This is a genomic window from Vreelandella maris (assembly GCF_013371085.1).
Classification (GTDB): Bacteria; Pseudomonadota; Gammaproteobacteria; order Pseudomonadales; family Halomonadaceae; genus Vreelandella; species Vreelandella maris.
In genome coordinates, this window is sequence record NZ_JABWCV010000006.1 from 1 (window position 1) to 57,671 (window position 57,671).

General features: G+C 54.0%; 50 protein-coding genes and 1 other RNA gene (1 of these 51 running past the window's edge). 28 read left to right on the forward strand and 23 right to left on the reverse strand.

The genetic code is table 11. The features are described 5' to 3' along the window. The first annotated feature begins 389 nt into the window (after positions 1 to 389). Positions 390 to 1,415 (forward strand): aspartate carbamoyltransferase, encoded by a 1,026-nt coding sequence (locus tag HUO07_RS06330; RefSeq protein WP_176302871.1) that lies wholly within the window; start codon positions 390 to 392, stop codon positions 1,413 to 1,415. 19 nt (positions 1,416 to 1,434) lie between these two features. Here HUO07_RS06330 and ruvX read toward each other — a convergent pair whose 3' ends face one another. The 4 genes from ruvX to HUO07_RS06350 all read right to left on the reverse strand — a co-directional run bounded on the left by ruvX (position 1,435) and on the right by HUO07_RS06350 (position 4,246). Beyond that, positions 1,435 to 1,890, reverse strand: a complete 456-nt coding sequence (ruvX, locus tag HUO07_RS06335) for a Holliday junction resolvase RuvX (RefSeq protein WP_176302872.1) — start codon at positions 1,888 to 1,890, stop codon at positions 1,435 to 1,437. Further along, entirely contained in the window at positions 1,890 to 2,447 is a 558-nt protein-coding gene (locus HUO07_RS06340; protein WP_176302873.1) for a YqgE/AlgH family protein, read from the reverse strand. Before HUO07_RS06340 ends, ruvX begins: the two co-directional genes overlap by 1 nt. A gap of 72 nt (positions 2,448 to 2,519) precedes the next feature. Then, entirely contained in the window at positions 2,520 to 3,476 is a 957-nt protein-coding gene (gene gshB / locus HUO07_RS06345; protein WP_176302874.1) for a glutathione synthase, read from the reverse strand. A 77-nt stretch (positions 3,477 to 3,553) separates the two neighbouring features. Then, positions 3,554 to 4,246, reverse strand: a complete 693-nt coding sequence (locus tag HUO07_RS06350; RefSeq protein WP_176302875.1) for a CvfB family protein — start codon at positions 4,244 to 4,246, stop codon at positions 3,554 to 3,556. A gap of 192 nt (positions 4,247 to 4,438) precedes the next feature. On the opposite strand from HUO07_RS06350, the gene HUO07_RS21685 reads away from it, so the two are divergent. The 4 genes from HUO07_RS21685 (at position 4,439) to HUO07_RS06360 (ending at position 6,097) form a co-directional block, all read left to right on the forward strand. Continuing rightward, a complete protein-coding gene (locus HUO07_RS21685; protein ID WP_246286509.1) occupies positions 4,439 to 4,627 on the forward strand; it encodes a hypothetical protein in 189 nt (62 codons plus the stop codon). Positions 4,628 to 4,759: 132 nt separating this feature from the next. Further along, the gene (locus tag HUO07_RS21690; RefSeq protein WP_246286511.1) at positions 4,760 to 5,104 is read left to right on the forward strand and encodes a sodium:solute symporter family transporter; all 345 of its coding nucleotides are present in this window, start codon (positions 4,760 to 4,762) and stop codon (positions 5,102 to 5,104) included. Continuing rightward, positions 5,050 to 5,556, forward strand: a complete 507-nt coding sequence (locus tag HUO07_RS21695; protein WP_246286513.1) for a hypothetical protein — start codon at positions 5,050 to 5,052, stop codon at positions 5,554 to 5,556. The genes HUO07_RS21690 and HUO07_RS21695 overlap by 55 nt, the downstream gene beginning before the upstream one ends. After that, the gene (locus HUO07_RS06360) at positions 5,534 to 6,097 is read left to right on the forward strand and encodes a hypothetical protein (RefSeq protein ID WP_176302876.1); all 564 of its coding nucleotides are present in this window, start codon (positions 5,534 to 5,536) and stop codon (positions 6,095 to 6,097) included. The genes HUO07_RS21695 and HUO07_RS06360 overlap by 23 nt, the downstream gene beginning before the upstream one ends. A 24-nt stretch (positions 6,098 to 6,121) precedes the next feature. On the opposite strand, the gene HUO07_RS06365 is transcribed toward HUO07_RS06360, so the two are convergent. Genes HUO07_RS06365 through HUO07_RS06375 form a run of 3 tightly spaced genes read right to left on the reverse strand, consistent with a single transcriptional unit; the run spans position 6,122 to position 7,866 of the window. Beyond that, a complete protein-coding gene (locus tag HUO07_RS06365) occupies positions 6,122 to 6,898 on the reverse strand; it encodes a 16S rRNA (uracil(1498)-N(3))-methyltransferase (protein WP_176302877.1) in 777 nt (258 codons plus the stop codon). A 3-nt stretch (positions 6,899 to 6,901) separates the two neighbouring features. After that, positions 6,902 to 7,402, reverse strand: a complete 501-nt coding sequence (gene secB / locus HUO07_RS06370; RefSeq protein WP_176302878.1) for a protein-export chaperone SecB — start codon at positions 7,400 to 7,402, stop codon at positions 6,902 to 6,904. Positions 7,403 to 7,443: 41 nt separating this feature from the next. Then, complete coding sequence (locus tag HUO07_RS06375; protein WP_008959138.1) at positions 7,444 to 7,866, reverse strand: rhodanese-like domain-containing protein; 423 nt, start codon at positions 7,864 to 7,866, stop codon at positions 7,444 to 7,446. Positions 7,867 to 8,068: 202 nt separating this feature from the next. Here HUO07_RS06375 and gpmI point away from each other — a divergent pair, with 202 nt between their 5' ends. From gpmI to HUO07_RS06390, 3 genes are all read left to right on the forward strand, one after another. Next, positions 8,069 to 9,646, forward strand: a complete 1,578-nt coding sequence (gpmI, locus tag HUO07_RS06380) for a 2,3-bisphosphoglycerate-independent phosphoglycerate mutase (protein ID WP_176302879.1) — start codon at positions 8,069 to 8,071, stop codon at positions 9,644 to 9,646. Positions 9,647 to 9,651: 5 nt separating this feature from the next. Further along, positions 9,652 to 10,788, forward strand: a complete 1,137-nt coding sequence (locus HUO07_RS06385) for a murein hydrolase activator EnvC family protein (RefSeq protein WP_176302880.1) — start codon at positions 9,652 to 9,654, stop codon at positions 10,786 to 10,788. Between the two features lie 120 nt (positions 10,789 to 10,908). Continuing rightward, entirely contained in the window at positions 10,909 to 12,225 is a 1,317-nt protein-coding gene (locus tag HUO07_RS06390; RefSeq protein ID WP_176302881.1) for a S41 family peptidase, read from the forward strand. 28 nt (positions 12,226 to 12,253) lie between these two features. On the opposite strand, the gene HUO07_RS06395 is transcribed toward HUO07_RS06390, so the two are convergent. The 4 genes from HUO07_RS06395 to HUO07_RS06410 form a co-directional block, all read right to left on the reverse strand. Beyond that, entirely contained in the window at positions 12,254 to 13,540 is a 1,287-nt protein-coding gene (locus tag HUO07_RS06395; RefSeq protein WP_176302882.1) for a UbiH/UbiF/VisC/COQ6 family ubiquinone biosynthesis hydroxylase, read from the reverse strand. A gap of 52 nt (positions 13,541 to 13,592) precedes the next feature. After that, on the reverse strand, positions 13,593 to 14,834 hold the full coding sequence (ubiH, locus tag HUO07_RS06400) for a 2-octaprenyl-6-methoxyphenyl hydroxylase (RefSeq protein WP_176302883.1): 1,242 nt from the start codon (positions 14,832 to 14,834) through the stop codon (positions 13,593 to 13,595). Between the two features lie 96 nt (positions 14,835 to 14,930). Next, on the reverse strand, positions 14,931 to 16,268 hold the full coding sequence (gene pepP / locus HUO07_RS06405) for a Xaa-Pro aminopeptidase (RefSeq protein WP_176303057.1): 1,338 nt from the start codon (positions 16,266 to 16,268) through the stop codon (positions 14,931 to 14,933). Positions 16,269 to 16,303: 35 nt separating this feature from the next. Further along, complete coding sequence (locus tag HUO07_RS06410; RefSeq protein WP_176302884.1) at positions 16,304 to 16,882, reverse strand: UPF0149 family protein; 579 nt, start codon at positions 16,880 to 16,882, stop codon at positions 16,304 to 16,306. 170 nt (positions 16,883 to 17,052) lie between these two features. Between HUO07_RS06410 and HUO07_RS06415 the strand changes: the two genes are divergently transcribed. The 3 genes from HUO07_RS06415 to HUO07_RS06425 all read left to right on the forward strand — a co-directional run bounded on the left by HUO07_RS06415 (position 17,053) and on the right by HUO07_RS06425 (position 18,308). Continuing rightward, positions 17,053 to 17,364, forward strand: a complete 312-nt coding sequence (locus HUO07_RS06415; protein ID WP_008959129.1) for a cell division protein ZapA — start codon at positions 17,053 to 17,055, stop codon at positions 17,362 to 17,364. 124 nt (positions 17,365 to 17,488) lie between these two features. After that, a non-coding RNA gene (gene ssrS / locus HUO07_RS06420) (6S RNA) lies at positions 17,489 to 17,671 on the forward strand. Between the two features lie 22 nt (positions 17,672 to 17,693). Next, a complete protein-coding gene (locus tag HUO07_RS06425) occupies positions 17,694 to 18,308 on the forward strand; it encodes a 5-formyltetrahydrofolate cyclo-ligase (RefSeq protein ID WP_176302885.1) in 615 nt (204 codons plus the stop codon). Positions 18,309 to 18,753: 445 nt separating this feature from the next. Here HUO07_RS06425 and ilvA read toward each other — a convergent pair whose 3' ends face one another. Beyond that, positions 18,754 to 20,268 (reverse strand): threonine ammonia-lyase, biosynthetic, encoded by a 1,515-nt coding sequence (gene ilvA / locus HUO07_RS06430; RefSeq protein WP_101145055.1) that lies wholly within the window; start codon positions 20,266 to 20,268, stop codon positions 18,754 to 18,756. Positions 20,269 to 20,409: 141 nt separating this feature from the next. Between ilvA and rpiA the strand changes: the two genes are divergently transcribed. The 9 genes from rpiA to pelG all read left to right on the forward strand — a co-directional run bounded on the left by rpiA (position 20,410) and on the right by pelG (position 34,840). After that, entirely contained in the window at positions 20,410 to 21,084 is a 675-nt protein-coding gene (gene rpiA / locus HUO07_RS06435) for a ribose-5-phosphate isomerase RpiA (RefSeq protein ID WP_176302886.1), read from the forward strand. A 259-nt stretch (positions 21,085 to 21,343) separates the two neighbouring features. Then, positions 21,344 to 22,315, forward strand: coding sequence for an NAD-dependent epimerase/dehydratase family protein (locus HUO07_RS06440; RefSeq protein WP_176302887.1), 972 nt, complete (start codon positions 21,344 to 21,346; stop codon positions 22,313 to 22,315). Positions 22,316 to 22,359: 44 nt separating this feature from the next. Next, positions 22,360 to 25,170: a bifunctional glycoside hydrolase/polysaccharide deacetylase family protein gene (locus tag HUO07_RS06445; protein WP_176302888.1), complete on the forward strand. Its 2,811-nt coding sequence runs from the start codon at positions 22,360 to 22,362 to the stop codon at positions 25,168 to 25,170. Then, the gene (locus HUO07_RS06450; protein WP_176302889.1) at positions 25,157 to 28,846 is read left to right on the forward strand and encodes a tetratricopeptide repeat protein; all 3,690 of its coding nucleotides are present in this window, start codon (positions 25,157 to 25,159) and stop codon (positions 28,844 to 28,846) included. The genes HUO07_RS06445 and HUO07_RS06450 overlap by 14 nt, the downstream gene beginning before the upstream one ends. A 2-nt stretch (positions 28,847 to 28,848) precedes the next feature. Next, positions 28,849 to 29,472 (forward strand): hypothetical protein, encoded by a 624-nt coding sequence (locus tag HUO07_RS06455; protein ID WP_246286515.1) that lies wholly within the window; start codon positions 28,849 to 28,851, stop codon positions 29,470 to 29,472. Positions 29,473 to 29,486: 14 nt separating this feature from the next. Next, a complete protein-coding gene (locus HUO07_RS06460; RefSeq protein ID WP_176302890.1) occupies positions 29,487 to 30,848 on the forward strand; it encodes a PelD GGDEF domain-containing protein in 1,362 nt (453 codons plus the stop codon). Further along, complete coding sequence (locus HUO07_RS06465) at positions 30,835 to 31,860, forward strand: hypothetical protein (RefSeq protein ID WP_176302891.1); 1,026 nt, start codon at positions 30,835 to 30,837, stop codon at positions 31,858 to 31,860. Before HUO07_RS06460 ends, HUO07_RS06465 begins: the two co-directional genes overlap by 14 nt. Then, a complete protein-coding gene (gene pelF, locus HUO07_RS06470; protein ID WP_176302892.1) occupies positions 31,857 to 33,434 on the forward strand; it encodes a GT4 family glycosyltransferase PelF in 1,578 nt (525 codons plus the stop codon). The genes HUO07_RS06465 and pelF overlap by 4 nt, the downstream gene beginning before the upstream one ends. Before the next feature lie 23 nt (positions 33,435 to 33,457). Beyond that, entirely contained in the window at positions 33,458 to 34,840 is a 1,383-nt protein-coding gene (gene pelG / locus HUO07_RS06475) for an exopolysaccharide Pel transporter PelG (protein ID WP_176302893.1), read from the forward strand. Positions 34,841 to 34,851: 11 nt separating this feature from the next. Here pelG and waaA read toward each other — a convergent pair whose 3' ends face one another. The 3 genes from waaA to HUO07_RS06490 are packed head-to-tail and all read right to left on the reverse strand — an operon-like array spanning position 34,852 to position 38,676. After that, positions 34,852 to 36,159 carry a lipid IV(A) 3-deoxy-D-manno-octulosonic acid transferase gene (gene waaA, locus HUO07_RS06480; RefSeq protein ID WP_176302894.1) on the reverse strand — a complete coding sequence of 436 codons (1,308 nt, stop codon included), beginning with the start codon at positions 36,157 to 36,159 and terminating at the stop codon, positions 34,852 to 34,854. Continuing rightward, positions 36,159 to 37,589, reverse strand: a complete 1,431-nt coding sequence (gene hldE, locus HUO07_RS06485; RefSeq protein WP_176302895.1) for a bifunctional D-glycero-beta-D-manno-heptose-7-phosphate kinase/D-glycero-beta-D-manno-heptose 1-phosphate adenylyltransferase HldE — start codon at positions 37,587 to 37,589, stop codon at positions 36,159 to 36,161. Before hldE ends, waaA begins: the two co-directional genes overlap by 1 nt. Next, positions 37,579 to 38,676: a glycosyltransferase family 9 protein gene (locus HUO07_RS06490; RefSeq protein ID WP_176302896.1), complete on the reverse strand. Its 1,098-nt coding sequence runs from the start codon at positions 38,674 to 38,676 to the stop codon at positions 37,579 to 37,581. The genes hldE and HUO07_RS06490 overlap by 11 nt, the downstream gene beginning before the upstream one ends. On the opposite strand from HUO07_RS06490, the gene HUO07_RS06495 reads away from it, so the two are divergent. After that, on the forward strand, positions 38,675 to 39,382 hold the full coding sequence (locus tag HUO07_RS06495; protein ID WP_176302897.1) for a 3-deoxy-D-manno-octulosonic acid kinase: 708 nt from the start codon (positions 38,675 to 38,677) through the stop codon (positions 39,380 to 39,382). The genes HUO07_RS06490 and HUO07_RS06495 overlap by 2 nt on opposite strands. A 38-nt stretch (positions 39,383 to 39,420) precedes the next feature. Here the strand turns inward: HUO07_RS06495 and HUO07_RS06500 are convergent, their stop codons facing one another. The 3 genes from HUO07_RS06500 to HUO07_RS06510 all read right to left on the reverse strand — a co-directional run bounded on the left by HUO07_RS06500 (position 39,421) and on the right by HUO07_RS06510 (position 42,902). Next, positions 39,421 to 40,701, reverse strand: coding sequence for an O-antigen ligase family protein (locus HUO07_RS06500; protein ID WP_176302898.1), 1,281 nt, complete (start codon positions 40,699 to 40,701; stop codon positions 39,421 to 39,423). Between the two features lie 148 nt (positions 40,702 to 40,849). Next, positions 40,850 to 41,842 (reverse strand): glycosyl transferase family 90, encoded by a 993-nt coding sequence (locus HUO07_RS06505; protein ID WP_176302899.1) that lies wholly within the window; start codon positions 41,840 to 41,842, stop codon positions 40,850 to 40,852. A 31-nt stretch (positions 41,843 to 41,873) separates the two neighbouring features. Next, positions 41,874 to 42,902, reverse strand: coding sequence for a glycosyltransferase family 4 protein (locus tag HUO07_RS06510; RefSeq protein ID WP_246286517.1), 1,029 nt, complete (start codon positions 42,900 to 42,902; stop codon positions 41,874 to 41,876). Between the two features lie 82 nt (positions 42,903 to 42,984). On the opposite strand from HUO07_RS06510, the gene HUO07_RS06515 reads away from it, so the two are divergent. The 4 genes from HUO07_RS06515 to HUO07_RS06530 are packed head-to-tail and all read left to right on the forward strand — an operon-like array spanning position 42,985 to position 47,287. After that, positions 42,985 to 43,737 carry a glycosyltransferase family 2 protein gene (locus HUO07_RS06515; protein WP_176302900.1) on the forward strand — a complete coding sequence of 251 codons (753 nt, stop codon included), beginning with the start codon at positions 42,985 to 42,987 and terminating at the stop codon, positions 43,735 to 43,737. 32 nt (positions 43,738 to 43,769) lie between these two features. Continuing rightward, positions 43,770 to 44,945: a glycosyltransferase family 4 protein gene (locus HUO07_RS06520; protein ID WP_176302901.1), complete on the forward strand. Its 1,176-nt coding sequence runs from the start codon at positions 43,770 to 43,772 to the stop codon at positions 44,943 to 44,945. Then, complete coding sequence (locus HUO07_RS06525) at positions 44,909 to 45,613, forward strand: YrbL family protein (protein WP_176302902.1); 705 nt, start codon at positions 44,909 to 44,911, stop codon at positions 45,611 to 45,613. Before HUO07_RS06520 ends, HUO07_RS06525 begins: the two co-directional genes overlap by 37 nt. 30 nt (positions 45,614 to 45,643) lie before the next feature. After that, the gene (locus HUO07_RS06530) at positions 45,644 to 47,287 is read left to right on the forward strand and encodes a sulfatase-like hydrolase/transferase (protein WP_176302903.1); all 1,644 of its coding nucleotides are present in this window, start codon (positions 45,644 to 45,646) and stop codon (positions 47,285 to 47,287) included. On the opposite strand, the gene waaF is transcribed toward HUO07_RS06530, so the two are convergent. Together waaF and rfaD are read right to left on the reverse strand one after the other, a co-directional pair. Then, positions 47,277 to 48,320 carry a lipopolysaccharide heptosyltransferase II gene (gene waaF, locus HUO07_RS06535; RefSeq protein WP_176302904.1) on the reverse strand — a complete coding sequence of 348 codons (1,044 nt, stop codon included), beginning with the start codon at positions 48,318 to 48,320 and terminating at the stop codon, positions 47,277 to 47,279. The two genes, HUO07_RS06530 and waaF, sit on opposite strands and share 11 nt — an antisense overlap. Continuing rightward, on the reverse strand, positions 48,313 to 49,269 hold the full coding sequence (gene rfaD / locus HUO07_RS06540; RefSeq protein ID WP_176302905.1) for an ADP-glyceromanno-heptose 6-epimerase: 957 nt from the start codon (positions 49,267 to 49,269) through the stop codon (positions 48,313 to 48,315). The genes waaF and rfaD overlap by 8 nt, the downstream gene beginning before the upstream one ends. Before the next feature lie 109 nt (positions 49,270 to 49,378). Between rfaD and glyQ the strand changes: the two genes are divergently transcribed. The 3 genes from glyQ to gmhB all read left to right on the forward strand — a co-directional run bounded on the left by glyQ (position 49,379) and on the right by gmhB (position 53,141). After that, positions 49,379 to 50,350, forward strand: coding sequence for a glycine--tRNA ligase subunit alpha (gene glyQ, locus HUO07_RS06545; RefSeq protein WP_008959112.1), 972 nt, complete (start codon positions 49,379 to 49,381; stop codon positions 50,348 to 50,350). Beyond that, positions 50,350 to 52,416, forward strand: a complete 2,067-nt coding sequence (gene glyS, locus HUO07_RS06550; protein WP_176302906.1) for a glycine--tRNA ligase subunit beta — start codon at positions 50,350 to 50,352, stop codon at positions 52,414 to 52,416. Before glyQ ends, glyS begins: the two co-directional genes overlap by 1 nt. A 167-nt stretch (positions 52,417 to 52,583) precedes the next feature. After that, a complete protein-coding gene (gene gmhB / locus HUO07_RS06555; protein ID WP_176302907.1) occupies positions 52,584 to 53,141 on the forward strand; it encodes a D-glycero-beta-D-manno-heptose 1,7-bisphosphate 7-phosphatase in 558 nt (185 codons plus the stop codon). Positions 53,142 to 53,249: 108 nt separating this feature from the next. On the opposite strand, the gene gyrB is transcribed toward gmhB, so the two are convergent. The 3 genes from gyrB to dnaN all read right to left on the reverse strand — a co-directional run. Continuing rightward, complete coding sequence (gyrB, locus tag HUO07_RS06560) at positions 53,250 to 55,670, reverse strand: DNA topoisomerase (ATP-hydrolyzing) subunit B (RefSeq protein WP_176302908.1); 2,421 nt, start codon at positions 55,668 to 55,670, stop codon at positions 53,250 to 53,252. A 51-nt stretch (positions 55,671 to 55,721) separates the two neighbouring features. Continuing rightward, positions 55,722 to 56,825, reverse strand: a complete 1,104-nt coding sequence (recF, locus tag HUO07_RS06565) for a DNA replication/repair protein RecF (RefSeq protein WP_176302909.1) — start codon at positions 56,823 to 56,825, stop codon at positions 55,722 to 55,724. 126 nt (positions 56,826 to 56,951) lie between these two features. Beyond that, positions 56,952 to 57,671, reverse strand: partial view of a DNA polymerase III subunit beta gene (gene dnaN, locus HUO07_RS06570; protein WP_101145074.1) — the 3' portion only. Its footprint extends 384 nt past the window's final position; 720 of the gene's 1,104 nt are visible here — the last part of the coding sequence; its start codon lies off the right edge, out of view — the gene reads right to left on this strand; it ends in the stop codon at positions 56,952 to 56,954.

The following is a 57,671-nucleotide window of genomic DNA, read 5'->3' on the forward strand; positions in this document are numbered from 1 at the left end:
GAATTACCTGATCAAATTGTTAAAGAGCTGTTTCGCTGTCCTGGTTACTGTGAAAGCAACCTGGCGAGCCGTTGACTTGGCTTGCCGCAGCGAGGAAGGCGTATTCTACGCATTTCCTGGTGGTTGTCAAGGGCGTTATTTTCGATGCAAACCTGACCACATCCAAAACCGCTAACTACCTGACAAACCGAAGGTTTTCACCTTCATTTACCGCTGGTAACGCTTGGCGTCCCCGGCAGCGGATGCGTACTTTACGGATTCGCGGCCGGGTTGGCAAGGGCTTTTGTAGAAAAATTACAGATTAGCCGCTCCTAGTGGATTAAACCCCTTCGGCGCCAACCTCGTTGGCGGTTACACTAGTCTCATCTACCACATTGCTGAGGTCCGCCATGAGCCACCACCTGCTAACTGTCGACTCATTAAACCGTGAAAGCGTTGATTATTTACTGCGTGTTGCTGCGCGCATGGAGCCAATCGCTCAACGACGCCAAGTGACGCGCGTGTTGGAAGGGGCGGTACTCGGCAATCTATTTTTTGAAGCCAGCACAAGAACACGGGTCAGCTTTAATGCAGCCTTTTGCCGCTTGGGCGGCAGCGTGTGCGATACCACTGGCTTTACCTTCTCCTCTATGGCGAAGGGCGAGTCACTCTACGACACCAGCCGGGTAATGAGTGGCTACTGTGACGCCATTGTGATGCGCCACCCCGACCAGGGCTCAGTGGCTGAATTTGCTGCAGCTACTAACGTACCAGTGATTAATGGCGGCGACGGCCCTGGCGAGCACCCCAGCCAAGCGCTGCTTGACCTTTATACGATTGATAAAGAGTTTCAGCGCTTGGGTAAATCGCTGACCGGTGCCCATATCTTACTCACTGGGGATTTGAAATACGGTCGCACCGTCCATTCACTGATCAAGCTTTTATCACTCTATGATCCGCTGCGAATTACGCTGGTATCACCGCCAGGCCTTGAAATGCCCTCAAAACTGATTGATCTAGTGGCATCGCGCGGCCATCGCATTGAGCAGTGCGACTCATTAGCCAACGACTTTGCAGATTTAGATGTGGTGTACACCACGCGTATTCAGAAAGAGCGCTTTACCGACGAGATGAATGAGAGTTTTCAGGGGCTTTCCGACGACTTTATGGTCAACCGCGATTTTCTGGACCAGCGCTGCAGCCAAAGCACAATAGTGATGCACCCGTTGCCTAGGGACAGCCGCCCCGGTGCGAATGATTTAAACGTGGATCTGAACGGCGACCCGCGTCTGGCGATTTTCCGCCAAACCGATAACGGCATTCCTATGCGGATGGCGATTTTCGCAACGTTACTAAAGGTCGACGAATTGATTGAGCAAGAGTTGCGGCCGGTGCGCTGGTACGTGCCAACTCAAACAGGCACGCTAGATCGCTAAAAGAAGGGCTTCATAGGCGTTACAGTGAAAGACGCCCACCTGGCAAACCTTCCTGGTGGGCAAACCAGCCTTCAAGAATAAGAATAGCCGCAATGCCATCGACACTATCTTGCCGATAGTTGCCTTTATGGCCCGCCTCACGGGCGATCATTTTCGCCTCCCGCGTGGTACCACGCTCATCGACCATTTCACACGGTTTACCAAAACGGCCATGCAGACGATTGCCGAACTTGCGGGCGCGAGTGCTCATCTCTGATTCGCTACCATCCATATTCAGCGGCAGCCCCACCACCATTAGATCAGGCTGCCATTCTTTAAGCAGCCGCGACACGACGTTCCAATCTGGAATCCCATCTCGCGCCGTCAGCGGCGTGAGCTCCCGCGCGCTGTGCAGCAACTCGTTGCCCACCGCCACACCGATACGCCGAGTGCCGTAGTCAAAGGCCAGGATTAAGCGCTGCCCCGCTTCAGCCATTAAGCGTGCCCCGCATCTCGGGTCATTAGGTTAAGGTCGATACCGAGCAAACCTGCCGCCGCCGTTAACCGCTCGACGGGGGGCGTGTTGAATAGCACGCTGCTCTGAGCTTCTACCGTTAACCAACTATTCTCTTTAAGCTCTTCTTCTAGCTGCCCCACTTCCCAGCCCGCGCAACCCAAACAGACTAAAAAGTGCTCAGGGCCATCGCCAGCAGCAAAGGCCTGGAGAATATCCAAAGATGTGGTGAGCGCTATGCCATCTTCCACCTGAATACTCGAGTCCCATTGCTGGCTATCCCCGACATGCAGAATGAAGCCACGATCTTTGTGCATCGGCCCGCCGTAATAAACCGGTGCATTGCGGTGCGGGCTTGCCTCACCACCCAGTTCCAGTTGATCAAACAGGGCTTCAAGGGTGATCTCTAACGGTCGGTTAGTAATCACCCCCATGCAGCCGTTGTTATCGTGATCGCAAAGATAGATCAGACTACCGGCAAAATTAGGGTCTTCTAGATGTGGCATGGCCATTAAAAAGTGATGTTTCAAACTTTGCATGCGTCTCCCACTGCCTGCTGGGATTTCAGCAGGCGTAGCGTAATGAATGTAATTATAGGCGTAGGGGCGCGCTTAGGCTAAGCGGCGTTCTATAGCATCTAGCAGTAAACCGGCGATATTGGTGCCACGTTGGTCATCAATTTCGCGTACGCAGGTAGGGCTGGTGACATTTATTTCAGTAATGTAGTCACCAATGACATCTAGACCCACGAACATTAGGCCCTTGTCACGAATCACTGGCTGCACCTGTTGAATAAGCCAATGGTCACGTTCAGTGAGTTCACGGCTGACGCCCCGCCCACCTGCAGCCAGGTTGCCACGGGTTTCGCCCGCTGATGGAATGCGCGCCAGACCAAAGGGTACGGGTTCACCATCGACCAATAGAATGCGCGTATCGCCATCCTTAATTGCAGGCAGATAACGCTGCGCCATGATTTGGCGTTGGCCGCGAAAGGTGAGCTGCTCAATCACTGCGCCGATATTGCGACTATCTGGGCCAATATGAAAAATTCCGGTACCGCCCATGCCATCCAGTGGTTTGAAGATCACGTCGCCGTGCTCGGCGTGGAAGGCGCGCAGTACCTCATTGCGGCTTGCGACGACCGTGGGCGCACAGCACTGGGGAAACTGCTGGGCAAACAGCTTTTCATTACACTGTAATAGCGCCGCCGTGGGATTGACTATCAACACACCTTCACGCTCAGCAAAGCCCAGCAGATGTACGGCATTGGTAAAATCGGCGTCGACGGGCGGGTCTTTACGCATCAGCACCACGTCCAGCTCTACTAGCGGGCGCGCAGAAGGTTCGCCCAAGTCGTACCAATGATTAGGGTCACGGTGCACAGTTAAAGGCCGCATGCGTGCGTAGGCTTGCCCCGCATTTAAGAAAAGATCTTCCTGCTCCATATAGTGCAGGGTATAACCACGCTCCTGGGCAGCCCATAGCATGGCCATAGTAGTGTCTTTCTTGTAAGCGATGTCGCTGATGGGATCCATCACAACGCCGAGATGCAGATTTGATTGGCTCATCGGGGGCAGTATCCAAACATGAACAATAGATGCCCAGTATGCCGCACTGCCCGCTAGGCTCCAACTGCCCCAGCTAACTACTCACTCAGCGCGCCGGGCACTAAGCGAATAGCGTCAGGCTCGAGGGTGATCAACTGCTGCTTGTAAAGCCGCCCAATGGCCTGTTTATAGGCGCTTTTACTCACACCTAAGCGTGCTTTGACTTCATGGGCAGGGCTTTTATCCCCCAGCGCCAAATAACCGCCGCTTTCACGCAGCACTTGCAGGATCTTGTCGCCGACCACATCGAGCCGGGCAGCGCCTGGCGGTAGTAGCGAGATATTTAAGCGACCGTCGTCACGGCGCTGCTTCACATAGCCCTTAACTGACTGGCCGCGGCGTAGCGGTTGAGTAACGTCATCTTGATAAATGAGTCCCCAGTAGCGGTGATTGACCACTACTTTCATCCCCAAATCGGTACGCTCAGCAACCACGACGGCCACCTCATCGCCTTTTTCCAGGGCCCAGGCGTCATCTGTCAGAAAGCGATCCAGCTTCATCGTGGCCACTGGTCGCCCCTGGTCATCGCTATACAGCATTACTAGCACGCGCTTGCCGGGATCAGGGCGAAAATGTTGCTCGCTAAAGGGCAGCAACACATCTTTTGGCTGCCCCCACTGCAAAAATGCGCCAATGTTATTGACGGCCGTGACCGTTAGATACGCCACTTCGCCCAACTGGGCAGATGCATCGCTGGCGGATCGGGGGGATGAGTGTGACTCACGGACCATGGGGAACATCCTTCAAGTAATATAGAACAACATTATGGTGTCTGGCACACACAGGGCAAAGCGAGATGTTGATTTTTTAGTGGTCGAAAGCGCTTGTGACACCTGATAAAGCAATCACTTCACAACCTGCTACTATCAAAACACTAGACGAAATTAGGCGTAGGGGAGCGAACATGGAAGGGTTCACGCTTTTTGGATACGTTAGTGCTGATCGGCTATATCGGCCTTATTGCCTGGATTGGTTCGCGTTTTGGCAAAGACCAGCACAATCCTGAGGACTACTTTTTAGGCGGCCGCAAAATACCGGGCTGGGCGATAGTGCCATCACCTTTATCGGAGCACCTGGCTGGGGCCTCGAGGGCGGCCTTGAACGCTTGGTGACATTTATCAATGTACCTTTGGCCATGATCGTGTTGATTTTGATCAGAGCCAGATACAGCGTGTCTTATCCAGCCCTTCGGTGCTCGATCCCCAGCGCTCGTTGCTGTCGGCGGTTATCTACTGATTCCACAAATGCTGCTATTTCTTTTTATTGGCGTCATTTTGGCGACCTATTACCAGCAGCATGGGCTAACGCCCCCTGATGATCTGAATGAGCTGTTGCCCCGCTATGTCGTCAACGCGTTTCCTTCAGGCATGGCCGGGCTGGTGTTTGCCGGGGCGTTTGCTGCGGCCATGTCGAGCCTCGATTCGGCGCTCAACTCACTCTCAGCAGTGACCGTGCGAGATTTTTACAGCCGCTATCTCAAACCCAATGCTAGCGATGCCCATTACTTAAAAGCGTCACGACTAGCCACTATTTTTTGGGGCTCTATGCCACGCTGTTTGCCTTCTTTGCGGGTAACCTTGGCCCTGTGATCGAAGCGGTCAATCAAATCGGTTCGTGGTTCTACGGCGCACTGCTCGGCACCTTCCTGTTGGCTATCTTCAGCCACCGCGCCAATGCGCGCGGCGCCACGGCAGGGCTCATTACCGGCATGTTTGCCGTATGGGCAGTCTCTGCGCTACTCGATATCTCTTGGCTGTACAACAACACGGACGGCGTAGCGGTGTCGATGTCCGTTGGCTATCTCGTGAGCCTAACGGCTCCCGCCCCAAGCCAAGAGCAGTTGAGCGATGTGATAATGACGGAAGCGGCACCGGACATGCAGGCCGTGCTGGCAGCGCGAGCTGATAACGCTCAGGTGATCGGCAAAGAGGCCCGCCTGACGCGGCGTCGCTGTATCGGCTTATTTAGTTGGTTTTGTCTCATGCTGGGCATGTTAGCGCTGCTACAGGGTTGGGCGAATGAGTGGTGGGCGAATGGTTGAGTGCTTAACACTAGCCCGTCGGATTACTGCGACAGCCGCTCAAAAGCGCTTACAACGCCTAGGGGCCAATGCTTGCGAACCGGCCTGGATTCGACTGTGGGCCACTGGCTTAGGCGTGGCTGATGGCAAGCCAGGGGCGTGGTTACTCTCTGCTCAAGAAATGCGTCGCGCACTGCTACTGGTGGATGCTGAACTACCCGCTCAAAAAGAAAAACCCAGTGCAGGCGTTAAAATTGATAGTGGTTCACCGCCAACGCCAGAAGCGATGGATCGACTGTGGCTATGGGAACGCATAGCCACCCCGCGCCACTGGCGAATCCAGATGCTGGATAGCACGCCTGTACCGATATGGCTGCCCTGCTGGCTGGGATACGCACGTGGCCGACAACTCCGTTTAACGGTGCTCAGTGGGTTATCGGGAGAAACACTACCGATGCTTAAGCCCATCGTGCTTAAGGGGCTTCAACAGGCATATCGAAATGGGCATGAATCAGCGACAAAGAATTCAAGGACAAAAGCGCGAAGGGAAAAGGCGGTGTGATAGAGTTTTGCTGATAGTAAGTGCTTACAAATCGCCAAAGTAGTGTTGTAGCAGGGAAAGCGCCACTATTGGTGCTGTTTCTGTTCGCAATACCCGGGGACCGAGTGTTAGCGGCGTAAAGGTAGCGGTTTGGGCAGCCGCAATATCGCTTTCGCTCAAACCGCCTTCCGGACCAATCAGCAGAGCCACCGACGCCGGCCGGTCTTGACGATCAAACGCATTGCCGGTCGCTAGATGCAGCATCAAGCGCAGCGGTTCCCGGCGCTCTGCAAGCCATGCTTGAAGCGCCATGGGCGGATACACTGGCGGAACTACCGCTCGACCGCTCTGCTCGCAGGCGCTGGCAGCCACCGCTTGCCAGTGCGCCAGCTTTTTATCTTCACGGTCGCCTTTCAATCGCACATCGCCACGCTCGGTGTAGAGCGGCGTAATGGCCGCCACGCCCAGCTCGACGGCTTTTTGAATGGCATAATCCATTCGGTCGCCTTTAGAGATGGCTTGGCCTAAATGGACGGACAGTGGCGATTCACCACTGCCCGGCCACACCGCTTCGACTCGCGCTAGCGCCTGCTTGCGGCTAACGTCCACCAAGCGCACCCCTGCTTCAAGACCCTGGCCGTCAAATAGCACCAGCGGCGCGCCTTCACCCATGCGCAATACACGGGTGACATGACGAGCAGGCCCTTCCGGCAGTGCCAGCTCACTCCCTGTCACAAAAGCAGCAGGCACATAGAGGCGTGGCATTTTGCCGTGCTGGGCATACCAATCAGCGGCGTGGGTTGCTGATAAGGCGTTTGACATCGCTTAGTGGGTGTTCTCTTCGGCTTGCTTGGCTTCGCGCTGCTTTCGCTGGGCGTACATTGCTTCGAAGTTAACCGGCGCCAGCATCAGCGGCGGGAAACCACCGCGGTTGACCAGGTTATCGACGCACTCACGCGCATAGGGGAACAGCAGGTTAGGGCAGAAGGCGCCCAGGGTCTGTTCCAGTTGTGCGCCTTCGATGCCGGCAATGCGGAACAGGCCGGCCTGTTCAACTTCGGCCAGGAAAGACGTTGTGCCAGTTTCGTTATCGTTCACTTGAGCGGTCACTTTGACCACGACTTCGTACTGGTCGTCAGCAATCTTGGTGCTGGTGGTATTCAGATCCAGGTTCACCTTGGGTTTGAACGCCTGCTTAAATACCGACGGGGAATTCGGCGCTTCAAACGAAATATCTTTTACATAAATGCGCTGCAGCGAAAACTTCAACTGCGGCTTTTCATCCGTTGAGGCACCAGCCTGGGGGGTATTGTTATCTTCCGCCATGATATAGCTCCTGATTGTTCATTAAATAAAAATAACGTCGCTTACTTCTTAACCACCGGCAGGCCATCGCCTTGCCACTGCGCCATACCGCCTCTTAACTTGTAAGCGCGCTCAAAGCCTGCTTTGGTGAGTTTGGCCTGTGCGGCACCAGAACTCTGGCCGTGCTTGCATACCACGATGATCGGCTGGGCTTTTACTTTTTCCAGTTCGCTCATGCGGCTATCGAGGTTGCTTTGCGGAATGTTGCGCGCCCCCGCGATATGCCCGGCTTTAAAGTCTTTGCTTTCACGGATGTCCAGCACCACCGCGTCTTCGCGGTTGATAAGCTGAGTGGCCTGCGAGGCGGTCAGTGCATTTGTAGAGGCGCTACGCGTTTCATAAATGATCCACGCGATTAGCACCAGCAAAAATGCCCCGACTAGCAGGGGGTGGTTCTGTACGAATTCGAACACCTGATCGATCATCGCGAACACAATCTCTTGGTCAATGCAGAAAAAAGCGGCCTAACCGCTGCCAAAACGCGACAAGTATACACGTCAGATAGCTTCCCGCGCAGGCCTTGATCATGACGCCTGGCAGTTGCCTGCGTTATGATGCCCCAAGCGTGCGTCCGTCGCGACCCCGAATTTTCGAGTCGTTCGGCTTGCCAATCTTAACGAGGTTTTTATGGATACTTCGCGTACCCCGCGCCCAGTGGCGCTGATTATTCTCGATGGCTACGGCCACAACCCCGACAGCGACCATAATGCCGTCGCTGCTGCCCATAAACCGGTGATGGATAAATTGTGGGAAACCTGCCCGCACACCTTCGTTCATACCGATGGTCTTAACGTGGGGCTCCCCGAAGGCCAAATGGGTAACTCGGAAGTTGGGCATATGAATATTGGTGCCGGGCGTATCGTGTATCAGGACTTCACCCGCATCAGCAAAGCGATTGAAGACGGCGACCTGGATGTCAATGAAAATCTTACCCAGCCGATTGACGAAGCCGTCGCCAACGGCAAGCCGGTACACTTGATTGGCCTGCTCTCCCCCGGCGGCGTCCATAGCCATGAAGAGCACTTTATTGCCATGGCCGAATTGGCCGCACGCCGCGGTGCTCAGCGTATTTTCATTCACGCCTTTCTCGATGGCCGCGATATGCCACCGCAAAGCGCGCTATCCTCAATAGAGCGTGCCAATGCTCGGCTAGCAGAGCTGGTAGGCGCTGACAACGGCTTCGTAGCCTCAATTATTGGCCGCTTTTATGCCATGGATCGAGACAACCGCTGGGAACGAGTAGAGCAAGCCTATCGCCTGCTGACCGAGGGCCATGCGGAACACTACGCCACCAGCGCTGAAGCCGCGCTACGCAACGCCTACCAGCGCGGTGAAACTGACGAGTTTGTAGCAGCGAGCAGCATACCGCAGAAAGACGGCACCAAAGAGCATGCAGTAACCCTACAGGATGGCGATGCCGCCATTTTCCTTAATTTCCGCTCCGACCGCGCCCGTGAGTTGACCCGCGCCTTCGTCGAACCGAATTTCAAGGGCTTCGAGCGGCGTGTATGTCCGAAGCTTGCGGGCAAGGGGCTGGTGACGATGACCCAGTATGCCGCTGATATTCCCGCCCTCGCCGCCTTCCCGCCATCAGATCTTAACGACACCTTGGGGGAAGTCGTCGCCAAGCGCGGCTTGAAACAGCTGCGTATTGCCGAAACCGAAAAGTACCCTCACGTGACGTTTTTCTTTTCGGGCGGTAATGAAGCTGAGTACGAGGGCGAAGAACGCATCCTGGTGCCCTCGCCCCGTGATGTGCGCACTTACGATGAAAAGCCTGAAATGAGTGCCTTTGAGATCACCGACAAACTGGTAGAGGCCATCGATGACGGCCGCTTCGACCTGATCGTTTGCAACTACGCCAACGGTGACATGGTCGGCCACACCGGTGACTTTGACGCCGCGGTAAAAGCCATTGAAACTGTCGACACCTGCGTGGGCCGCGTGGTCGAAGCCATCGAGCGCGCTGGCGGCGCCTGCTTAATTACCGCCGATCACGGCAATGCAGAACAGATGGTGCATCCTGAAACAGGCGCTCCGCAAACTGCTCACACTACCTTTGTGGTACCGCTCATTTACGTTGGCAAGCGCCCAGCCTCGCTTGAAGAGGGCAAACTATGCGACCTGGCCCCTACACTGCTGACCATGATGGATCAACAACAGCCCGAGGCAATGACCGGAAAACCACTGATTCATTACAAGTAGTGCCCATGCGGTGGTATTTAGCAGTGACGCTCCTGCTGGCGTTAGTTTACACGCCAGCGGGTTTCGCTCAGCAGGATGAAAGCGCGGCGCGCCAGCAGTTGGATGCGATTGGCCAGGAGATCGAGTCCGTCGCCCAACGCCTCAGCGCCACTGGTCAAGCCCGCGATGATGCCGAGCGCGAGCTTCAGGAAGTCGAAACGGAGCTTGCCGAAACGCATCAGCGCTTAGACACACTGCAAGCGGAGCGCCGCCAGCTAAACGACGAAACGACCCAGCTACGCCAGCACCGCGATCGGCTAGAGAGCGAGCGCGCCGATCAGTATGCGGCCCTGGGCCAACAGCTTTCAGCGCTTTATCGGCTTGGCCCAACGCCACAGCTCAAGCTGCTGCTTAACCAGGGCGACCCTGCTGAGCTTGACCGTATGCAGGCCTACATGAACCGGCTAACGGAAGCACGTAATCGTCGCTTAGAGGCTATCGCCAAGCTAGACACCGCCCTGGCTGAGACCCAGCAAGAGCTGAGCGAGCGCCAGGCCCGCCTCGATACGTTGGCCGACGAGTTAGAAGAACAAAGCGCGCTGCTTGCCGAGCGCACTACCGAACGGCGTGGCGTTGTTTCTAACCTGGATGACCGCTACGGCAGTGAAGAAGAGCGGCTGGCCGACCTCAACCAAAGCCGTGAAGAAGCCGAGCAAGTGCTGCGCAATATCCAAGCCGAAATGGCAAAACTTGCCGAACCATCGCCCACTACGCATATTGTCAGTACCCAAGGTGATTTACCTTGGCCAGTACAGGGCTCCATCAGTAGCAATTTCCACCATCGCGATGGTGTGCACTACAACGGTATTGTCATTCAAGCCAGCGCAGGCACGCCGGTGACCGCCGTTCATACCGGCCGCGTAGTGTTTGCCGACTGGATGCGGGGGTTTGGCAACCTGCTCATTATCGATCATGGCGACCAAATCATGACGCTGCACGCACACTTGCAGCAGTTTAGCGTTAGACCTGGGCAGCAGGTCAGCCGCGGTGATGAAATCGGCCGTGTGGGGGGCAGCGGTGGTCAGAACCGCGCCGCGCTTTACTTTGAAGTGCGCCGAGGCGGTGAACCCATTAATCCGCAGCGTTGGATTGCACGCCGCTGACGGGATAAGCTGCACTATTATAAATATCTCAGTTTATAAATGACTCAGTTGTTAATGTTATTCCAGCTACTATTTCAAGGTGACGCACCACGACGCCACCTATCGCCCTGCGGAGTCTGCATGACGCTATCTGTTACCGGGGTATCCACCCCCGCCAAGCGCCTTTTGGCTACCCTGCTGCCGATTGTTTTACTGTCGGCCCCGCTACCGTTACTTGCCCAACCAGCCAGTAGCAGCGTGGTGGATGAGCCTGTCTCTAACGAACTCCCCCTTGAAGATATCCAGACCTTCGCCGAGGTGTTTGAACGCATCAAGCGTGCCTACGTTGAAGAGGTCGACGATCGCACGCTGCTGCGCAACGCCATGCGCGGCATGTTGAGCGAGCTTGACCCCCACTCCGCCTACCTGGATGAGGAGGAGTACCAAAGCCTGCGAGAGTCGACCCAGGGCGAATTTGGCGGTATTGGTATTGAAGTGGGCACCGAGAACGGCCAATTGATGGTCATTACGCCTATCGATGACACCCCGGCCTCCCGCGCCGGTTTACAGTCCCGCGATATTATCGTGGCCATCGACGGTACGCCTACCGAGAGCATGTCGCTGCAGGAAGCGGTAACCCTGATGCGCGGCGAGCCCAATACCGAGATTCGCATTAGCGTGTTGCGTTCAGGGGAAGATACGCCGCGTGAGTTCATCCTCACCCGCGAGATTATTCGCAGCGAGAGCGTTAAGCACGAGTTGCTTGAACCGGGTTACGGTTACCTACGCATCAGCCAATTCCAATCGCGTACGCCTGATCAGGCCCGCGAAGCGCTGGAGCGCATGGCACAGGGTCAGCCACTGGAAGGGTTGATACTCGATTTACGTAATAATCCCGGCGGTGTGCTGCAGGCCGCCGTTGGCATTACCGACCTGTTTCTGGACGAAGGGCTGATCGTCTATACCGAGGGGCGCCTCTCGGATACCGAAATGTCGTTCTCTGCCTCCCCCGCCACGCCGGCTAGTGATGTTCCCCTGGTGGTGCTGATCAACGGCGGCAGTGCATCAGCGGCAGAAATTGTCGCCGGTGCGCTGCAGGATCAACGGCGCGGCGTCATCATGGGCACCGGCAGTTTTGGCAAGGGGTCGGTGCAGCAGATCATGCCGCTGGGCAATGGCGAAGGCCTAAAACTGACGACGGCACTCTACTACACCCCCAACGGGCGCTCTATCCAGGCCCAGGGTATTGAACCCGATGTAGAGGTGGTCCGCGGCCGTCTGGAAGTAGCCGAGAGCCGTCGTGAAATTCGCGAAGCCGACCTTGAAGGCCACCTAAGCGCCCAGCAGGCGCCCCGTGATCGACAGGAGATGGCCGAGCGGCTACTTGACGATTACCAGCTCAGCGAAGCGCTTAATCTGCTTAAAGCGCTCAACGTTGTCGATCGTCAGCGGCGTTAACGGCCGCTTACTTTAACGACGACCTGATTTAACGGCAAGTAAGCGGCAGGCGGCCGCGCTCTCCGGTCGCCTGCCGCATCAATACCCGCTTCAGTGGCACCAACTGATTCATGCCGCTCATGCCCAGGTTGCGCATCATCGTCAATGCCGGATCGTGACTGCCAAACAGTACTTTAAAGCCCTTCATCAACCCCAGCATGGCGCTGTTATCAAAGCGCCGACGCCGCTCATAGCGCCTTAGCGTACTCAGTTCTCCCCAAGGAGCGCCACGCTGCCAGGCGTGTACCACCTCTTCGGCCAGCACCGCCGCATCCATTAGCCCCAGATTCACCCCCTGGCCCGCCAGCGGATGAATACTGTGGGCCGCATCCCCCACCAGCGCGAAATGCGGCTGCACATAGTGGCGGGCATGGCGCTGCACTAGCGGAAAACGGTGGGCCTTATCGCAGGCAGTAACGTCTCCTAGACGATGACCAAACGCTTCCCCAAGCGCCTCCCCCAGTGCGTCACGAGACAGCGCGCTCAACTCATCGGCGTGCTCTGGGGTGGTTGACCAGACGATAGAGCAGTAATGCTCATTGCCTTCCACGGTTAAAGGCAGGAATGCCAGCGGCCGGCCATCAATAAATGCTTGCCGCGCCGTGCCGCCATGAGGCTTGGCGCACTGCACCGTGGTCACGACAGCGTGCTGTTGCATATCGTCGCTGGCTACCTCAATATCCGCCATCTCACGCAGCACCGAGTGAGCACCGTCGGCGGCCACGATAAGCGACGCGTGTAGCTGGCGCCCATCGTCAAGTATGAGCCAATCCCCACTAGTAGCACGATTGCCATTGACAGCATGGCTATTGGCACGCTGCAGCGCTTGCGGGCTAGCACCAAAAAACGTCGTGACGTTGGGGTGGTCTAGCACTTGACGATTGAGTGCGGCCAGCGTGACCGTGTTCTCAACGATATGGCCAAGCACCGCCACGCCCGCCTCATAAGCGGAAAAAGCGATTTCGCCACTGCCTTCGGCATCCCACACCTGCATGCCGCGGTAGGGAGTTACCCGGGTTGCCTGCATGGCGGGCCAAGCGCCCACATGCGCTAGCAAGCGCTGGGAAACCGGCGTTAATGCGCTAACGCGCGGAGCAGGTAGCGGGCCAGTGGCCTTATCCAGACTTATTGGCGCAGGCCTTGCCTCGACCAACGCAACTTTCATCCCCGCTTGTGCCAACAACGCACAGAACGCGGTACCGACCATGCCGCCGCCGACAATGATGGCCTCAAAGTGCTCAACCGGCGGCTTTGCAGTAGATGAGTCAGTCTGCATAGAAATCCTTTTTAACTAGCGCCAGCGAGCGCAGCTATTGATTGTAGATAGCCTAGCGTTCCAGGCCCATGGCACGTCTGGCCAGTCCTCGCCTTAACGGCCCCACCAGGTTCAGGCCAATCAAGCCCGCCGCACGGGCATGGGGCAACAGCGGAAAGGAGAGCCCGAACAGCCTGACCAGGCCGTCGCTAAAGCGAATCACGTTGGCGCGATCCCGTGAACGCTGCTTCTCGAAGGCCTGCAGTGTGACCATATCTCCCAGCGGTCGCTTCGCCAGCTCCCCCTGCTCCAAGGCATCGACCAGATCCATCACCCCGCGCAGCGCCAGGTTAAACCCTTGCCCAGCAACCGGATGCAGGGCGTGGGCGGCGTTGCCCAATACCGCCAGCCCCGGCCGTACCGGTTCCTCGGCGGTTACCAGTGAGAGCGGATAAGCATGTCGGGCACCCAGCTGCGTAAACCGGCCCACTCGATCACCAAACGCCTGCTGTAACTGAAGCAGAAATTCACGCTCCGGCAGTGCCATACGCGCATTTTCGCTACCGCTAGGATGCGTCCATATCAACTCCATGGCTTGACCCGGCAGTGGCAGCAGGGCCATTGGCCCTTGGGTGGTAAAGCGCTCGTAAGCGACCCCCTCGTGAGGTTGGCTGACGCCCACATGCGCGATCAAAGCTGTCTGCTGGTAAGGCTCTCGGCGGCTGCCAATACCCAATTGCTCTTTAAGCCCAGACCGCCCTCCATCCGCCAATACCGTCAAGCCAGCAGTAAGCTGGCTTCCATCCGAGAGCTTGAGATGATGCCCGCCCGCTACGGGGGTCAGCTGCTCCACCTTCGCGGGGCAGTGCCACTCCAGCGGTAACTCGGCTAAACGCCGATGCAGTACACGCCCCATCCAGGCGTTGGGAATCACGTGGCCCAGTGCCGCGACGCCCAGCTCGTCAGCACTCAGCCGTGTCGCTCCCAGGCGGCCACGCTCACTGATATGAATACGCTTGATCGGTGTCGCCTCATGACGCATAGCTTCCCACACACCCAACTGCTCGAAGCGCTGGGCAGAGCCTTCGGCGATCGCGCTGGCCCGGGCATCAAAGCTGGGTTGCCAGGCGCTTTCCAGTGACTGCGCCGTTAACGGTGCCGATTCAATCACGGCCACCCGCCAGCCGTAGCGCTCAATCAGCGGTGCAAGAGCACAGCCTAGGCTCGCCCCCACTAACCCACCGCCCACAATCACAATGTCATGGGTCAGCGCTTGAGCAGTGTCATGATCAGTCATCTGTTTAGCCCGCTGCATCGGCTTCTCCCTCGCCATACCGCCGCACTCTAGAGGCAACTAATAATTCGTAACGTAATTTACATAACGTACAATTAATGCTCTAAATACTGGTTATTATTTAGCCATTAAGGCCTCAATATCAGCCACCTGCTTGGGCACGTCCGCCGTCAGCACAGCATGCCCATCCTTCGTCACGACCACATTGTCTTCAATCCGAATGCCAATACCGTGATAGGCATCAGGAATATCGTCATCGCTGGGAATATAGAGGCCGGGCTCTACGGTGAGTACCATGCCTGGAGCAAGGGGGCGCGGCGTTTGCTCGTCCAGGCGATAGGTGCCGACATCGTGCACGTCCAGCCCCAACCAGTGTGACGTCGAGTGCAGATAAAAGCGTCGATAGCTCTCATCATCAATGCGCGCCTGAACGTCACCTTCCAGCAGGCCAAGCTCAATCAGCCCAGCGGTTAAGTCATGCACCACGCCCTGATGAATATCCGCCAGTGTGGCGCCCGGCTGGACAGCGCTAACGGCGCGCACCTGTGCGTCGAGTACAACCTGATACAGCGCTCGCTGCGCAGCGCTGAACCGCCCAGTGACCGGAAACGTACGGGTGATATCCCCGGCGTACAGCTCAAATTCGGCGCCCGCATCAATCAATACCAGACCGTCATCACACAGCGGTGCGCTGTTTTCAATATAGTGCAGGACACAGGCGTTGGCACCGCTGCCGACAATCGTGCTGTAAGCCGGGCCACTGGCGCCCTGCCAGACAAACTCATGCTCTAGTTCGGCCTGGAGCTGGAATTCGCTGAGCCCAGGGCGACATACTTGCATGGCACGCCGATGAGCCCGTGCGGATATCATCGCCGCATGCTTGAGCAGGGCAATCTCGGCCTCACTCTTGATCAGCCGCATGGCGTGGATCAATGGACTAATGTCCAACCAGCCCTTCAACGCTGGCCGCCCGCGCCTAAGCCCTGCCTGAGCACTGTGTAGGGCCTCTTCAGCCACGGCGACTGCCTCACCATTATCAAGGGGTAGATAGAGCAATTCGCGCCCCGTCAGCAGCTCGACCAGCTGCTCATCGCGATCCGCGTTTTCGAATGCCTGGTCAATCCCATGCTCGGCCACCACGCCAGCGGCTCCCAGCCGACGCCCTGTCCACGCTTCCATGGTGGGGTCTCGATCCTGGCAGAACACCACGCTTTCGCCTTCTGCTCGCCCCGGCAGCAGCACCAGCAGCGCGTCCGGTTCGCGAATGCCGGTCAGGTAGTAACAATCACTGTTCTGACGGAAGGCGAATTCACTGTCCCGTGAGCGGGTCACAAGGCTAGCACCAGGGAGCACTACCGCGGCGTTATCCGGTAGCTGCGCCATCAAGGCATCACGGCGCTGGCGATACTCCGCCAGGCCAATGGCGGAGGGGCGAGGTAACATCTCGGGCAGCACGGTCTCTGACAACATAAAGGCTCCAGGCTAAGTGATTAATGAATGGGGGCGTCGGTTTGCTCTACTTGCGGCATACCTGGGTGCTGCTCGGTATACAGCAGCATGGCGGCCATACGGGCATGCTCAGTCAGCGCAAACAGATCATTTTCGTTCTCGGGGCTGTCATCAATATCGGTATCGATGCGGCCTAACCCTTCCAGGTCACTCAGTGCCTCGCGCAGCGCCTGTGACCAACGCTCACGCAGCTCACTGTCAGCTACCTCGTCGACCACCTCGATAAAGCCTAGCGTCCACTCCTTCAGGCCCTGCGCCTGCTCGGCCAGTGAGAACAGCTCATCGGGCAGCAGCGGCGTATAGTCCAGGTCGCTGGCGCTGAGCGCCTCTACGGTTTGCCGCCGCCAGCCTAATAGCCGCTCGGCACTTGGCTGGTCGCGTGGCTGTTCAACACCTAAGCTCTGGCAGACTTCGTCCAACCAGTCCTCGGCACTCACATTGCGCAGCGCCAGCAGCGCGCACAAACGGCCATCCAAGAAAGCCGGAGATTGCATGCTGCCATGCAGTAGAAAAACATCGGCGACGTCAGAAAAGTCCTGACGCTCATCAATCAATGACATAGTATTTGATAACCTCGTATTTATTCGTGGCACTGGAAGTATGGGTGATAGAGCTTGCGCGTTGACCGCGCACAAGCGCCTCTCTTATAGTGAGTGGCACCTGGCACCTATCTTCCTATGCTGTGATGTTAACGCATTGGGCCCCCTGCTGGCCCGTGCTGGAGTCTTTGATGAGTAATGCCAAGCGGCCAACCAAAGAAATAACCCTGTTAGGGCGCGGCTATATCATTGCCTGCGACACGGGCGAAGAAGCCAAACTTGACCGCGCCGCGCGCTATCTTGATCGCGCCATGCAGGGTATCAATGCCCAAAGCAGCGTACTGGGTAGTGAGCGAATTGCTATCATGGCGGCCCTCAATATCACCCATGAACTGCTTGAAGCCATGGATGAACACCGCGCCGGTGAGGCGAACCTGAATCGGTTAAATGATCGCCTTGAACGGGCGTTGGCCAAAACACGCCAACCCTCACGTCAACCCTAGGCATTGTTTATCTTAGACATTGTTTACCCTGGGCATTGTTTAAAAGCACTGCAAACGGCCTAAAAACTCGGCGAACGTTTCACCCAGCCCTTTGGCATTAGCCATCGCTCTGTTAGGATGGCGGGGTTCTCTGGGGTGTGCGCCAGTCGTTATAGTCCCTCGAGCCTATGCGTAATACCCAGGGGGCCAAATGCTAGCCAGACCCGTGTGCATGTCCGTGCGTCGGAAAGCCTGACGGTTTGGCTGCGGCCACCCACCTGAACCAGTAGGTTCAGGGCCAGAACGACAGCGGCACTCTGGAGAACACCCCTGCAAGAGAGAACCTATGCATGGAAAGCCTCCATCACGACGAGGATAAGCGCGCACTTCGCCGCCTTTTACGTCGCCAACGCCAAGCCCTTTCTCAGCATGAGCAGCGCCTTGCGGCCCAACGCTTGTGTCAGCACCTGAAAACCCTACCTGAAATCCGCCGCGCACGGCGTATAAGCCTGTACCTGCCCGTCAACGGTGAAATTGACCCGATGCCGCTGCTTCCCTGGCTGCGCAAACGTAACGTCGAGGTTTATTTACCTGTTTTACGTCCTTTCAGCACGAATACCCTCTGGTTCGTCGCCTACCGGCCCGATACCCCAATGGTAAAAAACCGCTTTGGTATTTGGGAGCCCGATTTACGCTTTAGCGCTCAGCAGCGCAACCGGCTACCGGCCTGGGCGCTAGATACGCTGATTGTGCCGCTGGTTGGCTTTGATGGTAATGCTAACCGTATGGGCATGGGGGGCGGATTTTACGACCGCAGCTTGGCGTTCATGCATCGCCCTGGGCCGTCGCCTACCCTGATCGGCATCGCCCATGCCTGCCAGCAGGTGGCATCTCTGCCTGTGGAGCCATGGGACGTGCCTTTACAAGCCGTGGTCAGTGATCAAGGCGGCGTACACCGCCAATAAGCCGCCCACAAAAAAGGCTGACCCAGTCAAGGATCAGCCTTTCTCATCTGATATCTATTACCCGGATAAACAGTGGAGCTGCCGCAGTTGTCGGAGATTAACTACCTGACAACGCCTGTGCATAACCGGTCGCGAGCACCCCTAATGCAAACACCACCATCAACGCCATTACCATATCAGGCTTCTTACGCCGCATGCCGCTTCTCCAACACCTTTGTCGTTACCGAATGTGTGAAATCTGCCACCCTTTACTGTCGCCAACAGGGTGGCAAACTTGCTTAATTTCGCTCACGACTATAGGGCGATATGGTCACCACTGACAACAACTTGAATGATGTTTTCCAACCTTATTTCAAACATTTTAGTAACGTTATGTTACTGGCTGCTCTGGCATCTAGGGTAAGCAACCACTTACACACATCGTTTTGCTCATTACTGACCAGCACTAGGCCATGAACAGCCGATAAGCCGGATTATCGCTCTCGCGCCAATAGCGGTAACCGATAGCGTCTAAGTACTCTGCCACATGGGTTCGGTCGCCATTAGGCACTTGCATGCCCACCAATACTCGGCCATACGCCGCACCATGGTTGCGATAATGAAACAGCGAAATATTCCAATCGTGGGGCAGTTGGGTCAAAAAGTTCATCAATGCGCCAGGGCGTTCAGGGAACTCAAAGCGATACACCTCCTCTTCGAAGCGCTCGCTGGGTCGACCGCCGCTCAAATGGCGAATATGCAGCTTCGCCAACTCGTTATCGGTCAGGTCTTCCACCTGGTAGCCGCCTTCACGCAGCTTATCAATCACCGCCTGGCGATCTTCGCCACCGGGCTTGACCTGAACACCGACATAGATATGCGCTTCACTGCTATCGGCATAACGGTAGCTGAACTCAGTCACCATGCGCTTGCCCAGGGTACGGCAAAACTTTTTAAAGCTGCCGGGCTTCTCGGCAATGGTTACCGCCAGAATTGCCTCACGTTGCTCACCCAGCTCCGTGCGCTCGGCGATGTGCTGCAGACGATCAAAGTTGGTATTGGCCCCCGAATTGATACACAGCAGCGTCTCGCCTTCGGCACCGGTCTGCTGGATATATTTTTTCAGCCCCGCCAGCGAGAGCGCGCCGGAGGTTTCAGCCACAGCACGGGTATCCTCAAAAATATCTTTCACCGCCGCGCACATTTCATCGGTATTGACAGTAATAACACCATCAATCAGGCCTTGGATCAGTGAAAACGGCACTTCGCCGATCTGCGCAACCGCGACGCCTTCGGCAAACACGCCTACTTGGTCGAGTATCACACGCTCACCCGCCTCTAATGCAGCTTTAAGGCAGGCGCTGTCTTCGGCTTCGACACCAATCACTTTGATATCCGGACGCAGGTACTTGACGTAAGCCGCCACCCCCGCAATCAATCCACCGCCGCCCACCGGTACGAAGATGGCATCCAGCCGCCCCGCATGCTGGCGCAAGATTTCCACTCCGATGGTGCCTTGTCCAGCCACCACGTCAATATCGTCAAATGGCGGAATATAGGTATAGCCGTGCTCTTTGATGAGTTCTTGCGCATGCTCGGCCGCCGCTGCAAAGGCATCCCCTTTTAGGATGACCTTGGCACCCCGGGCGCGTACCGCCTGAACTTTAATATCCGGGGTAATCCGCGGCATCACAATGACGGCTTTGACGCCCATCAACTTGGCGGCCATAGCCAGCCCTTGGGCATGGTTACCCGCGGAGGCGGCAATAACGCCTTTATCTTTTTGCGCCTGGGTGAGCTGCGCCATTTTGTTATAAGCGCCGCGGATCTTGAATGAAAACACCGGCTGTAGATCTTCGCGCTTAATCAAAATCTGGTTGTTGAAACGACGCGACAAAAAGGGTGCAGGGGTAATCGGGGTCTCACAAGCGGCTTCATAAACGCGGGCCTGGAGGATCTTTTTGACGGTTGCTTCGAGCATGCGGGTATCCCAAGGGAAGAACGTGAACGGACAAAAGCTTTTATTGGTAGCAGATTACGCCTAGTCGCGTCTAGGTCGCTATACTAGCGCCATTAACTCTTTACTGACTCACACTAGACTGACTCACTAGGCTTACTCTTTATGAACCAGGATGAACTGAAGGCCGCCGTGGCGGATGCAGCCATTGCAGAAATTAAACCTAAGCTGGAAAAGGATACCATCTTAGGTATTGGTACTGGCTCAACGGCCAATCTGTTTATTGATCGCCTTGGGCCGCTGCGGCATCTTTTTAAAGGCGCGGTGGCCAGTTCAGAAGCGAGCGCCAAGCGCCTTGAAGCCTTGGGCATTGACGTATTTGAGCTCAACAGCGTTGGCACTGTCCCTTTTTATATTGATGGTGCAGACGAAGTAAATGCTAACTTACATATGATCAAAGGCGGTGGCGCAGCGCTCACCCGCGAAAAAATCGTGGCGGCCTGCGCCGAGCGTTTTATCTGCATTGCTGATGGCTCTAAGTACGTGCATCAATTAGGCAACTTTCCGCTACCAGTAGAAGTCATACCGATGGCACGCTCTTATGTCGCTCGCGAGCTTGTCGCACTAGGGGCAGAACCGGTCTACCGCCAGGGAGTGGTGACCGACAACGGCAACCAGATTATCGACTGCTTTGATTTCATGATCGCAGACCCGGTGGCCATGGAAGCGCGTATCAATGCCATCGTAGGTGTGGTCACCAATGGTCTGTTTGCCGCACGTGGCGCCGATGTTCTACTGCTGGGTACAGCGGATGGCGTAGAGCGTCAGGCGTTAAGCTAATCTATTAACCTTGATCAAACACTATTTCTGAGGCTGGGCCAGCGAAGCAGGCTAGCTCAGCTATCTGCTGTTAGTGCTTGTATACAGCAACTCTTATCTCATTATTGTTAGAAAAACCATTTTCTCGTTGTAGAAATATCAGCCTCCCGGCGCTTGTATCTAAATGTAAATTTATTTAACTTTAGTGTACATAATGTTTCCAAGCACACCGAGTAGCACGTTAGCTAACGTGCGCATTGTGCTAACCGGGAGAGCCAATATGCCTACTTATCCTCATCGTGCCCTTGTCACTGGTGGTGCCGGCTTTATTGGCTCTCATAGCGTTGAGCTACTTCTTGAGAATAATTTCAACGTTCGGGTGCTAGACAACTTCTCCTCTGGCCATTTAAGCAATCTTCCGACACATCCGCAGCTTGAAGTAGTGGTAGGCGATATTCGTGATAGAGATGACGTTCAAGCTGCAATGCAGGGCATGACCCATTGCCTTCATCTTGCCGCACAGGTATCTGTTGCAAAATCTGTTGAAGATCCCATTGGCTCGGCGACCCATAATATTTTAGGTGCTCTTAACGTTATGCACGCCGCAGCAAACGCGAAGGTCAGCAAACTGGTATACGCATCGTCTGCCGCCGTGTATGGCATCCCTGCTCAACTGCCGCTGTTAGAGGAAGCCGAGCTACAGCCCCTATCTCCTTACGGACTAGAAAAGTGGGTAGATGAGCGTTATGCCGCTCTATTAGGCAGCCTGCATGGCTTACCCAGTTTAGGGCTTCGTTACTTCAATGTTTATGGCCCACGCCAGGATCCAAGCTCGCCCTACGCTGGCGTCATTGCGCGTTTTCTTGATCGACTGCTGAGCCACCAAGCCCCCGTTGTCTTTGGCGATGGACGACAGACCCGTGATTTTATTTATGTCGGCGATATTGCTCGCGCCAATATGGCTGCGCTGCTGAGTGCCCAGTGTGGAATTTGTAACGTTGCGAACGGCCAACAGATTGATTTGCTAGGCTTGATTGCACTACTTGGCCAACTCACTAACTGCCATTTACCCCCACAGCATCTACCCGCTAATGCGGAAGATATCCGTTACTCCTGTGGCAATAACCAGCGCTTAACCGAGTGGTTGGCGATTGAACCAAAGTGGAACTTAACAGAAGGCCTAAGCGAGCTGATTCATTATGTAAGCAAATCGCATGTAGCCCATGATGAGCCAGTCAATATAAGAGCCTAAGTAACCCCTTGCGTGCTCCTTTCATCACCCCATAGGTGGTACTGATGGCTACACCACATATACGCGGGTTGCTGTGTTTGCTATACGGGCTTTTCTGCTCTTTTGCATATGCCAATGAAGCACCGAATGCGCCCAGCGTAACCTTCTACTACGGTAACGAACCGCCCGTTGAGCTACTGTCCCAGTTTGATTGGATCGTCGTTGAAGCCGCGAATATTGATCCCACCGAACAACGCTTGCTTAAACAGCACGGTGGGCAGCCCTTTGCTTATGTCAGCATTGGTGAATTAGATAGCTGGCGCGACACTGACACTCCGTTACCCAGCGATGCTCTGGTCACCAAAAACGATGCGTGGGATAGCCAAGTTGCTGATTTAACGCACCCTGCTTGGCGTTCGTTTCTTATTGAAGAGCACGTTCGCCCGCTCTGGGACGCGGGCTACCGTGGCATTTTTCTGGACACCTTAGACAGCTACCGCTTATTCGCCCCTGACGGCGCGGAGGCTGAACGCCAACAAGCAGCGTTAATCGAGATTATTCACGAATTAAGGGAGCAATTTCCCGGCATTCAACTGCTGTTGAACCGTGGCTTTGAAATACTGGAGCATGTGCATGGCGATATCGTCGGTGTGGCGGCGGAGTCGCTTTACCAAGGCTGGAACCCTTCCACCAACGTCTTTGGTGCCGTGCCAGATGAGGATCAAAGCTGGCTTTATCAGCAGCTTACTCAGGTGCGTGACCGTTATCGCCTCCCGGCTATCGCTATCGACTACGTACCCGCCAATAACCGCGCGCTCGCCAGAGAAACCGCGCAACGAATTCACGCTGAAGGCTTTATCCCCTGGGTAAGCGTGCCGCAGTTGAATCAAATGGGCGTGGGGTTGATTGAGCCCATGCCGCGCCGGGTATTGATTCTGTTTGATAAAGCCAATACCGAAGCAGGAGAGCTTGCTTACACTAGCGCGCACCAGTATCTCGCCATGCCTTTAGAGTACTTAGGCTATGGGGCCGAGTACTTGGATGTTAACGGCCCTTTACCCAACGACTTGCTGCATGGCCGTTATGCAGGGGTTGTCACTTGGTTTAGCCAGCCCCTAACCAATGCGCCTGCCTACAGCGCTTGGCTACAGCGGCAAATGGAGCACGGTCTGAGGACGGCTATCGTTGGGCTTCCTGGCGTTCCACTCTCTGGCGCACTAGGCAATTTAATGGGGCTACGCGAGGTGTACGGGATTAGCCCTCAAGGGCTGACGGTCGTTGACCATGACGACGTTGCAAACTTTGAAGGCTTACCACAGCCACTGCCTGAGCCACAAACCGGCTATGAGCTCATCGGCAATGGGCTAACAACGGCCCACCTAACGTTACGCGACCAAGATGGTCGGCAACTTGCGCCTATTGTGACAGGGTCGTGGGGAGGCTTAGCCAGCTACCCATGGGTATTTCAAGAAGCCAACGAGTACCAAAAGCGCTGGAATCTAGACCCCTTTGCTTTTTTGCAGCGTGCCTTGGCGCTACCTGAGATACCCATTCCCGATGCCACTACGGAGAATGGCGCCCGCTACTGGATGACCCAGATCGACGGGGATGCCTTTGTCAGCCGCGCAGATCTTCCTGGCACCCCATTCACTGGCGAGCTGATGCTTTCCGATATTTTAATGCGTTACCAAGTACCTACCACGGTATCCATCATTGAGGGTGAAATAGGCCCGGAAGGCCTCTATCCGCAGTATCGCTCTATTCTGGAGCCGCTAGCGCAGAGAATTTTCGCACTACCGTGGGTAGAGGTAGCAACCCATACGTTTAGCCACCCCTTTGAGTGGGAAAACCTCAAGGAAAACGACTTGGCGGGCCAGGGCGAAACCCTTGCCAAGTTCAATTACAACATGCCAATTCCCAACTACCGATTTTCGCTGCGTCGGGAAATTGAAGGCTCTACTGATTACATTAACCGCAACTTGGCACCCGCTGACAAACCCGTAAAGGTAGTGCTCTGGACGGGCAATGCGCTACCTCCCGAGCAGGCCTTGGCAATTGCTGACGAGCTGGGGCTGCGCAACTTGAACGGAGGTAACACCAGCGTTACCCACAGCAACCCGACCATGACTCGCGTGTCCCCCATGCTGCGGCCCCAGGGGCGTTACCTTCAGGTGTACGCGCCGCAAATTAACGAGAATGTCTATACCAACTATATGCTGGGCCCGCTGTGGGGATACCGTCGAGCCATTGAAACCTATCAAATTACCGACCAACCACGGCGCTTAAAGCCTATTGACATTTATTACCACTTTTACTCAGCTGCAAGCCCAGGCGCACTGCGTGCCCTGCATCAAGTATATGAATATGTATTAACCCAAGAGACGCTGCCGCTATATGCTAGCGACTGGAGTGATGTGGCCACTCAGTGGTACCACACCGGTATTGCGCGGCACCTAGACGGCGGGTGGATGGTTAAAGGGGCAGATCACATGCGCACCCTGCGCCTTCCCACTTCCTTGGGTTGGCCAGACCTGCAGCGCTCTAGCAATGTGGCTGGCGTTCGTGAGATTCCCTCTGGCCGCTATGTCGCACTCTCAGGGGAGAGCGGCGCCACACTATACCTCACAACTAACCCACCTCAAACACCCCATTTGCGCTACGCCAATGGGCGCATTACCGAGTGGCAAAGACACTCGCCCCGACACATAAGCCTAAACCTTGCCGCCGAACAAGTACCGTTAAACGTAGAGCTTGCCGCCACCCAGGGCTGCCAAGTAAAGGCTGATGCGCGCCAGGAACAACGCGGCAACAGCACATTACTAACCTTTGGACGTTCTCATGCTGAGCGTATCGAGGTGATCTGTGCTTCACGCTAAGCCAAACACCGCCACTAAAAAAGTCGCCGCGGTGCGGCCACGACGGCTCATTCGGCCCGTCACGCTGCGACTGATTGCGCTGGTCATTGCCCTAACGCTAATACTGCTGTTTCCCGCCCGTCACCTGCTTAGCCTTGAAAACAGTGACGGCACACCCAGCCGTATTTCGATTCTTTACTCCCAGGCGTTGTTAAATGCCAACCCTAGCAATACCGAACTACGCATCAGCCTAGCGAAAAAGTTTATCCAGGTTGGTGAGTTTGAGCTGGCAAAAGCGACTCTTGAGCCATTACAAAACTCGGACGATAAGTCCGTTCAGTGGCTAGGGCTTAGCATTGAGTGGCAGTTACTGGCGGCAATAGCATTTGATCAACCGGAACGTCTGCACGCAGTACAACACTTTCAAGCGCTACTGCTAACGTTCCAGGAAAATGCTGTTCTTCCCACCGTGTATTTAGAGGAGATGGCTACTTATTGGCTGTCCATTGAGCACCCCCATCAGGCCGCTACACTTTATGAGCGCCTGGGAGAACAGGATATAGAACGCCAATACCACTGGCTTTCCCTGGCTGGCTACTGGTGGTTAAGGGCAGGATACCCAGAACGCTCAGCGGCGGCATGGCACCGCGCTTACCAAGTGGCAGAAACGCCGGGTGTCACACTGGGCTGGCTAAGCTGGTTGATTAGCCCCGCCCAGGCACAGCAAACGGATGCCTCGCCTGAATCCCCTCGACGCGCTGCCGCGCTAGAGGCGCTGCGCTCAGCCCAGCAGAGCCAGCAGGCTGATGGCATCAACTACGCCCAGGAATACATCTCAGTTTTTCCAAACGACCCGGAGCTACTCGACTTGGGCATCCGTTTAGCGCTTTCTCATGAGCAGCCACAGCAAGCGCTGGAGTGGTCACAGCAACTAATAGAGTTACAGCCAGATATCTCGTTTTTGGAACGCCATGTCACCATCGCATTGGGACTCAACGAATTACAAAGTGCCCTTAACGCGATCACCCAGTTGCGCCAGCTTAGCCCGGAGAATACCGCTTATTTAGAGCAACTCGCCCAAACCCAGCAATGGGCTGGCGATACGGCTGGCGCTCTGCAAAATGCCGAAGCGCTGGCGCTGCAAACAGGCGAAGAGCGCCACAACCGCTGGGTGATCAGCTTGGCGTTGAGCGCTCGTGATCGCAAGGTGGCCGTTCAAGCCCTTTCCCGCCTAGAGCGCAATCGCCATATCACCATGGAAGACCGCCGTTTGTGGGCTGACTTGCTTGAACAGCTCGGCGACCCCGATGCCGCCATTGCGCGCATTCAATCCTGGCAAGCCGCTGGCATTCACGATGAAGCGTTAAGCGTTCGGCTAGCCACATGGCTGGAGCAAACCGGACGCTTGGATGAAGCGGGCGAAAGCTGGGCAGCACTTAGCGCGCGGTACGGCCCTCGGCCTGAATTTGCCGAGGCTCAAAGCGAGCTATTAACGCAAAACTGGCAGCTTGATAGCGCCCTGACACTATTAGAAGATACCCCCCCGCCTAGCGATAATCCCGCCACGGATTACTGGCAGCAGCGAGCCGGGTTAGCGTGGCAGCTGGGTGATAGCGCCGCCAGTTCAAAAGCCTACCAAGCGCTGTTTGAGCAGGGCGCGTTGGATGCCGACGGTGCCGCACGCTTAATCCAAACCGCAGGAGAGAACAGTAATATTGACCTTGCCATGCGGGTGTCCCAACACCGCTGGGCTCAGGAGCGCGATGGAAATGCGCTGATTCAAATGCTCTATCTGGCTCAGCGAGAACGCCAAAGCGAACTTACCCAATCGCTATTAGCAATGGCCGACCAAGCACCCGAGCAGTTTGCACAATCGCCCGACTACTGGGGAGCGGTTGCTCAACAAGCACTGCTTCAGCGCTCGCCTGATGATGCCATCAATGCCTCTCAACGCGCGCTGGAACTATCTCCTGACGACCCAAGCCTACAGGCGGGCATGCTCTACACCCTGGCCGCCGCAGGTGATGACGTCACCCTGCGCCAGCGCCTTAGCGAGTGGCAGTCTCAGGCCGCGCAAACCCCGCAAATGATGAGCGCCATGGCCGAAGGGCACCGCTATCTGGGTGAACTAAGCCAAACGCTTGTCTGGTACGCCTTGGCCAACGAGGCGGGCGTACTGAATGCTTGGCAACAGCTTTATTACGCTGATGCGCTCAGCCAAAGCGGCCAAGAATCCCTCGCCTTTACACGTCGCGTCGCCGCCTTGGAAGAACTTTCGCCTGGGCTCATCAACGATCTTGAAGCCCCACTCAGCGTTGAGCAGCGCCGCGACCATACTCAAGTCATGGAACTGGTCGCTCAGCGTCATGGGCCAGACAGCGTAAGCGGCTGGTACGCCCAAGTGGTCACCGATGCCTTTGAAAACACAGCCCCCCAGCCAAGCGATAGCGAGTGGTTATTTGATGCGCAGATGACCCTGGATCAGCCGCTCCATGCACGCTATTTACTGCTCCGCGCCCAAGCCCAGGGGCACGTCAGCCCCGCTTGGCAAACGCTGGCCGTGGCGTTGGAAAAAAATGATCGCGATACGCTTAAACAGCTGCTTGATAGCGATAGCGGTCGCGCCCTTTCACTCACCGACCGTTTAGCCATTATGCGCCAGCTAGACCGCCGACAAGATGCCCAAGCACTCGCTGAATCACTCAACCATGCAGGCCAGGATCAACGTCTCGATATGGTGGAACTGGCCAATGAGATGCCGCACCGGCTGGCCACCACCGCCTCTTACCGGCGTGTGGGTGATCTGGATATCGACTCCCAGGAAGCTCTGTATCAAGTCAGTGGTGAGCGCTTATGGAGCGAGCTAGCGCTGGTACAACGCCAGTTGGATATTCCCTCTACCCAGGTGGACAGTGAAGGCCTCACCGATGAGCGCGGCGCGGAGCTCACCCTGGGCTGGAACGGCACACGCCTCGATACCACCCTCACCGTAGGCCAGGTGCAAACAGACAGCGTTGACCGGACATATGGACGGGCGGCCCAGCGTTGGCAGGCCACGTCACGCTTGGCAGGCACCTTATATGGCGAGATTAGCCATGCCTCCGACATCAATGACCGGATGCGTTTACTCGCGGTGGAAGACCGCATCGGTGCCCAGCTGGAGTGGACGCCAACGGCACGTGACACCGTTACCCTGGATGCTAGCCACGTAAACCTGCGCAGCCGCGAATCGCGTAACAGTCTGGGTGATGGCTATCGGGTAGAGGCCGCGCTGCATCATGCGCTGCTAAAGGGCGCCACCCGCCAGTTAGAAGTGAGCCTACTGGCGAACCACGCCGACTACACGTTAGACGATGACTTACCAGGCGATATAAGTCAGCGGCTACCGACAGATTTTCAGCCTGATGATCTACTGACCGATCAATCAAGCTTTGTGGGCATGGGCGTCACTTTGCGCCGCGGCGATCCTTATAGCACAACGCCCTATGTTGCCTCTCCCACTATCGAATTAGGGCTGGAGGCTGGCTATCAGTTGCCGGATAACGACATCGGCCTTAATGCACGCTTCGCGGTAGGCAGTCGCCTGTTTGGTAACGACTCTTTAAGCCTGCGCTTGGAGGCTGATCAAGGGTCGGGGAGTGATGGCGATACCAATCTCGGCGTTTCACTCACCTATCAATACTTCCTAGGGCACTAGCCATGTCTCAGACAACCCAACGGCGATGCCATTTCCTTAACCACTGCTTGCAGCGCCGTCTTGGCGCTTCTGGAGATACCGCTATGCGCACTTACCTATCACGACATCTGTTATGGCTTGCGCTGTTTAGCATAGCCCTTAGCACAGTTCTAAGCGGCTGCGCTGTTACGGACGTGCATCGCACAGAACCGCTTGATCGCCAGGTCACCTGGGCACTGCTGCCCCTTGCCAACCATTCTGAAACGCCACTGGCGGGACAAAAGGCCGAAGCAAGCCTGACGACGCTGCTTCACCAACAGGGCATTCGCTCGCTAACCCAAGCCCCCAGGACGGCGCCTATGGGCCTGCTAGAGCTGCCCAGCGACCAAGACTACCAAGCTGCTCTTAGCTGGGCACAGCAGCAGGGTGTCCGTTATGGCGTTACCGGCTCGGTAGATGAGTGGCAATACAAAGCGGGGTTAGATGGCGAGCCTGCCATCGGCATCAGCTTACGAGTCGTCGACGTTAATAGCGGCGAGATTATGTGGAGCGCCAGCGGCGCACGCACGGGGTGGGGGTTTAGCACCACTAGCGGCGTGGCACAAAAACTAATGGCAGAGTTAGTCGCTACGCTGCCTTTGCAGTAGTGAGGTCAGTCACCATGGCCACCCATATAGATGAACTTCAACCTGCCCTAGCGCCTCGCTGGCTGCGCTTACTAGAAGCGCTGGTCATCACCCTGGCGCTACCGATGATTGGCTGGCTGATCAATCCCGACGACCCGCTACTGTTGGGCAGTGGGCTTACCTGGCTGCTAGCCATTGCCCCCTTATTGGTAGGCATGCGCTACGGCTTCGCGATGGGGTTCAGCAGCGCGCTGTTAAGCGTTGCTGTGATGGGCCTGGAGGGCTGGTGGTACCACGGCAGCCTTATCAATGACCGCGCTCAGCGTCTACCGATTGCTATCGCCCTGATATTGGTGGGTATGGTGGCAGGCGAAATGGCGGATGTCTGGCGACGGCGGCTACAGCAAATGGCGGTTATCCACCGCGCGCAGTCCACCCGTTTGGAAGAGTTTGTGCGCCACTACCAGCTCCTGCGCGTATCCCATGACCAACTGGCAGAGCGCTTGGCCGCGAATCCCTTCACTTTGCGCGATGCGCTTAATGCCCTTGAGGAGAAATTTCAGTCTCTCGTCACTAGCCAAGAACCTTTGACCCATCACGGCAATGAGTTGCTTAATTTTTTAGCGCTTCACGCACGTATACAACAAGCGGCACTGCTGCCGGTGGATCACCTCCAACGCCTAACGCCTCAGTCAGCGATCTGGTTTGGTGGCGAAACCCCGCTTGACTGGAACGACCCTATGCTGCGTGCATGCCTTGAGCAGCGCCGGATGATCTGTCTTAGAAGCGCCATGGAGCAGGGCATCAATATTGACAATGCACCGCTACTGGCCGTCGTACCACTTATTGATGTAGAAGAGCGCATCTACGCAGTGGTCGCCGTTACCGCCATGCCGTTTATTGATTTTCATCGCGGCCATTTGCACCTGCTTGCCGTACTGGGTGCTCAATTAGGCGATATGCTGCACCACGCTCAGCACACACTTCAGGGGAGTAGCTACGACCGCCACGCAGTGGTTGCCCAATGGGTGCGCCACGCTCGGGAGTACCAACTGACCTCGCTATTAGTGACCATCGACTTCTCCTCCCAACTCAGCAACGCACAGGTTCAGTCTCTTATTGACACCGTGGTCAACCAGCAGCGAGGCCTTGACCGCAGTTGGGTTGTCACCCAAGAGGGCCGCCCACAGCGACTTTACGTACTGCTACCGCTGACGCAGCAACGTGCCTTTGCCATTTATGCAGAACGCTTACAGGAAATTTTCGCCTCAGAACCCGGCTTGGGAGAAGACTGCCAGTACATCACCATTACCTACCAAGTGATCGATGGTCGCCTGTCGGCTAGAAAACTGTTACCTCGCCATGCTAATCAAGAGGTGTCCTATGCCCACCTCTAAAGCTGTCGAACCTGCGCGGTTTACCTTTCTCAGTAGCCTTCCATGGTTGGCCGCAGGGCTTGGCTTTGAAGGGTGGGTCGCCTACCGCTGGGCAGGTGACTTTAACTTCCCTACGCTTTTGCAGCTTGCCCTGCACGGCTTGGGTAGCCTGCTTTTAGCCGAAGGGTTGCGGTTAACATTACCAACGCACTACCAGCGGCCAGTCCTTGGCATTGTGCTGTTGTTTTTCCTGCTGCTGTTGCTGCTTCCAGGCATCGCCCTGCTAGGCTTATTGCTGGCCGTAGTGCCTGCACTCTATTTTGCTGCACCTCAGCATGCAGTCCACTGGCAAGCACTGGCATTACCGCCTCTCCCTTACCGACCGCTAATCCCTCCCAGAGCCGACTCTACGGCGATGCGCGAAGGACTCACCAGCGTACTAAGCTATTCCGGCAGCCCCGTTCAGCGTCAAGAAGCGATCTTGGCCTGCCGTCATTTACCGCCCCGTCAGGCCATTGGGCTGCTGCGCTTGGGGCTGGCCGACCCCACTGACGACGTTCGCCTGCTGGCCTACTCCATGCTCAGTAGCATCGAGCGTGATTTGGACGAACGCATCCAGCGGCTGGCTCATAAGCGCGAACAACACAGCGACCCGTTCGGCCACCATGCTGAAGCACTCGCCATGCTGAATTGGGAGTATGACTACCTCAAGCTCGCCCAGGGCAGCACAGCTCATTTCTATTTAACTCAAGCGCTTCATTACATTGATCAAGCGATTAGCAGCGCCAACTCTGCCCACCGACAGTTACTACGTGGCCGCATGTGCTTGGCTCTAAAGGATATTACGGGCGCTGAAACTGCTTTTTTGCAGTGTGAAGCCTTAGGGTTGGATAACGATGACCTTGTCCCCTACCGGGCTGAGCTAGCGTTTCAAACTCACCGTTTCAGTGCACTTCGAGGGCAGCTTTTAAAGCTTAGCCCTTCCGCTCAACAGCACCCTGTGCTGTACCCCGTGATGGAGTATTGGCGATGACTTGGCCCACTCTTGGTAAACGTGACGACCCCGCAGATGTGATTCTGCTGCTGGAAGGCACTTACCCCATGGTTCGCGGCGGGGTGAGCTCCTGGGTGGATCAACTGATTCGAGGACTGCCTCAGCTACGCTTTGCGCTGGTCTTTATTGGCGGGCGCCCCGACCACTACGGAGAAATTCTGTTTGAGCGGCCGACTAATGTGGTGCATTTAGAGCGTCACTATTTAATGGATGATCTGCCTAGTCTACATGCCATAAAAGCACGCAAAGGCAGCCCAAGCACGTTCAATACCGTGCATGAACTGCATGAAACGCTGCGTAACCCAACGCTTCATGACCAAAGCCGTGTGCTGTGTGACGTGGCCAAAATGATTGGACAGCGAGGCGGTTTAAGCCAAGAGGATTTTCTGCATAGCCAGGCAGCTTGGCAGCATATTGTTGATCACTACCTCGAACACGTTACCGAGCCTTCGTTTATCGACTACTTCTGGTCGGTGCGTAATATTCACGCACCGCTATTTCTGCTGGCGCGCATTGCCAACGGTTTACCAAGAGGCCGCTGTCTGCATACGATCTCGACGGGTTATGCTGGCTTCTTAGGTGCGTTAGCACACCATATCCACCAGCGGCCGCTGTTGATTACCGAACACGGTATCTATACCAAAGAGCGACAAATCGATCTGCTGGAAGCGAAGTGGATCAAAAGCTCTACCGATGCGCTCTCCCATGGTTTTCAAATCGATACCGGCTATATTCGCCAAATGTGGATCCGCTTCTTCCAAGGCCTAGGGCGGATGACCTATGCCAGTGCTGCTCAAATCACCACGTTACACGAAGGTAATCGCCTACGGCAGTTGCAGGACGGGGCGCCCGAAGCGCGTACGCGCATCATCCCCAATGGTATCAGTATTGAGCGCTTCGCCCCTTTACGCAGTGCTACGGCAAACAACCAGCAGCCGATTGTGGCGCTGCTTGGCCGCGTCACACCCATTAAAGATATCAAGACATTTATTCGGGCGATGCGCCAACTCACTAGCCAGCTACCCGACGCCCAGGGGTGGATTGTTGGGCCGAACAGCGAAGACCCCGACTATGCCCAGGAGTGCCGTGACCTGGTTGCTCAGTTGGGTTTAGAAAAAAGTGTTCATTTTCTGGGTTTTCAACGCACTGAAGAGATACTCGCCCAGGTGCGTCTTGTGGTGTTGACCTCCATCAGTGAGGCGCAGCCGCTAGTAGTTCTGGAAGCTATGGCGGCGGGCATTCCGGTGGTTTGCAGTGACGTGGGTGCCTGTCGCGAGCTAGTCATTGGCGACCCGGCACACCAACAGGCGGCTGGGCACATCGTTCCCATTGCCAGCCCCATGGCCACTGCCCACGCGATGCAGTTATTGCTAACTCAGCCTACCGCTTGGCAAAACGCGCGTGCAGCGGGCATTGCCCGGGTAGAGGCCGAGTACACCGAAGCGTTAATGATGACGCGTTACCAACAGCTTTATGAAGAAGTGATTGAACCCAGTTCCGCACCGGCGGGTATCACTGTGACTCACCTTTTTTCAGCGCTCGGCATGCGCTAGCTTCTCGCGATGGGAGACAATTGATGGCTGGCATTGGTTTTGAACTACGCCGCTTACTCCGGCAGGATAGTTATTTCAGCCTGATACGCGCCTATGGTTACGCGGGTTTGATCAGCTCTGGGCCCTGGGTGCTTTCGATCCTGGCCGTTATGGCACTGGGAGTGCTCTCTGCCGCTGCCAGCCCTGGGAACAGCACCCATGTGACAGCATTTTTGGTCTCGGTCACGTGGCTGGTTGCAGGCTCGCTGTTGCTTACCTCGCTGGTACAGCTTTTGTTTACCCGTTATGTCGCTGACCGGCTGTTTGAGAAACGCGATAGCGCCATTCTACCCAACTTATTTGGCCTGCTGACACTGATCGTGCTCGCCGCATCCAGCATCGGTGGTGCGTTGCTATGGTTCACCTTTGCAGACACACCCTGGCTCTATCAGCTCGAAATGCTAATGAGTTTTGTGGTGCTTAGCATGATCTGGTGTGTCACGGTGTTTGTGGCGGGGACTAAAGCCTACCGCCAGGTACTCTTGGCCTTTGCCTGTGGTTACGGCACCACCTTTGCGGCGGGCTTACTACTTAAAGACTACGGTCTGGTAGGTTTGCTAGGTGGCTTTGTGATTGGCCAAAGTTTGTTACTCTTTACCCTGCTGACCATGGTGATTCGCCACTACCCAAGCAATCGTTTATGGGCCTTTGACCTCCACCGCGCCGGGCAGTGCCAGCACTCATTAATAGCCATTGGGCTGTTTTATCAGCTGGGTATTTGGGCCGATAAGCTGGTATTTTGGTTCAACCCTGCCACCTCAGAATCGATTATTGGCCCGTTGCGGGCATCGCCTATCTACGATTTACCAATCTTTTTAGCTTACCTGTCAATTGTGCCGGGCATGGCGGTATTTATTATGCGCATGGAGACAAATTTTGCCGAAAGCTGTCACGCCTATTACGAGGCCGTTCGGGGTGGTGATACGCTTTTACATATCGAAGAGCTGCGCGGCGAAATGGTGACCAGTGTAAGGCACGGTATTTACGATATCTTCAAAGTGCAGGGAATAACCGTGGTTGCTTTATTGCTCAGCGGCCCAGCGCTATTTACCTGGCTAGGCTTTTCACACTGGTATTTACCTCTTTTTAATATCGATATTGTCGCAGTAGGTATTCAAGTGCTGTTTATGGCCATACTCAACGTACTGTTTTATTTAGACCGGCTTAAACCCGCGCTATGGCTCTGCTTCTTATTCTTATTAGCTAATTTAATGCTGACGCTACTTAGCCAGTTGCTAGGGCCAGTATTCTATGGCTACGGCTATGCAGTTTCACTGCTCTTCGTTTCCCTGGTGGGGCTGGCGGTACTGGATCATGAGTTTGAGCAGCTCACCTTCCAGACCTTTATGTTGCAGCCTAGCAAATAGATAGTGATCGCTCACATTGGGCCAGCTGAGTGAGGTAAGAACTTTTCTAGGCCATCAAGCGTACGTGACAACGCTCCCCGGTGGGCCTGTATCGTTTCCCAACCGGCGAGCCCCGCTTCTTGGGCGCGCTCCGGGTTAGCAAAGTAGTCCGCCAAGGCGTCTGCCAGGGCATCCGGGCTATCGACCAGTGTTAGTGCCCCTGCAGCTTGAAGTGGCTCAGCCACGTCGGCAAAGTTCTCAATCGAGGGGCCGCTAAGCACCGGCCGACCTAACGCCGCAGGTTCAAGCACATTATGCCCGCCCAGCGGCACTAGGCTGCCCCCTACAAAGGCCACACTGCCTGCGGCATAAAGCATGGCCAGCTCACCGAGCGTATCCCCCAGGTAGACCTGGGTTTGCGCTGTCACGGGCTGCTGTTGGCTGCGGCGGATCAATGTCCAGCCTTCGGTTTTGCAAAGCTTGGCCACCTCATCAAAGCGCTGGGGATGACGCGGTACCAGCACCAGCAGCGCGTCGGGGTAGCGCGCAAGCACTTGGCGATGGGCCTCAAGCAGCAGTGCTTCTTCGCCGTCACGAGTCGAGCCCGCCACCCAGACCGTCCGCCCACCCCAATCCTGATGTAAGCGCTCACCCTCTTTAATACTGCTATCTTGGCTGACCAACTCAAACTTCAGCGAGCCAACAATGCGAGTGATTTCTGTGTTACAGCCGAGGGTATTAAAGCGTTCGGCATCTGCCGGGGATTTGGCGGCGAGCCAGCTAATGTCGGCAAGCATACTGGCCATCAATGGGCGCAGGCGCTGATAGCGCTTAAAGGCGCGGGGCGATAAGCGACCATTCACTACCGCCACAGGCACTCCCTGCTGATGGCAGGTGTGGATCAGGTTGGGCCACAGCTCGGTTTCAAACAGGATGGCGAGTTCGGGCTGAACATGACGTACAAAGCGCTTCGCGGCGCCAGGAAAGTCCAGCGGTAGGAAACGATGGGCGAGACGCACCTGATCTGCTGCGGTTTGCTCACTAATCAGCGCTTGGGCCTGTTGGGCTCCGGTGGCGGTCATAGTGGTGATCAGTAGACTATGCGCTGGATAACGCGCTAATAACCCCTTGATCAGCGGTCGAGCGGCGCGTACTTCACCCACCGAGGCACAGTGCAGCCAAATGCGTGGCGCGGGAGGCAGCGGCCCAAGGTGCAACCCCAGCCGCTGAAGGCGTGAGTAAGTGGGTACTTGCTCACGCCAGATGCGCCAGCCTATCAGCGGTGAAAGCGCATACAGGGCCGCTGAGTAGGCAAGCCGGGGCCAGGTGGATGAAGCCATTAGCGCTCGCGATCTAAAATGGAACTAATCATCGCCGAGGTCGAAACACCATCTTCAAAACCCAGTACCTTGACCTCTCCGCCATTGGCGATGACGGCCGCGCCCCCGGCGATATCTTCTGGCCGGTAATCGCCTCCCTTGACCAGAATATCCGGCAACACCGCTTCGATCAGCGCCTGAGGGGTGTCGTCACTAAAGGGCACCACCCAGTCGACAGCGCCCAGCCCCGCCAACACTTGCATGCGCCGGTTAAGCGGATTAATCGGACGTTTTGGCCCTTTCAGGCGACCGATGGAGGCGTCGTCGTTAACCGCGACAATCAACCGATCTCCCAGCCGCTTGGCCTGCTCCAGGTAAGCGACGTGGCCAGCGTGCAAAATATCAAAACAGCCGTTGGTCATGACCACCTGCTCACCGCGCAGCTGAGCGGCGCGCACGGCCTCAACCAGCACAGTAGGCTCAATCACTCCAAATTCGGCCAGCTTATCGCCGTGTAGTGCGGTGTAGAGCTCAGCGATTGAGAGCGTGGCCGTGCCCGGTTTGGCCACCACCAATCCGGCACCCAGATTAGCTAGCATCATCGCTTCGGGGAAAGCATGCCCTGCCGCTAACGCTAGCCCCATCAGGCCAATCACCGTATCCCCTGCCCCCGTCACATCGAAAACTTCCTGCGCTCGGGTAGGCAAGTGCAGCGGCGCGTGCCCTTCACGAATCAGGGTCATGCCCTTTTCGCTGCGTGTCACCAGCAGCGCTTCCAGCTCAAGCTCGGCACGTAGCGCTTCGCCTCTCGTGGATAGTTCCGCATCAGTTGCACAGGCACCGACCACCGCTTCAAACTCCGTCAGGTTGGGTGTAAGTAAACTCGCCCCGCGATACTTGCTGAAGTCCTGTCCTTTCGGGTCGATCAGCACCCGCTTGCCCTGGGCCCTTGCGTTGGCTATCAGGTTCTCAACTTGGTTCAGCGTGCCTTTACCGTAATCGGAAAGAATCACCACGTCGCAGTCGGGCAGCGCCTTTGCTACCTGAGTCACTAGCTCACTAGTCTCGACGCCGTCCAATGGCTGCTCGAAATCCAAACGCAATAGCTGTTGGTTACGGCTCATCACGCGCAGCTTGGTAATTGTGGGTATTTCAGCGCTGCGCTGGAAGTAAGTGCTTACATCGGAAGCGGTTAAGCTGGCTTCGAGCAGTTTTGCGTTTTCATCATTACCGACGACACCCGCCAACACCGCGTGGCCACCCAGCGAGGTAATGTTCAACGCCACATTGGCCGCACCACCTGGGCGGTCTTCAACATCTTCCACGCGCACCACCGGCACGGGCGCTTCCGGAGATATGCGTGAGGTACCGCCATGCCAGTAGCGATCCAGCATGACATCGCCGACCACCAGTACGCGGGCATGTTCTAACGCGGTTAAATCAATCTTCATCGGGGCTCCTTGGGCTGGCAGTTGAAGCGGCATGCGCCAGCAATGCATCCAGTTTGGCGATAACGTCGTCGGCTTTTATCAGCATCATGGCGCTTGGGTGGCGCACCCGTTGGCCCCAACTCACTTCGTCTACTGACTTATGCAGATAGGTGCGAACCGCCTGAGGGTAGGCGTTGACCGCAAAGTCGCGCCATAAATAGGGAGCGGCCCGCTGGGGGTTGGTCGATGCGTACAGGCCCAGTGCAGGGGTTCCCATCGCATTAGCCATATGAATAGGCCCGGTATCCGGCGCGATCACCGCTTGAGCGTGATCAATCAGGGCCAACACCCCTTTCAGGGAGGTGCCGCCAATGGCGTTAATCACACTACCCGGCTGGCAAAGCGCTTCGATTTGATCGCCGATTTCCCGCTCCAGGGCACTGCCGCCACCGGTCAGCACGCTTTTGAGACCGTACTGCACCCAGGCATGCTCAATGACGCTGGCATAGCCCTCCACTGACCAGTTGCGAAAGTTGCGCAGGCGCACGTTGCTGCAAGGGTTGATCACTAGGTAAGGCGCCTCACCACTGATAACCTGTGCTTCATTGCGTGCGGTGTCGGTGACCGGCAGATTCCACTCTAACCGTTCATCCTCTACCCCCAGCACCCGGGCGAAGTCCATGAATGACTCCAATACATGGGCATTAGGGTGCGGCGCAAGCTGATGCTGGGTGAACCAGTGCTGAGCATCTTTGGCGCGCGCCTTGTCATAGCCCACACGCACCTTGGCTTTAAGCCCAAGGGACAGCACGCTGGCACGAATGGCCTGCTGCATATGCAGCAGTACATCGAAGCGCGTATCGGCGAGCTGTCGCCAAAGCGCACGCATTCCGGCAATACCGGTCGCTTTGTCGTAAACAACGAACTCGACCCCGGAAAGCCCCGCCAGTAGACTGTGCTCCCCCTTGCCGATAATCCAGGTAATGCGCGCATCGGGCCACTGGCGCTGCAACGCCCGCACCGTGGGCACGAGATTGCACACATCTCCTAGGGCGGAGAGGCGCAAAATGGCAATGTGGTTAGGCTGAACAGGCAGAGAGGGCTTCATGCGCTTAGCGGCACTCCGGCAGAAAAATGGGCTGATTTTACATGATGTAGACAGTTTATGTGACGCGCCGGGAACACACCAAATGGATCCTGCTCTGTTCACTGCTGAATACTGGCGTGAACAGGGATTAATAGTGGGTGAAGCCCCAGGCCGGGGCAGCAGTCTGTTTTTACAGGTAACACCGACCGAACAGTGGGTGTTAAGGCCCTATCGCCGGGGAGGCATGGCAGCCAAGCTCAGTGAAAAACGCTACTTATGGACCGGCGCTGAGCGCACTCGAGCATTTCTAGAATTGCGTTTAACGGCCGCGCTTTTCGAGCAGGGCCTGCCGGTGCCCCGTCCTGTAGCAGGCTGCGTTACCCGCTACGGGCTTACGTATGAAGCCGCGTTGATCACCGTGCGTATTGCCGGTGCAAAAGCGTTGGCCGAGCTGTTGGTCAACGATCAAGCCGATGAAGCGCTGTTACACCGCGTCGGCGTTATGATTCGCCGCTTTCACCAAGCAGGGCTAGATCATGTTGACCTGAATGCGCGCAATATTCTCGTCGATCCCAGCGGAGCGCCATGGTTGATTGACCTTGATCGTTGCCGACTGCGTAGGGCAGGAAAATGGCGGGCAGGTAACCTGAGCAGGCTGGAGTGTTCCATCAAGAAGTTCACTGAAGCGCCGCTTATGCCAACCATTTATAATGGGTACTGCAGCTAAGTTCCTGCAGGTGCTTGCAATTTTTGCTTTTATTATAGCTAATTGCCGGGCGTAGTGATGGCAGTCAAAAGCCCTCGCTGACAGGCACGATAGCTTCCCCACAACACCGCAAGCCAAATGGTATAAATCATGACTCCGCTATTATGGGTTAAAAACGCCTGAGAGAGACCGAAATCGATATAAGTAACGGGCAGCAACGCCCCTGCTACTGCCAATGACCTAAGTACTAAATTAGGAGCGTGCAGCTGCTGCATGAAAAGACGTAAAGGGAGTAAATAGAGCACCAATAAGGCAAGTAGGCCCAAAGCGCCCCTCTTAGCGGTAGTATCAACAAATTCATTATGCGCATGTTCATATTGCACAACGCCTGGATCAATTACCCCAGCTTCTGCAAGCGACTGCATCCGCTGTTGATAACCATTATGGCCCCAACCTAGGATAGGTTTATCCATTATTAGATGAGAAGCACCTTTCCACATCTCAAAACGAGCTCCCACTGAGGAAGTTCGGCTCTCGCCGGTCACGTAGCGCTCGATATCATCTACCGCCTGGTGAACGCGTTGTTGAACACCGAGTTGCGGCACTGAATAGATGCATAGCGCCCCAACCATAATTACCGCTAAGGCGCCAATTTTCAAAGGAGTAGCCAAATCACGACCATAGGCTCGATAAAGCACCCACAGCACAATAGGTAATCCTACCCACCCACCACGGCTGCCGGAAAATAGTGACCCTAGGACACCGCCTATGGCACCTAGTCCAAGTAACAGCAGCCAGCGCTTGGGATGGTTATGTGAAACTGCCCATCCCATACCCGCCAAGCAAAGAATGCCCGTAAGCATACTAATATTGCCAAACTGAATAACATGTGTATATCCACCTGCACGCTCAACACCAACGACCAACTTTTGCCAAGCACCCCAACCACCGACCGCTATTCCCCCCAGCGCTAATCCACTCCATAGCCAGGCAAGCCGCGGTGGATAAGCCAATATTAAAGCCAAAACAGGAATCGCTAATAAAAACCTTAATGGCTTGTCAGCGCCTCGAAGCCCCTGTCCATCACTCCAAGCTTCAAGTAACCCCACAACAGCAAAAAAAAATAAAGCACTAGCGACCAGCCAGTCACGACGATCAAACCTTGTCTTAGCACTGGTAAAGGGGAGCGCAATACTACCTAACAGCAACAGTACGGCTCCTATTGAATACCCTGAAGGTATAATTAGCGCCACGGCGCCTAACAACAGCACAGCGAAAGAGGTGTACCCGCGCAATAGCGAAAACTGAGAAGGAATAAAAGTAAGCGGTGATTGATTCATCAATATGTCCGTTTGGGCACGGGGCGGTGAAAAGCTGCTATTCTGACAGACTATTTAGAGCTTGGCAGCCAATCCCTTCCCAGCGTTTAAAATACCAGAGGCAAAAAGTATAAGCCTGCGACAAGCAACTGCCTTTAAAATTCATTCATTACTTTACCAGCATTTGTTCTGACGGCGCCAACTGCCCTGTTTTCTCAAAATATTTTTGCATCACTAACAAACCAACAAGGTGCTCTTGTTTTTTATTTAAAAAAGGCTTCACATAATTATTAGCATTTTCAATAATATTCTTTGCTTCATTAGGATGCTGATGATAATAAATTAATTTTTCTTCTAAATCTGAGTAATCATCAGCAAGCTCAACATAATGAAAATTTGGCTTAAGTGTTCCTTCCATGAACCAAGTTTCATATTTAGGTCTAGTCATAAAGCATAATGAATTAGAGGCCATAATCCACTTTAAATTCGTTGCCACATCATTACCTTCAATGCTCAGTATAAACTTATAGTTCAACTGTTCATTGACGCTCATATAGGAACGCCCCCATGGTTTTCCCTGAGCATTTTTACGACTGTCACCCACATTACACAGGGGGTGATGGTAATATTTTTCTACGAAGGCTTGTCGATGTGGCTGATGACAAGCACCACGCCACACTAACTGATTTTTTTTCTCATCAAAATTAAGCGTATCATTCACAAAGAAATAATGTCTTACTCGATTTAGCTTTAGTAGCACCGACTGCTGATTATCCGGGCTAATCGGGCGACTTTTTACAAACGTAGGTTCTTCGGGTATTGTACGAATATCACCCGGCCAGAAATGGAATTTTAAAGGTTTCTCAAAACGCGATAAATAGCACTTCATATCAATATAGTAAGACCAACTTTTCTGTTTTGAAAAACCACCTACGTTTAGTGCTTGGTCATTCAGCTTTAACGGCTTAGAAAGCTGGTTATAGTAATTTACTCGGCTTTCAATATAAGATTTTTCACTTCCTAACGGTAACCTCTCAAAGGCAGTGAGATATTTTTTCCGTTCGAAGAAATAATATTGCCGGGGTAAGCCTATTTCCAAGACACCCTTGCTATAAAATAGAAATTTATGGTAATTAGCTTTCAAGCGTTCGATCAAGGTCATAAAACCAAGCCAGTAATATTACAAATAAGTGTTATGTAGTACGATATAGAAAAAGATAAGCTTCCATCATCGCATCAGGAGAAAACCTCTCTAATTGCTTAAAAGCATTAATTGACAATGTACTTCGAAGCTGTTCATTGTTTATTAATGCTTCAAGGCCTTCAACTAGCTTCTCAGAGTTATTGGGCGGCACTAGAATGCCAGTTTTTTTATGCTTGACAATATCGGGAATACCACCAACATCACTGGCAATAATAGGGACTTTAGCATTCATTACATCTAGAAGTACCGATCCTAGCCCTTCATTTCGCGAAGGAAATGCAAAAAGGTCTAACATTGGCAGATAGTCACCAATATTAGGCTTGAAGCCCATCCAAAGGACATTGCTTAACGAGGCACTCTCCTGACGTAGAATTTGCTCGTCCTCCCCTCTTCCAAAAAATACAAACAATACTTCTGGCCGTGTAACCTGGAATTGACGAGCTGCCTCTAATAACACTCGCTGTCCTTTATGGCGATCCACCAGAGCACCAACATGGCCGACGATAAAACGCTCGGAATAACCATCACGTAGCTCCTTTACGACGTTTGGATTCGGTGAAACGGGCGTGAAGGCGCTTGGAATAATGGGAATTTTTTGAAAAGTTAATGTACTTATTTCCTGCGCTATGGCACTCGATATAGCGACGCAGTAGTGAGCATTACGATAAAAAGCCTTATTACTTAGTTTAGGCTTAATAGGGGTATCGACGCGGCGAGTAATAATATATGGCGTTTGGAACAGCTTTCTATGTAGCCATGCCCAATGAACTGCTTTTGCCTCATGTGCATGCACGACATCGGCTTTACCTGCATGCCAATGCCCTGCTAATTGATGCCTAGCGTTAGTAAATTTTAAATCTGGAGTACCTGCTAACTCATCGCGTAAAGGGGACGACGGCTTGCAGACCAGCGTCTGGCGCTCTATTCCATCCGCACCAGCTAATGCTTGGATCAATAGGATGGTTTGACGCTCTCCCCCGCGGAATCCTCTAGCCAGATTGACATGAATGATGTGCAAAAACGCCTCACTGGGGATACGGTGACTGTAAAGCCGCTATAATAGCATTCGCTACCCACTTTCTAACAGGATCGAAACATTTATGCCCGCTGGCGTTAGCGTTGTTATCATCACTCGAAATGCTGCCTCAACTTTACAAAATACGCTGGATGCTGTGCAGTGTTTTGAAAACGTAGTGATTTACGATAACGGTTCAAGCGACGATACCTTCCGCATTGCGGCGAGTTATCCGAACGTTTCACTACATCAAGGTGATTTTATTGGCTTCGGGCCCACTAAACGTCACGCCGTTTCGCTAGCCAAGCATGATTGGATACTCTCCCTTGATGCCGACGAAGCACCTTCCCCAGAACTCATCGAATCAATCACAACGTGGGTTAACAACGCCTCACCTAGCGATCTGGGGGAAATATTGCGTGAGAATTGGATGATGGGTCAGCCAGTCCACTACTCTGGATGGGGAAATGACTGGTTAATTCGACTCTTCGATCGTCGCAGTCATAATTTCAATAATGCCATGGTTCACGAAGCAATATCAGTGAACAGCATTAGCCGCGTACAACGCTTATCGGGTACTATTAAGCATACAGCCGTGACAGATTTGTCACAGTTTCTAGAAAAAATTAATCGTTATTCAAACATTCGCGCTGAATCTGGAAAACTGAAGCATTACTCAGTATTAGCCATTTTTTTCAAAGCAATCTTCGCCTTTCTACGAACTTATTTTCTACAGCAGGGCTGGCGCGATGGCTGGAGAGGATTAGTAATAGCAGTTTCGAATGCTAATGGTGTGTTTTGGAAATATATGAAAAATTTCTTGAAGACCGAACATTAAATTTCAAATAACTTTTGACAATAGGTTCTATCATGGAAGACGTGCGAACGGCAGTTATTGCCATCCGTAACTTGAACAAGACAACTGGCGCTGCAAGAATCGCTCTGCAACAAATTTCAATTTTAAAAAACTTGGGATATCACGTAACCATCATATGTGAAAAAATTAATAAAGAAACAACTGCTCCCCTTGGTGTGGATTTAAAGATTATTAAAAAAATCCCACTAAGTAGTTACATAAGACGACTCTGGTTTAGCAAGCGTGCTAATGCTTGGTGTCAAAACAATAAGCCCTCTCTTATTATCAGTCATGGCGATATGGAAAATGCAAACATAATTTTTATGCATAACTGTGTGGATCTAGCACAAGAAATAATTTATCCAAAATCGACTCAACAACAAAAAAGCGTTTCAAAAATACATAATAAAGTTCTAAGAAAAGGTAACTATCAGCATGTTGTTGCCAACTCTCAGTTAATGGCTAATGATTTAACTACTCGTTACGATATTCCGGCTCAAAAAATAAGCATCTCTTATCCTGGTTTTGACGCACATCAATTTAATGCCTTCAAAAAATCAATATTTAGACAGAAGAAGCGAGATGAGCTTGGCATTAAACAAGAAGAAAAGCTCATCGGCTTAATCACCTCGGGTGATTTCAAAAAAAGAAACTTAGATTTTTTCATTGAAATTTCGAGAGATTTGGTAAACACAACCAATGTTTTATATCGTTTTTTAGTAATAGGACAGGGAGAGATAGAAGCCTATAAAGAAAAAGCAGTAAGACTAGGCATAGATCAATATTTTATATGGAAAAAAGCGGTTCCTGAGGTAGAGCATTACTACGCTGCTTTAGATCTCTTTGTTTTGCCTGCACATATCGAAGAGTTTGGTTGTGCTATATTAGAAGCGATGGCATGCTCTACATTGACCCTGATGTCCGAGCGTGTTGGTGCTGGTGAGCTACTCAAGGGCGAGTTAAGGAATTTAATTGTAAAGGGTTATCTTTCAGAGCAGTGGGCGAAAAAAATTGAGAGTCTCATGCTTAAAGATAATGCACTTATAAACAACCAGCTTGTCGAGACAGCTAGCCATTACACCTATGAATATCAATATCAAGCGCTGAAAGCCTTAATTTCAGATCACCTCAATGTGAATATCAAGGATGATATATGTTCGTTTCATTCAGAGAAATCAAAAAACAAATAAAAAATAGCAATGAAATTATTTTAAGTGACAATAATATTTTGTCCTATGGATCAAATCGAATTTGTTATTTAGATGAATCCAACCCGTCAACATTAATAAAAATTGCTCGGCACCCAGAAAGGTGGAAAAAAGATCATCGGCAGAGCTTTTCAGAGTGGTATGTATCAAAAACTGTTGAGCCTAAGAATACCGAATGCTGCATTAGCCTCTGTCAAAGTTGGGTACGAACTAATAAAGGACCTGGCTTAGTTGTCGAAAGAATTGTTGATGACCAAGGTCAGTCCACTACTTTGCGTAAGCTTTTATTTAGAAAAGAGCTCACCGTTGAGTATGCATTACTTTTAGTAGAAAAAATTGTTTATAAGTTCTCCACTACTGGTATTCCTGCCTCTGACTTTAATATAGATAACTTTGTTATAGAGGGGGATCGTACTAATAATAAACTGATTATGATTGATGGTTTCTCTCCTAAAAAACTAAACCTAAAAACGCGTTTACTTTTACAGAGCAAAGTATTGTCGAATTATTATACCAAGCGAAAGTGGCGGAAAACAAAATCAAGATTTACCGACTGTGCACAAAAAGTTTATGCTGGAGATTATAATTTTGCCGCAGCCATGCCTCTGAGTGATACCTCAAACAGTGAGGGTCTCAAAGCTAATCAATGAAATGAATTTGCCTGAAAAAGTAGGTCACCCATGAATCCTCGTGCTATTCGAAAAATAGCCATCATCACTATCGGTCTTTGCCTGGGCTATACCGTCACGGTACTGACCCGCCTGCCTTGGTGGACGCTATTTTTTGTAGCGGCCGCTTGGATTGGTGTGGGCTTAAAGCTGCGCTGGGGTCAGCCTGCTAATGCCCGTTATCGCAAAATGTGGCCTTGGTCGCTGGTACCGTTAAGCCTTTGGGGTGTCTATGTTTACTTAGCAGATAGTTTTGGCATTGTCGATCTGGGAGCGGTGTTTTTTCACCTCCAGGCAGGCATGGCCGAGCATGGCGGCGCCGGTAAAATGCTTACCGCGGTGCTTTATACGCTGATCATGATTGGCGTGCTGGCATCCGTCACGTGGTTATCGCGTCATGACCAGCGCTGGCGGTTAGCCGAGCGCTTTTTCGCTATTTTGTTATTGGCAAGCAACCCGCTGCTTTTTGGCCTGGGCCAACGCAGCGCAGCTATTGTTACCGACGATGGTGCTTGGCTTGATCGTCGCTATAAGCCGCCCCCCGCTGAAGCGCTTAGAGACGCCCCGAACTTACTCCTCTTGTATCTAGAAAGCATTGAGCGCACCTACGCCAACGATATATTCGAGGATGCCTATGCCCATCTCAACGCACTGGGTGAGCGAGGCGCGGTCTTTGAAGGTGTCCGCCAAATGGATAACACCGGTTGGACAATGGCGGGGATGATTGCCAGCCAATGTGGCGTGCCTTTAATGCCAGCGGGCCTCCTTCACGACAGCCAGTTTGACCCTCTCTCTAAGGTCGTTCCCGGCGTTGATTGCCTTGGCGATATACTCGCGGCGCAGGGCTACCAGCTCAGCTACTTGGGTGGTGCCAGCACTCAGTTTGCAGGTAAAGGACTGTTCTACCGTGGCCACCAATTCAATACCGTAAAAGGGCGTGAAGAGTTAGAGCCGCAGCTGACAGATCCAGAATATGTAAACAGTTGGGGGCTGTATGACGACACGCTTTATGACATTACCGCCGACGAAATACGGCGACTGGACAAAGAGAATAACGGCCCCTGGGGCGTGGTAACTCTTAATTTAGCAGGTCATGCACCCAATGGTTATCCCTCTCAATCTTGCGTAGAACAACAGGGCGAGTTTGACGGGCAGGATATTCTTTACTCCGTAGAGTGCTCAACGTGGCTGGCCCGAGATTTAATTGAGCGTTTGGAGTCAGAGGGGCTTCTCGACAACACGTTGGTCGTGGTTCTCAGCGACCACCTAACCATGCGGGTGTCGGTGTGGGATCAATTGACGGCATTAGACCGCGACAACACGCTTATCATGCTGGGTGATGATATTCAGCCACAGCGTATTCGCCGTGATGCCACCATGCTAGATGTCTTCCCCACCCTGTTGGATGCACTAGGCTTTCGTTTAGAAGGCAAGCGTGCGGGGCTGGGCACTTCTTTATTTAGTAATCAGCGTACGCTGGTGGAAGCACACGGTATCGAAGTGCTCAATGAGCGCTTACAGGAAGAGACAGCGCTACAGCACCGTCTCTGGGAAGGTATCTCACCCCAGCGCCGTGAGCCCGACACGTCCTCTTCTCCAGAACAAACCGTAGAGACACCCGCTGACCGAGCCGATGAAGTGGAGCTTATCCATTAGCTATCACGCTCTCCCGTTGATGAGCCGCGTGAATCTGCTCGTAGACCTGGTCAACGCTCAGTTGGTTAAGGCAGTTGGTATGCCCCAATGGGCACGTGCGCTGAAAGCAGGGAGAGCAAGAGAGCGCCAGGTAGTGAATCACTGCATTATCGGTCAACGGCGGCGTGTAGGCGGGCGATGAAGAGCCATATAGCGCATGGATGCGAACGCCTACCGCTGCGGCCACATGCATCAAGCCCGAGTCATTGGTGACCACTTGCCGACAGTCCGCCAGCAAATCAACGGCATCGGCCAATTGTGTTTTGCCGCACAGGTTATGGGCATGGGCAAGCCCCTGCGTTATTTCCTCGCCTGCTGGGTGATCCTTGTCGCCGCCCAACACCCGCACTTCAAAACCTTCGTTTACCAAGCGTTTTGCTAACGTGTGAAAGTAACTGATCGGCCACTGCTTGGCAGGGCCGTATTCAGCGCCCGGCATCATGCCAATCGCCGTGCGCGAAGAAAGCGAATGCGTCAGGCGTAAATTAACCAGATTATCGCGATCAATCTGCAGTCGCGGCTTGGGCAATACAAAGTCGCCACTGGTCGCTTCTTCAAGGGGCAGCCCTAGCGAAACAAAGCGCTTTACCGTTTGATCCAGCACCTGCTTGTCGAGCTTACGGCGCTCCTTGAGAAGACCGTAGCGATGCTCGCCCACAAAGCCAATACGCTCGGGAATGCGTGCCATAAAAGGCACCAGCGCGGCCTTCCAAGAACGCGGCAATACAATCGCGCGATCGAATCGCCCCCTTAGGCGGCTGGCGAGTTCGCGGCGGCTGGCCAAACCAAATTCGCCATGACCAACCGCCAGCGGCAACACCTCATCCACCTCGGGCATGCGTTCTAAAATAGGCTGCGACCACGCGGGCGCGACCACCCCTATCGTCGCGCCTGGCTGGCGGGCTTTTAAAGTCATAAACAGGCTTTGTGCCATGACCATATCACCGACCCACGAAGGGCCAATTACCAGCAAGCGCTGAGCTGAGTTAGCCATTTAGCCACCCCAAGTAGGCCTTAACCCCTTGAGCAACGGTTTTAAACTCCACATCGCAGCCACTGGCGCGTAGCTGGTTAATGTCAGCCCGGGTATAACTCTGATAGCGTCCTTTAAGTTCTTCGGGGAAGGCAATGTAGTCAATCTCACCTTTACCGTAAAAATCGATAACGGCTTCACCAATCGCTTTGAAAGGCTCTGCGCGACCAGTACCAAGATTGAAGATGCCCGACTGGTCAGGATGATCCAGAAACCAGAGATTTACATCGACCACATCACCGACATAAACGAAGTCGCGGCTCTGCATACCCGCCTCATACCCACCATAGGCGCCGAACAGCTTCAGGGTTTCGCCGTTACGGATTTGCAGATGATTATGGTACGCCACGCTGGCCATTTTGCCCTTATGCTGTTCCCGCGGGCCGTAAACATTGAAGTATCGAAAGCCAACTACTTGAGTGGTCAATTCGCTCCACCGCGCACGCACGTGCTGATCGAACAGCAGTTTGGAATAGCCGTAAACGTTGAGTGGCTTTTCGCACTCCGGTACCTCTTTGAAAACCTCGCTGCCGCCATAGGTCGCCGCCGATGACGCGTACAAGAAGGGGATACCCTGCTGCTCGCAGTAGTTAAGCAGCACTTTGGAGTACTCGAAGTTATTTTCCATCATGTAGTGGCCATCCCACTCGGTGGTATCCGAGCAGGCGCCTTCGTGGAAAATGGCATCAATGGTAGGCAAGTCGACACTTTCCCCTTTCAGGGCAGCTTTTACTCTGGCAAGGAAGTCATCTTTATCCAGATAATCCGCCAGCGTGCAGTCGGCCAGGTTGACGAATTTTGTGCCATCGCGCAGATCATCGACCACCATTACATCGTTTCGGCCACGGGCGTTCAGTGCTTTCACTATGTTGGCCCCGATAAAACCGGCACCGCCTGTTACCACAATCATACTGTTCTCCTTACCTAACGCGGCTTGTTGGCATACGTGCCTATAACCCATCTGCCTAGGATTGTATACTTGACGCCTTATGAATTCATGGCCAACGGTGCTTTCCGCGATGAGTGTTTCGACAAACCAATCGACACCTGATGTGTCGACCTTTCAAGGCTTGATCCTTGCTCTGCAGCAGTACTGGGCAGAACAAGGCTGTGTCATCCTTCAACCGCTCGATATGGAAGTCGGCGCGGGCACCTTCCACCCCGCCACCTTCCTGCGGGCGATTGGCCCCGAAACCTGGAACGCGGCCTATGTGCAGCCTTCAAGGCGCCCTACTGATGGCCGCTATGGCGAGAACCCTAACCGCCTTCAGCACTACTACCAATTTCAGGTGGTGATGAAGCCATCGCCCAGCAACCTGCAGGATCTTTATCTGGGCTCACTCAAGCGGCTCGGTCTCGACCCACTGATTCATGACATCCGCTTTGTCGAAGATAACTGGGAATCCCCAACGCTAGGCGCCTGGGGCCTGGGCTGGGAAATCTGGTTAAATGGCATGGAAGTCACCCAGTTTACCTATTTTCAGCAGGCAGGTGGCATTGAGTGCTACCCGGTTACCGGCGAACTGACCTATGGGCTTGAGCGTATCGCCATGTACTTGCAGGACGTCGATAGCGTCTATGACCTGATTTGGGCCATTGCCCCAGACGGCAGCAAGGTCACCTATGGCGATGTGTATCTGCAAAACGAGCGCGAGCAGTCCACTTACAATTTTGAACATGCCGATGTGGATCAGCTGTTTGCTAACTTTGACCATCAGGAAAAAGAGTGTAGCAAATTGCTCGCCGCCAGCCTGCCGCTGCCAGCCTACGAGCAAGTTCTGAAGGCATCGCATACGTTCAACCTGCTGGACGCCCGTCATGCTATCTCGGTGACCGAGCGTCAGCGTTTTATTTTACGCGTTCGTACCATGGCCCGCGATGTGGCCACCGCCTACTTTGAGTCGCGCAAGGCCGAAGGTTTCCCCATGGCGCCAGAAACACTTCGCCGAGAACTGTTACAAGAGCTACTCGCCGATCAGGGAGACGACTAATGGCTGTTAATACGCTTTTACTAGAACTGGGTGCAGAAGAGCTACCACCCACGGCCCTGGATGCGCTTTCCGATGCGTTTGCCGCAGGCATTGAGAAAGGCCTGCAAGAAGCCGACGTTCCCTTCGCCAGCGTGACAGCCTTTGCGACCCCGCGTCGGTTAGCGGTTCAAGTGCGTGAACTGGCCGACAAACAGCCTGACCGCGACGTTGAGCGCCGTGGCCCCGCACTGGCGGCGGCCTTTAAGGATGGCGTTGCCACGAAAGCAGCAGAAGGCTTCGCCCGCTCCTGCGGGGTTAGCGTCGATGAGCTGATTCATTTGGAAACCGATAAAGGCACCTGGCTTGGCTACCGCGAGCAGCAGCCGGGTGAGTCTATTCAAGCGCTGCTGCCCGAGATTATTCGCAAAGCCATCAGCGCCCTCCCGGTGCCTAAAAACATGCGCTGGGGCGCTTCACGGGTTGAGTTCTCGCGTCCGGTTCATTGGCTGGTAGCACTTTACGGTAGCGATGTCGTGGCTGCTGAGGCGCTAGGCCTACAGGCAAGCTGTACCACTTACGGTCATCGCTTCCACGCCCCTGATGCCATTCAGTTGACCCATGCCGATGAGTACGTGGCTACATTGGAAAATGCTTACGTGCTGGTTGATCGCGTGCAGCGCCGTGAACGTATCCGCGAGCAGGTGTTGGCAGAAGCCGAAGTGCAAGAAGCCACCGCCGTCATTGATGAAGATCTTCTGGTAGAAGTGAGCGGACTGGTTGAATGGCCGGTAGCGCTTACCGGTAGTTTTGATGAGCGCTTCCTGGAAGTGCCCGCTGAGTGCCTGATCTCCTCGATGAAGGCCAACCAGAAATATTTTCACCTGCTGGATGACGCCGGCAATCTGAAACCACTGTTTATCACCATCGCCAATATCGATAGCGCCGACCCCGATCAGGTCATTGCCGGTAACGAGAAAGTCATTCGCCCGCGCCTAGCCGACGCAGCGTTTTTCTACGAAACCGATCGTAAGCGCACACTGGCTTCGCGCATTCCCCAGCTGGAAAGCGTTGTCTTCCAGCAGCAGTTGGGCACCTTGGCGGACAAAGCACGCCGCAGCACCGCCATCGCATCCTTTATTGCCGAGCAGATTAACGGCGATGTGGCTCAGGCCCAGCGCGCCGTGGCGCTTGCCAAATGTGACCTTGTGACCGAGATGGTTCTCGAATTTCCCGAGTTGCAGGGCATCATGGGCCGTTACTACGCCGAGCAGGATGGCGAACCCACGGAGGTTTCCCAGGCGCTTGAAGAGCAGTACCTGCCGCGATTCGCCACTGATGTCATCCCCCAGAGCGCGACCGGCCAGGCGTTAGCCCTGGCTGATCGGCTGGACACCTTGGTAGGTATCTTCGGCATTGGCCAACGCCCCACCGGCGCGAAGGATCCCTTTGCGTTACGTCGTGCCTCGATTGGCGTGCTTAACATTCTGATCAAAGGTGAGTTGGACCTTGACCTGCGCGAACTGCTCACCGTTGCCGCTGAGCAGCACCAGAGCTTACCCAAGGCCGACGGCCTGGTTGAGGACGTGTTGACCTATATGCTGGATCGCTTCCGCGCCTGGGGCCAGGAAGAAGGCATCAGTGCTGAAATGTACCTTGCGGTACGCGCTCGCCCAGTGACCAATCCTCTCGACTTCGCACGCCGCCTGCGCGCCGTGAAAGCTTTTGCCCAGCGTGATGAAGCAGCCGCGTTGGCAGCCGCTAACAAGCGTGTTTCTAACATCCTGGCTAAGCAAGAGCACAATGGCAGTACCCAGGTCGATCAAAACTTATTGCAGGAAGATGCCGAACGAGCGTTGTTCGATGCGGTGAGCGGAAGCCAGACACAGGTTGCCCCGCTGTTTGCTGCAGGCAACTATCAGCAAGCATTGGATACTCTTGCCACCCTGCGTGAACCGGTAGATGCTTTCTTTGACCAGGTCATGGTGATGACGGATGACCCCGCTATTCAGCGCAACCGCTTGGCCCTACTCGCTAGCCTTCAAGCGCTATTCTTAGAAGTGGCCGATATTTCACTTCTGCCCCAGTAGCCATTGCTTGATTGGTCGCTCACAAGCCCAGCCGTTTAGACGACTGGGCTTTTTTGTTGACTGGTAATACGTGTTTCACGTGAAACACTGTTGCGAGTCCGAAGTAAGATAGTCGATATAAATAGCGGACAGAAAGTATCGCCGACAACCGTACCAATAGGATTTCTATGCTGAGTGCCGAAAAACTTGTCATCCTGGATCGTGACGGCGTCATCAATCATGATTCTGATGCCTATATAAAATCCCTTGATGAATGGGTGCCCTACCCTTCTTCAATTGCCGCCATTGGTCGCCTCAGTCATGCAGGATTTACGGTAGTGGTGGCGACCAATCAGTCGGGCATCGCTCGTGGCTATTATGATGAAGCAACGCTCCAGAGCATGCATGATCGCTTGTTAGCGTTGGTGGAAAAGGAAGGCGGAAGCATCGCTCACATCGCCTACTGCCCCCATGGGCCTAGCGATAAATGTCAATGCCGTAAACCATTGCCTGGAATGCTGCATCAGATTCAGCAGCAGTTGGGGCTGGCAAGCTTGGCAGGGAGCTGGATGGTAGGAGACAGCCTGCGAGATTTACAAGCAGGCGAAGCAGTTGGCTGTCGTACCGTACTGGTTAGAACTGGAAAAGGAGCAAAAACAGAAGCCAAGGGTATTGGGCTTGAAAAATCACATGCTTTCGATGATTTAGCCCACTTTGTGGACTGGCTGATCACCACGAAGCAGTAGATACCGATCTGCAATAAAAAAGCGCCGCTAGGAGAGATTAGCGGCGCTTTTCGTTAATGATCGTCATATGTTTCACGTGAAACACATGACGGTAGTAGCAAACGTCTCTTATACGTCCAGGTTAGCCACCAGCGCATTAGTTTCGATGAAGTCGCGACGTGGTTCAACGTCATCACCCATCAGCGTGTTGAACATCATGTCAGCACCCACGGCATCTTCGATCGTCACACGCAGCATACGGCGGCTATCAGGATCCATCGTCGTATCCCACAGCTGATCCGGATTCATTTCACCCAGACCTTTATAACGCTGCACCGATAGACCACGCTGGCCCTCTTGCATCAGCCATGCCAGCACTTCGGAGAAGTGAGATACAGGCTTCTGACGCTCACCCCGGGCAATAAATGCGCCCTCTTCAAGGAAGCCATCCAGCGTTTCGCCCAACTCAGCGATGCCCCGATAATCAGCGCTTTCAAAGAAGTCGAGTCCCCACGTGTACTCTGTGGTCACACCGTGAGCCACCAGCGATACGGTAGGTAGGAAAAGTCCACGTTCAGAATCTTCTTGAAGGTGGAAGTGATAACGCGGACCACCTTCATAGGCAACCATGTCATCCATGGTCTTCTGAATTTCATCAATCCAGTTCTGCATGGTTACGCGATCTTTCAGGCTTTCTTCACCTTTAAGCGCGGACGTATGAATGATCTGCTTGAGCACTTCATTGGGGTAAACCCGTGACAAGCGATCAATCCGTTTCATGACGTTACGGTACTGGTTTACTAGCGTTTCTAACTGAGAACCCGAGATGCCTGGTGCATTGGCATTAACGTGCAGGCCAGCACCATCCAGGGCTGTGGTAGTCAAGTAGTCCACCATCGCCTGCTCATCTTTCAGGTAGAGCTCTTGCTTACCGCGCTTGATTTTATATAGCGGCGGCTGGGCGATAAAGATATGGCCGCGCTCGATCAGTTCCGGCATCTGACGGAAGAAGAATGTCAGCAGTAGCGTACGGATATGCGAGCCATCCACGTCCGCATCGGTCATGATAATGACGGAGTGGTAACGCAGCTTATCGGGGTTGAACTCTTCACGGCCAATGCCACAGCCAAGTGCAGTGATCAATGTGCCTACTTCAGCTGAAGAGAGCATTTTATCAAAACGCGCTTTTTCAACATTCAGGATTTTACCCTTGAGCGGCAAAATAGCTTGGGTACGCCGGTCACGGCCCTGCTTGGCACTGCCACCTGCCGAATCACCCTCCACAAGGTAGAGTTCAGACTGGCTTGGATCTTTTTCCTGACAATCCGCCAGCTTACCGGGCAAGCCAGCAATATCCAGCGCGCCTTTACGGCGGGTCATGTCACGCGCCTTGCGGGCGGCTTCACGAGCACGCGCCGCATCCAGCATCTTATTAACGATCGCTTTGGCTTCGTTAGGCTTTTCAACCAGATACTCAGAAAAGAGGCGGCTCATCTCCTGCTCAACGGCAGTCTTAACTTCGCTGGAGACTAGCTTATCTTTCGTTTGCGACGAAAATTTAGGATCTGGTACTTTGACCGAAATAATCGCAGTCAAGCCTTCACGGGCGTCGTCACCCGTGGTATTTACCTTGGCTTTTTTGAGCAGGTTTTCAGCTTCAATATAGTTATTGAGCGTGCGGGTAAGCCCCGCTCGGAAGCCCGCCAAGTGCGCGCCACCGTCTCGCTGAGGAATATTATTAGTGTAACAGAAAATATTTTCAGTGAAGGCTTCGCTCCACTGCATGGCCACCTCAACTTCAACGCCATCTTCACGAATAGCGTTAAAGTGGAATACCGGGTTAATGACACTTTTATTGGTATTGAGGTGATCAACAAAGGCTTTTAAGCCGCCTTCGTAATGGAATAGCTCTTCTTTACCGCTGCGCTCATCCAGCAATCGGATAGCAACACCGGAATTCAAGAAAGAGAGTTCACGCAACCGCTTGGCAAGAATATCGAAATGGAACTCGATATTGCCAAACGTTTCTGGAGAGGGGCGGAAATGAACGCGGGTACCACTTTTTTCGGTTTTGCCTACAACGCCCAATGGTGCTTGAGGCACACCGTGATGGTACATCTGTTCAAACACTTCGCCCTGGCGCCAAATGGTCAAGCGCAGCTCGGCAGACAATGCGTTTACGACAGAAACACCAACGCCATGTAACCCACCGGAAACTTTATAGGAGTTATCGTCGAATTTGCCGCCTGCGTGCAGCACCGTCATGATAACTTCAGCAGCGGATACCCCCTCCCCTTCGTGAAGTTCAGTGGGCACGCCGCGGCCGTTATCACTAACGGTGACTGACTCATCCGGGTGAATGACAACGCGAATTTCGCTGCAATGCCCAGCCAAGGCCTCATCGATGGAGTTATCCACCAACTCGAAGACCATGTGGTGCAGACCGGTACCGTCGTCGGTGTCACCAATATACATACCTGGACGCTTACGTACCGCGTCCAGCCCCTTGAGCACCTTAATGCTTGATGAATCGTAAGCCTGCTCGCTCATTGACCACTCCGTCGTGAAGTCTGTCTCGTTCCGTATCGTCTACCCTTCGCGCTAGCTAGCCAGCACTAACTGGCTCAGCCCTTGTTCAGTATGTTTCACGTGAAACATCTTCACCAAAGTATCAGGCCGCCAAGTACTACTTAACGCAGAAGGTTCGACGCTGGTAATAAATGCTTGGCACTGCATGTCTTCAAGTAACCCACAAAACTGATGCCGATTTTGCTCATCAAGTTCTGCTGGCAAATCGTCGATGAGATAAATACAGTGCCGCTGTGCTGTTCTTTCCAGAAACCGCCCTTGGGCGAGTTTCAAAGCGCTCACCACTAACTTTTGCTGGCCTCTGGAAAGCACTTCAATAGCAGGCTGCTTATTTACTCTGATACGTAAATCTGCGCGCTGCGGGCCTTGCTGCGTGAAGCCCATTTGTTGATCAGTAGGTCGGCTATCGTGTAACACTGCTGAAAGAGACCGCTCTTTGTCCCAGCCCCTCGCGTAATGAATCGACAACCCAGGTAGTGGAAGTAGCACTTTAAGCGTCTCTTCAAAGACTGGCAAAAAGTCACTGAACCACGCACGGCGCAACGCATCCATCTGTTCACCCCAAATGGCGAGCTCCTGCTCCCACACCACCATTTCCTGAGGGTGTATTCTACCACGCCTGAGCAGTGCATTCCGATGTTTCAACGCACGCCGGGTGCGCTTCCAGATTCCCAAAAAGTCATGTTTCACGTGAAACACTCCCCAATCGAGAAACTCACGGCGACCAGCAGGAGAACCTTCAAGCAGTCGAAAAGCGTCAGGGTTGATTAGCTGCAACGGCATCGCTTCGACTAGCTCTGCCAAGCGGGCGTTTTTATCTCCCTTCAGACGAAGCTCTAGCTCTCTCTGGGCACGCAAACGGCGCACGCCAAGGGTAACCTCAGGCTCACCGCTTAACCGTCCGTACAGTGTCATATGCGGCTTATCGGCTTGAATGGCGTGTTTCAACTGCCGCGTACGGAACGAGCGCCCCATACCTAGAATATGCACGCCTTCGAGAAGGCTGGTTTTACCACTGCCATTGGCGCCACTAATAACGTTAATACGTGATGAGGGCGTCATTTCAACTGGCTGGAGGTTACGCAATCCATGGAAATTAAGCAGTGTCAGGCTCATCCTATTATCACCACTTAAAATAGTCCGCAAATAGAGAGTATTGCACCCAATGAGGAAGCGGCGCTTCTGCTACCAGAAGCGCCGCTAATGTAGCTTGCATATGCAATGCTATGATCCAAAGACCTTTTACAGGCGCATCGGCATAACGACATAGAGTGCATCACCACCGCCTGGCTCTTCAAGCAGTGCACTGCTATTGGGGTCGGCCAGTGTAATCTGCACGCGCTCTTCGTTCAGCACCGTCAGCACATCGACTAGATAGCCAACGTTAAAACCGACCTCCATCGCGCCGCCGTTATACTCAACAGCGATATTTTCTTCGGCTTCTTCCTGCTCCGGGTTGTTGGCCATTACTTTAAGGTTGTTTTCCTCAAGGTATAGCCGGACGCCACGGTATTTCTCATTAGAGAGAATAGCGGTACGCGAAAGCACTTGGCGCAGCGCGGCGCGTTCAGCAATCAGTACTTTATCGCCGTTGCGCGGCACTACGCGTTCATAGTCAGGGAATTTGCCGTCGATGAGCTTAGAGGTGAAGGTGAAATCGCCCGTGTGAGCACGCACATGGCTGGAGCCCAGCGTCAAGCTGACAGGCTCATCACTGTCATCCAGCAAGCGCGACAGCTCAAGGATACCCTTGCGGGGTACAATCAGCTTTTGTGACTGACTCACAGACACTTCAATCGGGCGTGAGCACATCGCCAAGCGGTGACCGTCAGTCGCGACCGTACGCAGCAGGTTGCTTTGGATTTCCAGCAGCATACCGTTGAGGTAATAACGTACATCTTGCTGCGCCATCGCAAATGAGGTGGCTTCAATCAGGTGCTTTAAGGTACCGCGAGGTACGCT

Excerpts from the sequence above, each read along its gene's own strand:
- HUO07_RS06330 (WP_176302871.1), top strand. The coding sequence starts at position 390 with ATGAGCCACCACCTGCTAACTGTCGACTCATTAAACCGTGAAAGCGTT.
- ruvX (WP_176302872.1), bottom strand. The coding sequence starts at position 1,890 with ATGGCTGAAGCGGGGCAGCGCTTAATCCTGGCCTTTGACTACGGCACT.
- HUO07_RS06340 (WP_176302873.1), bottom strand. The coding sequence starts at position 2,447 with ATGCAAAGTTTGAAACATCACTTTTTAATGGCCATGCCACATCTAGAA.
- gshB (WP_176302874.1), bottom strand. The coding sequence starts at position 3,476 with ATGAGCCAATCAAATCTGCATCTCGGCGTTGTGATGGATCCCATCAGC.
- HUO07_RS06350 (WP_176302875.1), bottom strand. The coding sequence starts at position 4,246 with ATGGTCCGTGAGTCACACTCATCCCCCCGATCCGCCAGCGATGCATCT.
- HUO07_RS21690 (WP_246286511.1), top strand. The coding sequence starts at position 4,760 with ATGCTGCTATTTCTTTTTATTGGCGTCATTTTGGCGACCTATTACCAG.
- HUO07_RS06360 (WP_176302876.1), top strand. The coding sequence starts at position 5,534 with ATGAGTGGTGGGCGAATGGTTGAGTGCTTAACACTAGCCCGTCGGATT.
- HUO07_RS06365 (WP_176302877.1), bottom strand. The coding sequence starts at position 6,898 with ATGTCAAACGCCTTATCAGCAACCCACGCCGCTGATTGGTATGCCCAG.
- secB (WP_176302878.1), bottom strand. The coding sequence starts at position 7,402 with ATGGCGGAAGATAACAATACCCCCCAGGCTGGTGCCTCAACGGATGAA.
- HUO07_RS06375 (WP_008959138.1), bottom strand. The coding sequence starts at position 7,866 with ATGATCGATCAGGTGTTCGAATTCGTACAGAACCACCCCCTGCTAGTC.
- gpmI (WP_176302879.1), top strand. The coding sequence starts at position 8,069 with ATGGATACTTCGCGTACCCCGCGCCCAGTGGCGCTGATTATTCTCGAT.
- HUO07_RS06385 (WP_176302880.1), top strand. The coding sequence starts at position 9,652 with ATGCGGTGGTATTTAGCAGTGACGCTCCTGCTGGCGTTAGTTTACACG.
- HUO07_RS06390 (WP_176302881.1), top strand. The coding sequence starts at position 10,909 with ATGACGCTATCTGTTACCGGGGTATCCACCCCCGCCAAGCGCCTTTTG.
- HUO07_RS06395 (WP_176302882.1), bottom strand. The coding sequence starts at position 13,540 with ATGCAGACTGACTCATCTACTGCAAAGCCGCCGGTTGAGCACTTTGAG.
- ubiH (WP_176302883.1), bottom strand. The coding sequence starts at position 14,834 with ATGCAGCGGGCTAAACAGATGACTGATCATGACACTGCTCAAGCGCTG.
- HUO07_RS06410 (WP_176302884.1), bottom strand. The coding sequence starts at position 16,882 with ATGTCATTGATTGATGAGCGTCAGGACTTTTCTGACGTCGCCGATGTT.
- HUO07_RS06415 (WP_008959129.1), top strand. The coding sequence starts at position 17,053 with ATGAGTAATGCCAAGCGGCCAACCAAAGAAATAACCCTGTTAGGGCGC.
- HUO07_RS06425 (WP_176302885.1), top strand. The coding sequence starts at position 17,694 with ATGGAAAGCCTCCATCACGACGAGGATAAGCGCGCACTTCGCCGCCTT.
- ilvA (WP_101145055.1), bottom strand. The coding sequence starts at position 20,268 with ATGCTCGAAGCAACCGTCAAAAAGATCCTCCAGGCCCGCGTTTATGAA.
- rpiA (WP_176302886.1), top strand. The coding sequence starts at position 20,410 with ATGAACCAGGATGAACTGAAGGCCGCCGTGGCGGATGCAGCCATTGCA.
- HUO07_RS06440 (WP_176302887.1), top strand. The coding sequence starts at position 21,344 with ATGCCTACTTATCCTCATCGTGCCCTTGTCACTGGTGGTGCCGGCTTT.
- HUO07_RS06445 (WP_176302888.1), top strand. The coding sequence starts at position 22,360 with ATGGCTACACCACATATACGCGGGTTGCTGTGTTTGCTATACGGGCTT.
- HUO07_RS06455 (WP_246286515.1), top strand. The coding sequence starts at position 28,849 with ATGTCTCAGACAACCCAACGGCGATGCCATTTCCTTAACCACTGCTTG.
- HUO07_RS06460 (WP_176302890.1), top strand. The coding sequence starts at position 29,487 with ATGGCCACCCATATAGATGAACTTCAACCTGCCCTAGCGCCTCGCTGG.
- HUO07_RS06465 (WP_176302891.1), top strand. The coding sequence starts at position 30,835 with ATGCCCACCTCTAAAGCTGTCGAACCTGCGCGGTTTACCTTTCTCAGT.
- pelF (WP_176302892.1), top strand. The coding sequence starts at position 31,857 with ATGACTTGGCCCACTCTTGGTAAACGTGACGACCCCGCAGATGTGATT.
- pelG (WP_176302893.1), top strand. The coding sequence starts at position 33,458 with ATGGCTGGCATTGGTTTTGAACTACGCCGCTTACTCCGGCAGGATAGT.
- waaA (WP_176302894.1), bottom strand. The coding sequence starts at position 36,159 with ATGGCTTCATCCACCTGGCCCCGGCTTGCCTACTCAGCGGCCCTGTAT.
- hldE (WP_176302895.1), bottom strand. The coding sequence starts at position 37,589 with ATGAAGATTGATTTAACCGCGTTAGAACATGCCCGCGTACTGGTGGTC.
- HUO07_RS06495 (WP_176302897.1), top strand. The coding sequence starts at position 38,675 with ATGCGCTTAGCGGCACTCCGGCAGAAAAATGGGCTGATTTTACATGAT.
- HUO07_RS06490 (WP_176302896.1), bottom strand. The coding sequence starts at position 38,676 with ATGAAGCCCTCTCTGCCTGTTCAGCCTAACCACATTGCCATTTTGCGC.
- HUO07_RS06500 (WP_176302898.1), bottom strand. The coding sequence starts at position 40,701 with ATGAATCAATCACCGCTTACTTTTATTCCTTCTCAGTTTTCGCTATTG.
- HUO07_RS06505 (WP_176302899.1), bottom strand. The coding sequence starts at position 41,842 with ATGACCTTGATCGAACGCTTGAAAGCTAATTACCATAAATTTCTATTT.
- HUO07_RS06515 (WP_176302900.1), top strand. The coding sequence starts at position 42,985 with ATGCCCGCTGGCGTTAGCGTTGTTATCATCACTCGAAATGCTGCCTCA.
- HUO07_RS06520 (WP_176302901.1), top strand. The coding sequence starts at position 43,770 with ATGGAAGACGTGCGAACGGCAGTTATTGCCATCCGTAACTTGAACAAG.
- HUO07_RS06525 (WP_176302902.1), top strand. The coding sequence starts at position 44,909 with ATGTTCGTTTCATTCAGAGAAATCAAAAAACAAATAAAAAATAGCAAT.
- HUO07_RS06530 (WP_176302903.1), top strand. The coding sequence starts at position 45,644 with ATGAATCCTCGTGCTATTCGAAAAATAGCCATCATCACTATCGGTCTT.
- waaF (WP_176302904.1), bottom strand. The coding sequence starts at position 48,320 with ATGGCTAACTCAGCTCAGCGCTTGCTGGTAATTGGCCCTTCGTGGGTC.
- rfaD (WP_176302905.1), bottom strand. The coding sequence starts at position 49,269 with ATGATTGTGGTAACAGGCGGTGCCGGTTTTATCGGGGCCAACATAGTG.
- glyQ (WP_008959112.1), top strand. The coding sequence starts at position 49,379 with ATGAGTGTTTCGACAAACCAATCGACACCTGATGTGTCGACCTTTCAA.
- glyS (WP_176302906.1), top strand. The coding sequence starts at position 50,350 with ATGGCTGTTAATACGCTTTTACTAGAACTGGGTGCAGAAGAGCTACCA.
- gmhB (WP_176302907.1), top strand. The coding sequence starts at position 52,584 with ATGCTGAGTGCCGAAAAACTTGTCATCCTGGATCGTGACGGCGTCATC.
- gyrB (WP_176302908.1), bottom strand. The coding sequence starts at position 55,670 with ATGAGCGAGCAGGCTTACGATTCATCAAGCATTAAGGTGCTCAAGGGG.
- recF (WP_176302909.1), bottom strand. The coding sequence starts at position 56,825 with ATGAGCCTGACACTGCTTAATTTCCATGGATTGCGTAACCTCCAGCCA.